51 protein-coding genes and 3 pseudogenes (1 of these 54 running past the window's edge) are annotated in these 56,781 nt (G+C 71.6%); 38 read left to right on the top strand and 16 right to left on the bottom strand.

What is annotated here, in order from left to right; genetic code table 11:
* Nucleotides 1-782: the 3' portion of an RHS repeat-associated core domain-containing protein gene (locus tag AC067N_RS10000; RefSeq protein ID WP_478678398.1), read on the top strand. 6,244 nt of this gene lie to the left of the window's left edge; only the last 782 of its 7,026 coding nucleotides appear in the window; its start codon lies off the left edge, out of view; its stop codon occupies nt 780-782.
* Nucleotides 783-1,574: 792 nt separating this feature from the next.
* Here AC067N_RS10000 and AC067N_RS09995 read toward each other — a convergent pair.
* Entirely contained in the window at nt 1,575-1,994 is a 420-nt protein-coding gene (locus tag AC067N_RS09995) for a hypothetical protein (protein ID WP_478678397.1), read from the bottom strand.
* Nucleotides 1,995-2,260: 266 nt separating this feature from the next.
* Here AC067N_RS09995 and AC067N_RS09990 point away from each other — a divergent pair, with 266 nt between their 5' ends.
* A complete protein-coding gene (locus AC067N_RS09990; protein ID WP_478678396.1) occupies nt 2,261-2,713 on the top strand; it encodes a hypothetical protein in 453 nt (150 codons plus the stop codon).
* 51 nt (nt 2,714-2,764) lie between these two features.
* Here the strand turns inward: AC067N_RS09990 and AC067N_RS09985 are convergent, their stop codons facing one another.
* Nucleotides 2,765-3,061: a hypothetical protein gene (locus AC067N_RS09985; protein WP_478678724.1), complete on the bottom strand. Its 297-nt coding sequence runs from the start codon at nt 3,059-3,061 to the stop codon at nt 2,765-2,767.
* 52 nt (nt 3,062-3,113) lie between these two features.
* Between AC067N_RS09985 and AC067N_RS09980 the strand changes: the two are divergent.
* From AC067N_RS09980 to AC067N_RS09960, 5 genes and pseudogenes are all read left to right on the top strand, one after another.
* A pseudogene (locus AC067N_RS09980) lies at nt 3,114-3,278 on the top strand (DUF2637 domain-containing protein); the annotation flags it as partial.
* Between the two features lie 308 nt (nt 3,279-3,586).
* The gene (locus AC067N_RS09975) at nt 3,587-4,414 is read left to right on the top strand and encodes a glycoside hydrolase domain-containing protein (protein ID WP_478678395.1); all 828 of its coding nucleotides are present in this window, start codon (nt 3,587-3,589) and stop codon (nt 4,412-4,414) included.
* Nucleotides 4,415-5,668: 1,254 nt separating this feature from the next.
* Nucleotides 5,669-6,487: an SDR family NAD(P)-dependent oxidoreductase gene (locus AC067N_RS09970; protein WP_478678394.1), complete on the top strand. Its 819-nt coding sequence runs from the start codon at nt 5,669-5,671 to the stop codon at nt 6,485-6,487.
* 329 nt (nt 6,488-6,816) lie between these two features.
* Nucleotides 6,817-8,250: a Tat pathway signal sequence domain protein gene (locus tag AC067N_RS09965; protein ID WP_478678393.1), complete on the top strand. Its 1,434-nt coding sequence runs from the start codon at nt 6,817-6,819 to the stop codon at nt 8,248-8,250.
* 197 nt (nt 8,251-8,447) lie between these two features.
* Entirely contained in the window at nt 8,448-8,996 is a 549-nt protein-coding gene (locus AC067N_RS09960; protein ID WP_478678392.1) for a GNAT family N-acetyltransferase, read from the top strand.
* 14 nt (nt 8,997-9,010) lie between these two features.
* Here the strand turns inward: AC067N_RS09960 and AC067N_RS09955 are convergent.
* Nucleotides 9,011-9,628: pseudogene (locus AC067N_RS09955) on the bottom strand (DUF6000 family protein); the annotation flags it as partial.
* An 84-nt stretch (nt 9,629-9,712) separates the two neighbouring features.
* On the opposite strand from AC067N_RS09955, the gene AC067N_RS09950 reads away from it, so the two are divergent.
* The 4 genes from AC067N_RS09950 (at nt 9,713) to AC067N_RS09935 (ending at nt 15,304) form a co-directional block, all read left to right on the top strand.
* Nucleotides 9,713-10,138, top strand: a complete 426-nt coding sequence (locus AC067N_RS09950) for a hypothetical protein (RefSeq protein WP_478678723.1) — start codon at nt 9,713-9,715, stop codon at nt 10,136-10,138.
* A gap of 29 nt (nt 10,139-10,167) precedes the next feature.
* Nucleotides 10,168-10,623: a DUF3052 domain-containing protein gene (locus AC067N_RS09945; RefSeq protein WP_478678391.1), complete on the top strand. Its 456-nt coding sequence runs from the start codon at nt 10,168-10,170 to the stop codon at nt 10,621-10,623.
* Nucleotides 10,624-10,774: 151 nt separating this feature from the next.
* Nucleotides 10,775-11,710 carry a glycosyltransferase family 2 protein gene (locus tag AC067N_RS09940; protein WP_478678390.1) on the top strand — a complete coding sequence of 312 codons (936 nt, stop codon included), beginning with the start codon at nt 10,775-10,777 and terminating at the stop codon, nt 11,708-11,710.
* Between the two features lie 390 nt (nt 11,711-12,100).
* Nucleotides 12,101-15,304, top strand: coding sequence for an AfsR/SARP family transcriptional regulator (locus AC067N_RS09935; RefSeq protein WP_478678389.1), 3,204 nt, complete (start codon nt 12,101-12,103; stop codon nt 15,302-15,304).
* 42 nt (nt 15,305-15,346) lie between these two features.
* Here AC067N_RS09935 and AC067N_RS09930 read toward each other — a convergent pair whose 3' ends face one another.
* From AC067N_RS09930 to AC067N_RS09915, 4 genes and pseudogenes are all read right to left on the bottom strand, one after another.
* Nucleotides 15,347-17,053: a bifunctional 3'-5' exonuclease/DNA polymerase gene (locus AC067N_RS09930; protein ID WP_478678388.1), complete on the bottom strand. Its 1,707-nt coding sequence runs from the start codon at nt 17,051-17,053 to the stop codon at nt 15,347-15,349.
* Nucleotides 17,054-17,236: 183 nt separating this feature from the next.
* Nucleotides 17,237-17,962 carry a Clp protease N-terminal domain-containing protein gene (locus AC067N_RS09925; protein WP_478678387.1) on the bottom strand — a complete coding sequence of 242 codons (726 nt, stop codon included), beginning with the start codon at nt 17,960-17,962 and terminating at the stop codon, nt 17,237-17,239.
* Between the two features lie 99 nt (nt 17,963-18,061).
* Nucleotides 18,062-20,161, bottom strand: coding sequence for an ABC transporter permease (locus tag AC067N_RS09920; protein WP_478678386.1), 2,100 nt, complete (start codon nt 20,159-20,161; stop codon nt 18,062-18,064).
* Nucleotides 20,162-20,628: 467 nt separating this feature from the next.
* Nucleotides 20,629-21,387 (bottom strand): annotated as a pseudogene (locus tag AC067N_RS09915) (ABC transporter ATP-binding protein); the annotation flags it as partial.
* Between the two features lie 109 nt (nt 21,388-21,496).
* Between AC067N_RS09915 and AC067N_RS09910 the strand changes: the two are divergent.
* Nucleotides 21,497-22,738, top strand: a complete 1,242-nt coding sequence (locus AC067N_RS09910; RefSeq protein WP_478678385.1) for a DUF2786 domain-containing protein — start codon at nt 21,497-21,499, stop codon at nt 22,736-22,738.
* A gap of 30 nt (nt 22,739-22,768) precedes the next feature.
* Here the strand turns inward: AC067N_RS09910 and AC067N_RS09905 are convergent, their stop codons facing one another.
* The 4 genes from AC067N_RS09905 to rpmB all read right to left on the bottom strand — a co-directional run bounded on the left by AC067N_RS09905 (nt 22,769) and on the right by rpmB (nt 24,752).
* Nucleotides 22,769-23,338: a DUF4232 domain-containing protein gene (locus tag AC067N_RS09905; RefSeq protein WP_478678384.1), complete on the bottom strand. Its 570-nt coding sequence runs from the start codon at nt 23,336-23,338 to the stop codon at nt 22,769-22,771.
* A gap of 176 nt (nt 23,339-23,514) precedes the next feature.
* Nucleotides 23,515-24,045, bottom strand: coding sequence for a hypothetical protein (locus tag AC067N_RS09900; RefSeq protein ID WP_478678383.1), 531 nt, complete (start codon nt 24,043-24,045; stop codon nt 23,515-23,517).
* 165 nt (nt 24,046-24,210) lie between these two features.
* Nucleotides 24,211-24,516, bottom strand: a complete 306-nt coding sequence (gene rpsN / locus AC067N_RS09895; RefSeq protein ID WP_478678382.1) for a 30S ribosomal protein S14 — start codon at nt 24,514-24,516, stop codon at nt 24,211-24,213.
* Complete coding sequence (gene rpmB / locus AC067N_RS09890; protein ID WP_123541876.1) at nt 24,516-24,752, bottom strand: 50S ribosomal protein L28; 237 nt, start codon at nt 24,750-24,752, stop codon at nt 24,516-24,518. Before rpmB ends, rpsN begins: the two co-directional genes overlap by 1 nt.
* 62 nt (nt 24,753-24,814) lie before the next feature.
* Here rpmB and rpmG point away from each other — a divergent pair, with 62 nt between their 5' ends.
* The 5 genes from rpmG (at nt 24,815) to AC067N_RS09865 (ending at nt 27,385) form a co-directional block, all read left to right on the top strand.
* Complete coding sequence (rpmG, locus tag AC067N_RS09885; protein WP_052836384.1) at nt 24,815-24,979, top strand: 50S ribosomal protein L33; 165 nt, start codon at nt 24,815-24,817, stop codon at nt 24,977-24,979.
* A 5-nt stretch (nt 24,980-24,984) separates the two neighbouring features.
* Nucleotides 24,985-25,236, top strand: a complete 252-nt coding sequence (locus tag AC067N_RS09880) for a type B 50S ribosomal protein L31 (protein ID WP_286255838.1) — start codon at nt 24,985-24,987, stop codon at nt 25,234-25,236.
* A 5-nt stretch (nt 25,237-25,241) separates the two neighbouring features.
* A complete protein-coding gene (locus AC067N_RS09875; RefSeq protein WP_478678381.1) occupies nt 25,242-26,471 on the top strand; it encodes a CobW family GTP-binding protein in 1,230 nt (409 codons plus the stop codon).
* Between the two features lie 3 nt (nt 26,472-26,474).
* Nucleotides 26,475-26,708: a 30S ribosomal protein S18 gene (rpsR, locus tag AC067N_RS09870; RefSeq protein ID WP_478678380.1), complete on the top strand. Its 234-nt coding sequence runs from the start codon at nt 26,475-26,477 to the stop codon at nt 26,706-26,708.
* 410 nt (nt 26,709-27,118) lie between these two features.
* Nucleotides 27,119-27,385: a DUF397 domain-containing protein gene (locus AC067N_RS09865; RefSeq protein ID WP_107465361.1), complete on the top strand. Its 267-nt coding sequence runs from the start codon at nt 27,119-27,121 to the stop codon at nt 27,383-27,385.
* A 72-nt stretch (nt 27,386-27,457) separates the two neighbouring features.
* On the opposite strand, the gene AC067N_RS09860 is transcribed toward AC067N_RS09865, so the two are convergent.
* Nucleotides 27,458-27,952 (bottom strand): ATP-binding protein, encoded by a 495-nt coding sequence (locus AC067N_RS09860; RefSeq protein WP_478678379.1) that lies wholly within the window; start codon nt 27,950-27,952, stop codon nt 27,458-27,460.
* Nucleotides 27,953-28,384: 432 nt separating this feature from the next.
* Here AC067N_RS09860 and AC067N_RS09855 point away from each other — a divergent pair, with 432 nt between their 5' ends.
* The 6 genes from AC067N_RS09855 (at nt 28,385) to AC067N_RS09830 (ending at nt 33,998) form a co-directional block, all read left to right on the top strand.
* Nucleotides 28,385-29,221, top strand: a complete 837-nt coding sequence (locus tag AC067N_RS09855; protein ID WP_478678711.1) for a helix-turn-helix domain-containing protein — start codon at nt 28,385-28,387, stop codon at nt 29,219-29,221.
* Between the two features lie 139 nt (nt 29,222-29,360).
* The gene (locus AC067N_RS09850; RefSeq protein ID WP_478678378.1) at nt 29,361-30,821 is read left to right on the top strand and encodes an aldehyde dehydrogenase family protein; all 1,461 of its coding nucleotides are present in this window, start codon (nt 29,361-29,363) and stop codon (nt 30,819-30,821) included.
* A gap of 136 nt (nt 30,822-30,957) precedes the next feature.
* Nucleotides 30,958-31,506, top strand: coding sequence for a DinB family protein (locus AC067N_RS09845; protein WP_478678377.1), 549 nt, complete (start codon nt 30,958-30,960; stop codon nt 31,504-31,506).
* 26 nt (nt 31,507-31,532) lie between these two features.
* Nucleotides 31,533-32,174 carry a PadR family transcriptional regulator gene (locus tag AC067N_RS09840; RefSeq protein ID WP_478678376.1) on the top strand — a complete coding sequence of 214 codons (642 nt, stop codon included), beginning with the start codon at nt 31,533-31,535 and terminating at the stop codon, nt 32,172-32,174.
* A 76-nt stretch (nt 32,175-32,250) separates the two neighbouring features.
* Entirely contained in the window at nt 32,251-33,219 is a 969-nt protein-coding gene (locus AC067N_RS09835; RefSeq protein ID WP_478678375.1) for an ATP-binding cassette domain-containing protein, read from the top strand.
* A gap of 29 nt (nt 33,220-33,248) precedes the next feature.
* The gene (locus AC067N_RS09830) at nt 33,249-33,998 is read left to right on the top strand and encodes an ABC transporter permease (protein ID WP_478678710.1); all 750 of its coding nucleotides are present in this window, start codon (nt 33,249-33,251) and stop codon (nt 33,996-33,998) included.
* Between the two features lie 80 nt (nt 33,999-34,078).
* Here the strand turns inward: AC067N_RS09830 and gad are convergent, their stop codons facing one another.
* Nucleotides 34,079-35,515: a glutamate decarboxylase gene (gene gad / locus AC067N_RS09825; RefSeq protein WP_478678374.1), complete on the bottom strand. Its 1,437-nt coding sequence runs from the start codon at nt 35,513-35,515 to the stop codon at nt 34,079-34,081.
* Nucleotides 35,516-35,607: 92 nt separating this feature from the next.
* On the opposite strand from gad, the gene AC067N_RS09820 reads away from it, so the two are divergent.
* Both AC067N_RS09820 and AC067N_RS09815 read left to right on the top strand, forming a co-directional pair.
* Nucleotides 35,608-36,369: a MerR family transcriptional regulator gene (locus AC067N_RS09820; protein WP_478678373.1), complete on the top strand. Its 762-nt coding sequence runs from the start codon at nt 35,608-35,610 to the stop codon at nt 36,367-36,369.
* Between the two features lie 151 nt (nt 36,370-36,520).
* On the top strand, nt 36,521-37,516 hold the full coding sequence (locus AC067N_RS09815; protein WP_478678372.1) for a DedA family protein: 996 nt from the start codon (nt 36,521-36,523) through the stop codon (nt 37,514-37,516).
* A gap of 74 nt (nt 37,517-37,590) precedes the next feature.
* Here AC067N_RS09815 and AC067N_RS09810 read toward each other — a convergent pair whose 3' ends face one another.
* Both AC067N_RS09810 and AC067N_RS09805 read right to left on the bottom strand, forming a co-directional pair.
* The gene (locus tag AC067N_RS09810; protein WP_478678371.1) at nt 37,591-39,309 is read right to left on the bottom strand and encodes a threonine/serine exporter family protein; all 1,719 of its coding nucleotides are present in this window, start codon (nt 39,307-39,309) and stop codon (nt 37,591-37,593) included.
* Between the two features lie 142 nt (nt 39,310-39,451).
* Nucleotides 39,452-39,943 (bottom strand): inorganic diphosphatase, encoded by a 492-nt coding sequence (locus AC067N_RS09805; protein ID WP_468098156.1) that lies wholly within the window; start codon nt 39,941-39,943, stop codon nt 39,452-39,454.
* A gap of 79 nt (nt 39,944-40,022) precedes the next feature.
* Between AC067N_RS09805 and dacB the strand changes: the two genes are divergently transcribed.
* The 11 genes from dacB (at nt 40,023) to AC067N_RS09750 (ending at nt 51,215) form a co-directional block, all read left to right on the top strand.
* Nucleotides 40,023-41,678, top strand: a complete 1,656-nt coding sequence (dacB, locus tag AC067N_RS09800; protein WP_478678370.1) for a D-alanyl-D-alanine carboxypeptidase/D-alanyl-D-alanine endopeptidase — start codon at nt 40,023-40,025, stop codon at nt 41,676-41,678.
* Nucleotides 41,679-41,859: 181 nt separating this feature from the next.
* Nucleotides 41,860-42,984, top strand: coding sequence for a zinc-dependent metalloprotease (locus tag AC067N_RS09795; RefSeq protein ID WP_478678369.1), 1,125 nt, complete (start codon nt 41,860-41,862; stop codon nt 42,982-42,984).
* Nucleotides 42,985-43,175: 191 nt separating this feature from the next.
* A complete protein-coding gene (gene tilS, locus AC067N_RS09790; protein ID WP_478678368.1) occupies nt 43,176-44,339 on the top strand; it encodes a tRNA lysidine(34) synthetase TilS in 1,164 nt (387 codons plus the stop codon).
* 85 nt (nt 44,340-44,424) lie between these two features.
* Complete coding sequence (gene hpt / locus AC067N_RS09785; RefSeq protein ID WP_055542655.1) at nt 44,425-44,985, top strand: hypoxanthine phosphoribosyltransferase; 561 nt, start codon at nt 44,425-44,427, stop codon at nt 44,983-44,985.
* 199 nt (nt 44,986-45,184) lie between these two features.
* On the top strand, nt 45,185-47,200 hold the full coding sequence (ftsH, locus tag AC067N_RS09780) for an ATP-dependent zinc metalloprotease FtsH (protein ID WP_478678709.1): 2,016 nt from the start codon (nt 45,185-45,187) through the stop codon (nt 47,198-47,200).
* A 178-nt stretch (nt 47,201-47,378) separates the two neighbouring features.
* Nucleotides 47,379-47,984 (top strand): GTP cyclohydrolase I FolE, encoded by a 606-nt coding sequence (folE, locus tag AC067N_RS09775; protein WP_189695682.1) that lies wholly within the window; start codon nt 47,379-47,381, stop codon nt 47,982-47,984.
* A gap of 43 nt (nt 47,985-48,027) precedes the next feature.
* Entirely contained in the window at nt 48,028-48,894 is an 867-nt protein-coding gene (folP, locus tag AC067N_RS09770) for a dihydropteroate synthase (RefSeq protein WP_478678367.1), read from the top strand.
* Complete coding sequence (locus tag AC067N_RS09765; RefSeq protein ID WP_478678366.1) at nt 48,891-49,394, top strand: nuclear transport factor 2 family protein; 504 nt, start codon at nt 48,891-48,893, stop codon at nt 49,392-49,394. Before folP ends, AC067N_RS09765 begins: the two co-directional genes overlap by 4 nt.
* A 246-nt stretch (nt 49,395-49,640) precedes the next feature.
* Nucleotides 49,641-50,000, top strand: a complete 360-nt coding sequence (folB, locus tag AC067N_RS09760) for a dihydroneopterin aldolase (RefSeq protein WP_478678365.1) — start codon at nt 49,641-49,643, stop codon at nt 49,998-50,000.
* Nucleotides 49,997-50,608, top strand: a complete 612-nt coding sequence (gene folK / locus AC067N_RS09755) for a 2-amino-4-hydroxy-6-hydroxymethyldihydropteridine diphosphokinase (RefSeq protein ID WP_478678364.1) — start codon at nt 49,997-49,999, stop codon at nt 50,606-50,608. Before folB ends, folK begins: the two co-directional genes overlap by 4 nt.
* Nucleotides 50,609-50,729: 121 nt before the next feature.
* Nucleotides 50,730-51,215, top strand: coding sequence for a DUF3180 domain-containing protein (locus tag AC067N_RS09750; protein WP_478678363.1), 486 nt, complete (start codon nt 50,730-50,732; stop codon nt 51,213-51,215).
* A gap of 81 nt (nt 51,216-51,296) precedes the next feature.
* On the opposite strand, the gene AC067N_RS09745 is transcribed toward AC067N_RS09750, so the two are convergent.
* Nucleotides 51,297-53,141: a phosphatidylglycerol lysyltransferase domain-containing protein gene (locus tag AC067N_RS09745; protein ID WP_478678362.1), complete on the bottom strand. Its 1,845-nt coding sequence runs from the start codon at nt 53,139-53,141 to the stop codon at nt 51,297-51,299.
* Nucleotides 53,142-53,334: 193 nt separating this feature from the next.
* Here AC067N_RS09745 and AC067N_RS09740 point away from each other — a divergent pair, with 193 nt between their 5' ends.
* Both AC067N_RS09740 and AC067N_RS09735 read left to right on the top strand, forming a co-directional pair.
* Complete coding sequence (locus tag AC067N_RS09740) at nt 53,335-54,459, top strand: alpha/beta hydrolase (RefSeq protein ID WP_478678361.1); 1,125 nt, start codon at nt 53,335-53,337, stop codon at nt 54,457-54,459.
* A gap of 236 nt (nt 54,460-54,695) precedes the next feature.
* The gene (locus tag AC067N_RS09735; protein WP_478678360.1) at nt 54,696-56,543 is read left to right on the top strand and encodes a coiled-coil domain-containing protein; all 1,848 of its coding nucleotides are present in this window, start codon (nt 54,696-54,698) and stop codon (nt 56,541-56,543) included.
* The last annotated feature ends 238 nt before the right edge of the window (nt 56,544-56,781 follow it).

Below are 56,781 nucleotides of genomic sequence, written 5' to 3'. Positions count from 1 at the left end.
ACATCAGACCGGGCGACAAGGTCACCGTCACGGACCCGAAGACCGGCCGCACAGTCCTCCGTGACGTCGCTGACACGATCGTCACGGAGGACGACAAGCACTTCGTCGACCTGACGATCAACTCGAAATCACTGACGGCGACGACCACCCACCCCTTCTGGGTGGTCTCGGAGAACCGCTGGCTCCAGGCCGGCGAACTCACCCCGGGCATGACCCTGCGCACGGCCTCCGGCACCACGGCCACGGTCGAGGACGTCCGCTACTTCGAGCGCCGACAGCGCACACACGATCTGACGGTCACCGAGATCCATACGTACTATGTGCTGGCGGGGGCTGCGCCGGTTCTGGTTCATAACTGTAGTACTTCGTACAGTGAGCTGGACGGAAGTGGCCGCGCTGGCGTGGCCTACACGGAGGTCTCACCCCAGACTCTGGACGATGCTGCCTCTGGAATTATCGGAAGCAAGGCCGGGAGGCGCTACAAGCCAGCGGGGTTTGCCGGTGATGCCGCAGGCCATAGCCGTGGGCATTTGATCGCCAGGCAGTTTGGTGGTTCAGGTAGGGATCTCAGGAACCTTGTAACCCAAGGGCAGACGGCCAATAATGGCGCCATTTCCGATTTTGAAGACATGATCGCAGCTCACGTCCGTGGGAGCGGAAACACAATCCTCATGAGCGTCACTCCGGAGTACGGGAATGGCGGTGTCATCCCGAGTCACGTATTGATTGAGGCTGTGGATGACCACGGATGGTCGGTACGGCAAAGATTCGCCAACATGTAGGGAATGATGGAAGATCTCGAACGCTTGATGGCTATCTGCCCTCCGCCTGCTGAAGAGCAGAGGGTGGGTAGCTTTCAGGAATCACCTATGGGTGCACTCGGTGTTCCTCGTGATTATCGGAAGCTGATCGCCTCTTATGGGGCTGGGTGCTTCGATGATTTCCTGTGGGTATATGGAGAGGGTGAGGGTAATTCGTTTCTCAGGGTTGAAAGCAGGACGGAATCCGCAAGAAGCACCCTCGGTAGATATGTTGATGGCGACTTTGGTGATTTCCTTGCTGCATTGGGGGTCTCGGTTGGTGATCTGATCCAATGGGGGGGAACGGATAACGGTGACATGCTGCTGTGGGTGCCAGTTGGTGAAATCTGGCCAGTCCTTATCGTTTCGCAGCGGCCGCTGGAGTACTTGTTGCTTCCCGTATCTTCTACACGACTCGTTCAGGCCCTACTAGCGAGAGAGGTCGTGACATCCATTTTTCCGCCTGACTTCCCCAGTGAGAGGATCACTTTCAGAGGGGGGTCTCTCGGTTCGTAGAGGTAATCAGGATCGGAAAGGCAACAGGTCCCAAACGGGTAGGAATGCTGGCTTCGCGGTTGCCGGTGCGGTCATGGTGGGGCTGGTGGGGGTTGGCTGCGGAGGAAGTCAAGAGGTGTCGGCTCCGTCATCCGAGTCGACGCGAGCGAAGGCGTGCAGTCCTTGACCTCCGAGACCGCAGAGAAGAGTCGAAATGACCCGAATGATCGCAAACGCCGAGGCGGTTCTGCGTGTGTCGGTCGCTCCGACCGGGAGTGACTAAGGGCTCTGGCCTGTCGAATAAAGCAACGACTCCTTCACCAGCGTCCCGGACCTATTGAGCAGCAGCTCGGGAACGTCATCCTCGAAGAAACGGATCTGGCCGATCAGCCCTTCAGTCGCCGAGTGACGCGCAAGCCTCTCGATGAGCTCTTCGACAGCGGGCAGGGATTCCGCGTGCACTTCTTGGCGAACCGTCAAGGACCAGCCCTTGGGTCCTTGCGTCAGTTCGCCGATCCGGACGCCACCGACACGCCGCGCAGGGCCGCGAGCAGACCAGACCGGGAACTCCTCGGTGTCGCCTTCGTCGCCGCCCTCCGCATCGCCGATGCCAAGGTGCCAGCGCAGCTCGGCAAGCACGGTGTCCGGAGCCGAAGCCAAGAGGTTCAGGGACACGTCGACCACGTACAAGTCACCCATACGCTCAGCCTACTGATCCGCTAGGATGGCACTTCACGACCAGGACGTACCGCTTCTCCGGCTCGGCCGGAGAATGGAACTCCTCACCGGATACATCGTCAGTTCGCGCCTGAGGCTGACCGTCAGTCGCAGGATTCTGCGGTCGCTCTCAGCTCTATGATCGATGTGACACACAACATTCAGTGCTGCGTCGACGGCGGGGACACACCGGGAACGGATCGACGACGCGAAGTCATCAGCGGATCGTCGAACCGAAGGCGCACAGCATGGCGAAGGCGGGCGAACCGGATCTCCAAGGATGGGTCGAGGAGATGCATCGGAACGCCATCAACATCGCAGACATGCTCGGGGTGCCACCCGAGATCTACACCGGTGATCCAATAAGGGTCATTCCGGCCTTGGAAGACTATGTGTCCCGAGCTCCCCTGGATGAGTTCGAGGAGCCCGACTGGATCACACTGCATGTGGACCTCGTGTCCTTCGTTGCCGACTTCCTGATCCAGACATACGGCGCGCGCTGGCTCCTCGTCGACGATTCCGCAAGCACCACCGGATATCGCTATGTCGTCGAGGCTGCCGGATACGACGGACTCACCCGTCGGATCGACCCCATCGACATCGTGGCGAAGGAATTCGTCAATCGCCCGATTGAGATCGTCCGCATGCTGGCCAGTGCAGAACTGACCCTGGGCCTGGCGTCCGAGGCTGCCGAGGACTGATGTGCCCTCCCGCAGGGTAAGGGCACGCGACAATCACATGGTCTCCCTTCTTCAGTAACGAGGCGACAGCCCAGACCAGGGACTTTGCCCCAGGGCAGTCGTCACCCACTTGTTCACATCATCCCGCCCCGCACACCTGCCGGAGATCTGCGCGTGACCAAGCACGTCATCGCTCTCACCCCGAGGATGCCAGACACACCCTCCCTGCTCGCTGGGCTCTTCGCCGGCGGCCCCGACCTGGGCATGCACTTCGCCGGTGACGGTGGTGCTTGCGGAATCGTCGACGAGGAGCCAGCGCGCGCCGTATGTCTGGATCAGGAAGTCGGCAACGAAGGACACGAGGTCCACATGCAGTGTGATCCAGTCGGGCTCCTCGAACTCATCCAGGGGAGCTCGGGACCTGCGCGACGCACCGCTGCGCGCCCGGCTCTACGTCTGGACGCTCTTCGGCACGGCCACCGCCGCCAACATCTGGGCCAACGCGTTGCACGCGGTCAGGCTAAACGAAGAGAACACCTCGGCCACCGGCCTTCGGCTCGGAGACACGATGGTCGTGGTGTTGACCTGGGGTTTTTCGTCGTTGACCTTGGAACCGGGGCCAAACGTACTCACCGCAGACCTGGGGTCCGCTCACGCTCGGTGGCGATACCTTACGGCGTTGGCCTCACGTGCGGACGGCCGCACGGGTTCTTTGAGCTCGATCATGCCGTCCGGGGCGGGTAGGGTGCGTGGCGCTCCCGCGCCGGAGCAATAGCGCACGGCTTCAGCGGTACTGAGTGTTGTATTTACCCAACTGTGCTGTGCATCAGCATGAGTTGACCTTACGTGCACGAAACAGCCGCGGTCGCCGGCCACGATCCGAATGGGGTGGGGATGTCCAGACACCGGTTGTCCAGGAAGGGCCGCTATATCGCGTGGACGACGGCAGGCGCTGCTGTCGTCGCGGGTGCCGGGATCACGGCCCAGACGTCGATGGCGGCTCCGGCCTGGCCGGCGCAGAAGACGTACACGGGCCGGGCCTTCGACGCCTGCACGGCGCCGTCACTCGCGGCGATGAAGGCCTGGGACACCGGCTTCTACGGCGCCGTCGCGGTGTATATGGGGGGCAAGAACCGCGGCTGCGCGCAGCCCAACCTCACTGCATCCTGGGTGAAGTCGGTCAACACCCTCGGCTGGAAGCTCATCCCGCTCTACGTCGGCGCCCAGCCGCCCTGCCAGAAGAGCGCGAATCCGGAGAAGTTCACCGCCTCCACAGCAGCCTCCCTCGGCGTGAGCAACGCCAACGATGCCGTGTCGAAGGCCTCGGCGCTCGGCATGAAGGCCGGCAGTCCGATCTACCTCGACATGGAGCCGTACGACATCGCCGACAAGGCGTGCAACGACGCCGTGCTGACGTATGTCCGCTCCTTCACCAAGACGCTGCGCGCCAAGACCTACCGTGCCGGCTACTACGGCTTCAGCAGCTCCAGCGCCAAGGCGATCGCCACCGCCACGGACAAGACGGACCTGCCGGGCAACCTCTGGTACGCGCTGTGGGACAAGCAGAACACCACCACCAAGGACTGGCCGTGGGACCCCACGCTCTTCACCGACCACAGCCGCGGCCACCAGTACATGGTCAACAGCAAGGAGACGCGCAACGGCCACACCATCACCGTCGACCGCAACGCATGGGACGCCCCAGTAGCCATCGTCGGTTGACAACCGGGTTGTCAGCGTCCAGCGCTCGACTATCCACGGTGGTTCGGCTTTCGTGACGAGACTCGATGCCGCAATGTTCTGACCTGGTCTTTTATCTGCCGGCAGGGGGTTGTCGGCCGATCTTCGAAGCGATCACCACCCGGGGCGCGACGCGGACGACGCGGCGCTGTGTCCGTATCTGATCGTCGGGACGTCAGCGAGCGGACGTCCTGCGGCGCGCCCCGGCGAATCCGTCCCTGGGCAAGGCGTACAGGAGGAACCCGCGGCACCCGGGACCGCGGCGGCCGGCAGCCCGTGGACGGTGGTCACCAGCGTCCGGCTCAAGGGCATGCGGGCCACTTCGGAGGAGTCGCCCGCGTGGGGGCCGGACCCGGTGGCGAGGGTGCCCACCACCACGAGGGCGTTCACGGCGAGCAGCACGACCGAAGCGGTGCGGCAGGACGGCGGCGGTACGACCGGCGGCTCCCCGGTATCCCCGTGCCGCCGGGCCTGGTGTCAGGTGATCACCGCGGCCGTGAGCAGCATCATCGCGGCGAGGAAGTGCGCGGCGACGATGTACGGGCTCAGCCGCTTGCGGACTCAGCCGCGTCCAGACGGTGACGCCTCCGACCACCACGCCGGTGAGCAGTCGGCTGCCGAACTCGATGGCACCGTGCAGTCCCATCTCCGCTGTGGGGGCCAGTGCGCTGTCCGTGCACGTCGACCATTCCGGGCAGCCGAGGCCGGAGCCCGTCACGCGCACGATGCCGCCGGTGCCGGCCGACGGGCCGCGGTCGCACAGGACCGGGGAAGTCGGCTTGCTCCGGGGCGACTCATTCCTGGGACCTCCGCCGCGCAGGCCTGGCTGTGCTGTCCCGGGACGTTGGTGACACGCGTGCTGGGTGCCTGAACGGGCGAGGGCCTTCTGGGTTCGGTGTGGATGACGACATCTACGCCCGACCGCAGGAGGCCCTCGTGTCCCACCGTTATGGCCCCCTGACGCCGACCGGCAGGCTGCGTCTGGCCCGCGTGTCGTGGAGGCCGGCTGGCCGTTGCGGCGCGCCACGGAACTCGGCCGACCACACGCTCGGGACGGGCGGCGGTGGTCGTCGCGTTGCGTTGTGGCCGGGTGCGTGAGGTGCTGCAAGTCGTCGGTGATGGTGTGCCCGGGGCGGCGGAGCGCGGCCTGACTCGGGCTGTGGCGGGGGCGGTCTCTTCAGGCGGCCACGTAAGATCACGTCGCTCGAGGCGACACTGACAGGAGGTCGAACACCCATGTCGGATCAGCGTGTTGTGGTCGTGACCGGGGGCGGAACGGGGATCGGTGCGGCGACCGCGCGGCTGCTTCGGGCCGCCGGGCACGATGTCGTCGTCTCCGGCAGACGAGCGGAGCCTCTGCGTCGTGTCGCAGAGGAAACCGGAGCCTTGGCCTGCCCCGCTGACACCACCGACCCGGACGCCGTTCGCCACCTCGTCGAAACTGCCGTCGGGCGGTTCGGCCGACTCGACGGGCTGGTCCTCAACGCGGGAGTGGCGCGCAGCGGGGGCGTCGGGGAGCTGTCCGACGAGGACTGGGAGACGGTGCTTCGCACCAATCTCACCGGTCCTTTCCTGCTGATGCGGGCGGCATTGCCGCACCTGCTCAAGGCCCGAGGGTCGGTCGTCGCGGTCGCTTCCGTCGCAGCCCTGCGCAACGGGGCGCGCAACGCCGCCTACGCCACGTCCAAGGCGGCACTGCTGCAGCTGTGCCGGTCGCTGTCGGTGGACTACGGGCCCCAGGGCTTGCGGGCCAACACGGTCTGCCCCAGTTGGGTGCGCACGGAGATGGCCGACCGCCGCATGGCCCGGTTCGCCGAGGAGGCCGACTTGGGCGCCGCCGGGGTCGACGGAGCATATGAGGAGGCCACGCGGCTGCTGCCGGCGCGCCGCCCCGGTGAGCCTCGCGAGGTGGCCGAGGCCATCGCCTGGCTGCTGTCGCCGGCCGCGTCCTTCGTCAACGGCGCTGTGCTCACTGTGGACGGTGGTGCGACTGCACTGGACCCCGGCGCCGCCTCCTTCGACTTCCGCATCACCCCGCGCGACAACGAGGGTTGATCCCTACGGCCATGGTGCGAGTCGGGCTCCCGCCGGTTCATCGTTGTCCACGGGGCGGGCCTGAGGTCCATGTCAGGGTCCGTGCCGACGCCGACGCCGACGCCGACGCCAGGGCCTAGGTGCCGAGGGCGTCCCGCGCACGACGGTCGGGGGCGGGGCCCTGGCCCCGACCCCTCGCGCCCCCCACTCCCTCCACCACCCGCAATCGACTTACTTGTCAGGGACGTTGACCAGGGTCGGGAGCACCAGCACAATGAGCGCGCGCCCTTTTGAGAGCGCTCTCAAAGCGTCAGGTGTCGCCTGATGTCCCGCATCCCCGAGGGAGAACCATGACCGGCAGACCAGGTCCGACACCCAGCCGTCGTACGCTGCTCGGCTTCGGCGTGGCGGCGCTCACCGCGACCGGCCTCTCCGGTACGGCCCATGCGGCGTCCGGGACGGCCGCCGGGGCCGCCGGGGTTCCGGTCGGCCATGGGGTCCACGGGGCCGCAGGGGCTTCCGGGGCGCCGGCGCGGCGCCGGGCGCACGCATTCCTCGCCGCCGCCATGGACGCCTACCCGGACCACGGCGAGATCCGGCTGACGCAGAGCTACACCGACCAGGCGAACCTGTTCAGCACGGCGTTCACGTACGACAACGCGCTGGCGATCCTGGCCCACCTGGCGATGCGCACGCGGGACGGCGAGGCGCGGGCCACCGCGCTCGGGGACGCGCTGATCTACGCCCAGGAGCACGATCCGGCGTACGACGACGGCCGGCTGCGCCAGGCGTACAACGTGGGGCCGTACGTCTTCTTCGACGGGGCGCCGCAGCCGGACGGGTTCGTACGGGCGGACGGGACCGCGAACGTCGGCACGCAGTTCGGCTTCACGGGGACGGCCGTCGGGGACATGGCGTGGGCCGGGATCGCGCTGAGCGCGCTGGCCCGGCGGACGCGGGACCGGCGGTTCCTCGCGGCGGCGGTGCGGATCGGTGAGTGGATCGAGCGGACCGGTCGTACGGACGAGCCCCTCGGCGGCTACAAGTTCGGTGTGAACGGGGCGAACGAGAAGCTGCCGTTCACGTCGACCGAGCACAACACGGACCTCGTCTGCCTGTTCGGGCGGCTCGCCCGGCTCACCGGCGACCGGGTGTGGCGGGAGCGCGCGGCGCGGGCGGAGGCGTTCGTGCGGCGGATGTGGGAACCGGCGGGCGGCTACTTCTACACGGGCACCAACGACGGGGTCACCGTCAACAAGTCGCCCATCCCCGAGGACACGCAGACCTGGACCCACCTCGCGCTCGACTCGCGCCGCCACGCCCGGTCCCTGGACTGGGCGGCCGCCGAACTGGCCGTCCTGGACCACTCCGGGCGGCCCAACAGCACGGTGCCCCCTGGGCAGTCGTACGAGGGCGTCTCGTTCAGCTCCGCGAGCCTCGTCGCCGACGAGGACAAGCCGATCGCCGAGTTCCAGCCGAAGCCGGACCGCAACGGCGTGTGGTTCGAGGGAACCGCCCATCTGGCGCTCGCCTTCCGTGACCGGGGGGCGCGCGGGGACGAGTACCGCGCCCGGCGCCTGCTCGGCTCCCTCGAACGCGCTCAGGACCACCTCGGCACGGCCCAGACCATCGGCGGCCGCCCGCTCCCCGAACGCTCGGGGATCGTCTCCGCCAGCAGCCCCCTCGACACGGGATTCGGCTTCGGCTACTACCCCTACCGGCACACCGGGGCGACGGCCTGGTACCTGATGGCAGCGGTCCGGGCGAATCCTCTTCGGGCGTGAACGGACGCCGGGGGAGTGACCTCGGGGAAGCGGCTCGTGCGCGCGGTTGCCGCGCGTAAGGGCCCGCGCGCCCCCGTACCGGCGGCCATGCGAGGACCGAAGGAGGGCGAGGCGCCATGCGACGCCGACGCCCCGGTGGGCGCGGGGGATCGCCAAACGGTTTGCCGCCGACCGGAGCGGTCCGATAGGAAGCCTGCGTGCTGAAGGGGACCAAGGTCGGGCTCAGGGCCCGGTACGACGACGACATCCCGGTCCTGCGGACCGAGCTCTACGACGACGTGGTCAACGCCGCGCGGGCCGAGGGCGGGCCGTGGCGGCCGATCACGCCCGGCTCCAAGGACCCGCGGCTCGTGGGGGACGACACGAACGAAGGACGCGTCCAGTTCTCCGTGGTGGAGCTGGCGGGCGACACCCTGGTCGGCACCGCGACGCTCTGGGGCATCGACAACCACAACCGCTGCGCCCACATAGGGCTGGGGCTGCTGCCGTCCTGCCGAGGCAAGGGCTACGGCACCGACGTCGTCGCGGTGCTGTGCCACTACGGGTTCGTCGTGCGCGGACTGCACCGGCTCCAGATCGAGACGCTGTCGGACAACACCGCGATGCTCCGCTCCGCCGAGCGCAACGGCTTCGTCCGCGAGGGCGTACTGCGCTCCTCGGCCTGGGTGATGGGCGAGTTCCTCGACGAGGTCCTGCTCGGCCTCCTCGTCCAGGACTGGAAGCCGGGCCTGACCACGCACAACTAGGCCACCGCGCGCAGTCAGGGCAGGGCGGTGCCCCCGGCCCGCTTCACCGGCAGTGACCAGCCGTCGGCGAAGTCGCAGACTTCGTTCATGTGGGCGTGCTCCCGGGCGGGGGAGTACGCGTGGCGTGCCGACTCGTGGATCGCGGTCCGAAGCCAGCGCTCGTAGGGGCCGTCGGGCGCGGTGAAGGGCGCCGCGTGCGCCGTGCCGAGGCGGCTGTCGAGGCGCAGGAGCGCCCCCAGGGCGGTGGGCTGCGCATGGTGGAGGTCGGTACGGGGCAGGGTGCGGTTCAGGTAGACGGTGAGGATCTCGGCGTCCTCCTCCGCGCCGAGACGCGCCAGGGCGAAGCAGAGGCCACCTCCCGCGTACGCCTTCTCGTCGTCCAGCAGCAGGTCTTTGACCCGGGAGCGGTACGAGGCGCGCCGGGAGACGCCGATCAACCATGCCGCCACGAGCTGGTGGCGCCAGCCGGACGAGAGCAGGGCGCGCAACTCGGCGTCCGTGATCGAGGCGGCGTCGACGAGCATGCGGCGCAGGAACCGCCTGCGGGTGGCTCCCTCGAACCGGAGGAAACGGCCGCTCCCCAGCTCGGCGTAACGGCCGCTGCTCCGCGGGTGGGAGCGGGGCGTCACATACCGCCGGACGAGCCTGCCCGGGTCGCCGCCGCCCTCCGCCCGACCAGTGACCGCGCCTCCCCGGCCGGCGGCAACGGTGTCCGCGTGGCGCTCGGCTGTGTCTTCTTGGTCGGTGGCGCGGGCTTCGGCGCGGCGCTCGGCCGTGTCGTTCTGACCGGTGGCGCGGGCTTCCGTGGGGCGCTTGGCCGGGCCTTTCCGGACGGTGGCATCCGCTTCCGTGTGACCGTCGCCCGGTCTCGTCTCGCGGCGGCTCGCCCTCACCTCTCCGCGCCGATCGCGCTCGCCGCGCCGATCGTGCTCTCCGCGCCGATCGTGCTCTCCGCGCCGATCGTGCTCGCCGCGCCGATCGTGCTCGCCGCGCCGATCGTGCTCGCCGCGCCGATCGTGCTCTCCGCGCCGATCGTGCTCTCCGCGCCGATCGCGCTCGCCGTCCGTCCGGGGCTCTCGGCACGCCCGTCCGGCCCGCCCCGGTTGTGTCGTTGCCGCGGTTCTGTCATGCCGGAAGGGTAGGTGCGTCCGTCATACCTCGGAGGTCGGGCATGGGTGGAGGTTCGGGCGGGGGCGGGGGCGGGGGCGGGGGCGGGTACTCCGGTACGCCGCTCGCGAGGAAGATCGGGGTCAGGGCGGGGCAGCGGGTGCGGCTGCTGCACGCGCCGGGCGGGTGGGAGATCCCCGGGCTGCCGGAGGGGTGCGAGGTCGGCGAGGGCGGGCCGCGGGGCGCCGATGTCGTCGTGGCGTTCTACCGGGCGTACGGCGAACTCGCCGTCGAAGGACCTGCGTTGGTCGCGGACCTCGCCGATGCGGCCATGCTCTGGATCGCCTGGCCCCGCAGGGCGGCCGGCCACACCAGCGACATCACCGAGAACGGCCTGCGCGACCTCTTCCTCCCGCTGGGCGTCGTCGACGTGAAGGTCGCCGCCCTCGGTGAGGACTGGTCGGGACTGAAGTTCGTGCGGCGGAGGGAGGAGCGGCGGGGCGGCACCGGGAGGAGGTAGCACCCTAGGCCCGAGGGAACCGGCTCCCCCTGCCAGGCATCCGGCCCCGGCAAGCGCGTACTTGGGGCGTCCGTGAGAAGTCGTGGACATGAACGGCTAGCATCCGGCGGTAATCAGTCGGTCGGTTGCGGGGGCTCGTCGGCTGTCTCGGATGGTCGGTCGACGGGATGGGGTTGGTGTCGTGGCGGACGCGGAGGAGGGGCCTCGGGTCGCCGTCGCCGTGGTGACGATGGGGAACAGGCCCGCTGAAGTGGACGCGTTGCTCGCGTCCGTGGCCAAGCAGGACCTGGCACCGGCACGCATCGTCGTCGTGGGCAACGGATGCCCGCTACCGGAGTTCGCCGAGCGGCTCGGCCTCCCCGGCGAGGTCACACCGATCGAGGTGGACGAGAACCTCGGCTGCCCCGGCGGCCGGAACGTGGCCATCCAGCGGCTCCGCGAGTTCGGGGACGTCGACATCGTCGTCGAACTGGACGACGACGGACTGCTCGTCGACGCCGACGTGCTGCGCCGGGTACGGGACCTGTACGTCGCCGAACCCCGTCTCGGCATCGTCGGTTTCCGTATCGCCGACGAGAACGGCGAGACCCAGCGGCGGCATGTCCCGAGGGTCGGGGCCAAGGACCCCCTGCGGGGCGGCCCGGTCACCGGCTTCCTCGGCGGCGGACACGCACTCTCCATGGCCATGCTCCGTGAAACGGGAGACTGGGCCGCCGAGTTCTTCTTCGCGCACGAGGAGACCGACCTGGCGTGGCGGGCGATCGACGCCGGCTGGACCGTGCGCTACGCCCCCGAACTGCTCCTCCAGCACCCGAAGACCTCGCCCGCGCGGCACGCCATCTACTACCGCGTCAACGCCCGCAACCGCGTCTGGCTGGCCCGTCGACGGCTCCCGCTGCTCCTCATTCCCGTCCACCTGGGGGTGTGGGTGCTCATCACCCTGCTGCGGACCCGCTCCGCGGGCGGACTGCGCGCGTGGTTCGGCGGGTTCGTCGAGGGCTGGCGCGAGTCGGGCGGCGAGCGCCGGCCCATGCGCTGGCGCACCGTTTGGCGCCTCACCCGGCTCGGCCGCCCACCCGTCCTGTAGCCCCGGCGGCCGTCCTGCAGCCCCCGGTGGCCGTCCTGTAGCTCAGGCACCCGTCCGGCCGGCGGGCGCACCCGGCACGCGCGGAAACGCGCCCGGCACGCGCACACACACGAGTGCCCCGGTCGTTCACCTCCCCCGACCGGGGCAACCGCGCGTTTCCGGACCCGGCAGCGGCGGCGGCGCTCCCCCGAGCTACGCGTCGTCCGCGTGCGCCGTCGGCGCCGGTTCCGATGAAGTGATCACATCAGGTTCCGCCAACGGATCGCTAACATGTGCCCAACGGTCCCACCGGGACCGTACGGGAGCCGTGGAAGAGTCGGCACAGGCCGACGCGAGTCGCCGGGGGGCGCGGTCCGGTACGACGGCGCGGGAAGGCAGCGGACGGACGCTATGCGGGACGGGCTGCGGTTCGGACTGCTGGGTCCGCCGGTGCTGTACGACGCCTCCGGCACCCTCGGCGACGTCCACCGTGACGCACCGGCCGACCCCGGCCAGGACGGCGATCCCGCGGGCGACCATGACGCCCGCCCCGACGAGCGGTACACCCGTGCCGCACGCCCCGTCGGCAGCGGGAAGGTGCGCGCCCTCTTCGTCGCCCTGCTTCTCGAACCGGGCCGTGTCGTCTCCGTCGACGCGCTGAAGGACGTGCTGTGGGACGGGACGCCGCCGCCGTCCGCCCAGGCATCCCTGCAGAACCATGTGACCCGGCTGCGCAGGCTCCTCGACGACCCCGAGCGGCTGCGCGCCGTGCCGCCGGGCTATCTCCTGCGGGTCGACGAGGGCGAGTTGGACGTCCGTGTCTTCGAAGCGCGCGCCGCCGCCGCGCGCGCCGCGCACGCGGCCCGCGACTGGGCCCGCACCGTCAGCGAGGCCACCGCCGCGCTCTCCCTGTGGCGCGGCACACCCCTCGGCGGCCTGCCCGCCGGGGACTTCGGCGCGCATGCCTTCGTCCAGCGTCTGGAGGAGGCCCGACTGCTCCTCCTCGAACGCCGCTACGACGCCGAACTGCACCTCGCGGGCGGCGGCTCCGACGGCCCCGCGCGCCCCGGGGGAGCGCACGCCCTCACCGCCCTGGCCCCCGAACTCGCCGCCCTGGTCGCCGAGCACCCCCTGCGTGAGTCGTTCCACCGCCTCCTCATGCTCGTGCTGCACCGCACCGGCCGCCAGGCCGAGGCCCTCGCCGTGCACCGTGACCTCCGGGACCGTCTCCGTGACGAACTCGGCGTCGACCCCGGCTCCGCCGTACGCGAGGCCCATCTGGAGGTCCTCCGGGAAGGCGAGGACAAGCCCCCGGGGCCGGCGGCCGGCGTCCCGACCGCGCCCGAGCCCCCGCGCCCCGCTCAACTACCGCCGCCACCCGCCCACTTCACGGGACGTCAGCAGGTCCTGGCCGAGCTGTGCGAGGTACTCGCCGTGGACCCGCCGACGGAGGGACACGGGCCGTGGGAAGCCGCGCCGCCCGCCGCCCACGGTCCGCGTCCGCCGGGCGGCCCCACGCCCTTCCGCGCTCCCCGGCGCCCCGCGTCCGCGGAACCCGTCGTGATCAGCGGTATGGCCGGTGTGGGCAAGAGCGCCCTCGCCCTCCACCTCGCCCACGAACTGGCCGACCGCTTCCCGGACGGCCAGCTGTACATCAACCTGCACGGCGCGACCCCGGGCATGACCCCCCTCACCCCCGCCCAGGCCCTCGCCGCGCTCCTCCGCGACCTCGGCACCGACCCGCGCCGCATCCCCGAACACCCGGACGCGGCGGCCGCGTTGCTCCGCTCGACGCTCGCGCCGACCCGCACGCTGATGGTGCTGGACGATGCCGCGCACGCCGCGCAGGTACGCCCGCTGCTGCCGGCCGGTGCCGGGTGCGCGGTGATCGTCACGAGCCGTTCGCCGCTCACCGCGCTGGACGGCGCCCACCGCTTCCCGCTCGCCCCGCTGTCCGACGACGAGAGCGCCGAGCTGCTGCGGGCCGCGTCCGGACGCGCCGCCGGACTCGACGCCGCGCACCCCCTCGTCGAACTCACCGGACGGCTCCCCCTCGCCCTCCGTGTCGTCGCGGCCCGCCTCGCCGCCCGGCGCGCGCTCACCCCGGACGCCCTCGCGGGCCAACTGGCGGCCACCGAGAGCCGTTTGCACCACCTGGAGTACGACGACCTGAGCGTCCGCCGCTCCCTCGCCGTCGCCCACGAGGCGCTGCGCGCCTCCGACCGCGAGGCCGACCGCGACGCCGCCCTAGCCCTCCGCCTCATCGGCGCCCTCGATCTGCCCGCCTACGGTGTCCCCCTTCTCGCCCGCCTCATCGGCAGCGGCGAACGCCGCGCCGAGGCCGCCCTCGACCGCCTCGTCGACGTCGCCCTCCTGGAGGAGACGACGTACGGCCGCTACGTCCCCCACGACCTCGTCCGCCACTTCGCCCGCGAACTCGCCGACACGGCCCGGAGCAGGGTGACCGGCGCGGCGACCGACCCGACCGCGGGGGGCGAGATCGCCGAAGCCCTCCGCTGGTACGCCGCCCGCGCACGGCAGAGCCTGCTGGTACTGCTCCCGCCGGGCCACGAACGCGACGAACGGCTCCGTACGACCCCGACGGAACCGGCGGCCACCGCCACGGAACCCTTCGCCTCCGCCGAGGAGGCCTTCGCCTGGGGCGACCGTGAACTCCCCAATATCGTCGCCCTCGTGGCGCGCTGTTCCCGGGCGCCCGGCGACGACGGAGGGACGGCGGCGTACGCGCCCGCCCTCGTCCGCCATCTCTTCCCGTACCTGCACCGGGGCGGCCGCCTCGCCGAGCTGGATGTGCTCGGGGGGTACGCCCTCGACGTGGCGCGGTCGCTGGGGGACGACGAGGCGGAGGCGTTCGCGCTGACCGACCGGGCCGGGCTGCACTTCATGTGCGGCCGTGCCTCGGACGCGCTCGACCTCAACGACCAGGGTCTGACGCTGTGGCGGAAGCTCGGGGTCGTGTCGTGCGTGCGGAGGTGCCTCAACAACCGGGGTCTTGTGCTGGAGAGCCTCGGCCGGTACGAGGAGAGCGAGGAGGCCCTCCGGGAGAGCCTGGAGCTGTCCCGGCAGCTCGGCGACCCGTACGGCGAGGCCGTCACCTTCAGCCATCTCGGCAACCTGGTCAAACACACCGACGCGCGGGCCGCCATCGCCCACCACGAGCGGAGCCTGGCGCTCGGCGAGATCGCCGACAGCGTCGTCGTACGGCACACCGCGCACTGCAACATCGGCTACGCCCACCTCCGGCTCGGGGAACCGGCCGCCGCCGTCCGCAGTTTCGAGCAGAGCCTGCGCGTCCTCGGCGACGACGAGGACTGGCAGGGCGAGTCCAAGACACGGCTCGGTCTGGTCCGGGCCCTGCGGGAGCTGGGGCAGGTCGACCGGGCGGACCGCGAGTGCGCGGTCCTGCTCGACTTCGCCGACCGCCGCGCCGACAAGTACACGGTCGGGCTCGCCCGGCACCAGCGGGGGCTGCTGCTGGCGGCCGGCGGGCGCACCGAGGAGGCGCGGGGCGCATGGCGCCGCGCCCTGGCCGTCCTGGACGGCACGGACTCGACGGTGACGGGTGAACTCCGCCGTCTGCTGGCGGGGGACTGAGGGGCCGGGGCCCCGGCCGGCGCGTTCTCCCGCCGCCCGCGGTCATTTGGCGTCGGCATAGCACTCCACCACCGCCGTGGTGAACGGGAACCGCACCGGTGTCTCCCCGAACGTCAGCCGTCCCGACAGCTCCGACGCCTCCCGGATGGCGGCCACCACCGTGTCCGCCTCCTCGGCGGGGCAGTGCACGATCACCTCGTCGTGCTGGAAGAAGACCAGCTCGGCGGCCATACCGGCGAGGCCGCGGCGGAGCGCCGCGAGGAGGAGCAGCGTCCAGTCGGCGGCGCTGCCCTGGACGACGAAGTTACGGGCGAAGCGGCCGCGGGCTCGGGAGTTGGTGGAGGCGTACCCGGGCACCCACTCGGTGGTCTGCTCCTGGTCGCCGCCGTCGGACCCGGCGTCGGCCTGGGGGATGCCCGCCTCCTCGCCCGCCGCGTCGGAGGCCCCGGCCGCCGGCGGGCACGTACGCCCCAGCCAGGTCCGCACCAGCCGGCCCTCCTCACCCGCGCGGGCCGCGTCGTCGACGTACTGGACGGCCCTGGGGAAGCGGCGGCGCAGCGCGGCGAGGTTCTTGAGGCCGTCCCCGGACGTCTGCCCGTACACGGCACCGAGGACGGCGAGCTTGGCCTGGGCGCGGTCGCCGGCGAAGGCCCGGTCGGAGACGGCCTGGTAGAGGTCGGTCTCCCGCCCGGCGACCTCCATGAGCCCCGGGTCGCGGGAGATCGCGGCGAGGACCCGGGGTTCCATCTGGTCGGCGTCGGCGACGACGAGGCGCCAGCCGGGGTCGGCGACACAGGCCCGGCGGATCACCTTCGGGATCTGGAGCGCGCCCCCGCCGTTGGTGACCCACCGGCCGGTGACGGTGCCGTGGGCGAGGAACTCCGGGCGGAAGCGGCCGTCCCGGACCCAGTCCTGGAGCCAGGACCAGCCGTGCGCCACCCAGATGCGGTACAGCCGCTTGTACTCCAGGAGCGGCTTCACGGCGGGGTGGTCGAGGGACTCGATCTCCCAGCGCCGGGTGGAGCGGACCCGGATCCCCGCCTGCCCGAACGCCCTGACGACATCGGCCGGCAGATCGGGCCGCACCCGGCGGCCGAACGCCTGCGACACCTCGTCGGCGAGCTCGGCCAGCCGGCGCGGCTCGCCGCCGCCCGCGTACCGCTCGCCGAGCAGTTCGTGCAGGACCCGGCGGTGGACGTCCGCCCGCCAGGGCAGTCCGGCGCGGTTCATCTCGGCGGCGACGAGCATGCCGGCCGACTCCGCGGCGGTCAGCAGCCGCATCCGCTCCGGGTGGGCGGTGGCGTCGTGCCGTCGCTGCTGGTCGGCGTAGACCTCGATCAGGTCGGTGAGGGGGACGTGGGCCGGGCGGGGCTCGAAGAGGGACGGCTGGGCGCCCGGTTCGGCGGAGCGGAGGGGCGGGTCCGGAGGGACCGGGGTGTGGCGGAGGCGGGCCAGGGCGGCGGCCGCCGAGCGGGGTTCGCCGAGGCGGCCCTCGTGGCCGAGGAGCAGGGTCTCGGCGTCCTCGACGTCGTAGCACCGCTCGACGCGGACGCCGTCGGCGAGCAGCCGCGGGTAGATCTCGGCGGTGGCCCGCCAGACCCACCGCCCGACCTCCGGCTCCCGCCGCCGCACGGCCTGCGCGAGGTCCGGCTCCCGCGTCACGGGCCCCGCGGGCAGCCCGTCCGCTCCGAGGGGGGCGACTTCGGCGCCGCCGTCCTCGGTCGGTGCGAGAGCCCACCGGTCGGTCATGAGGGTGAGTGTCGCAGGGGGGTCTGACAATGACGCGCCGGGAGAACTCGGGGGTGCGGGTGCGGGTGCGGGTGCGGGTGCGGGTGGGGGTTTCTAGCGCAGTTCCCGGCGCCCCTGTAGGAACGGGCAGGCGGCCCGTCCTTCCACCCCACCCACCCGCACCCGAACGCGGACCCCTGCCCCCTACCCCTTCCCCTCGGTCACCGCCCGCAGCGCCCGTGCCACGTCCTCCTCCGTCGCCGCCTTGGTGATGCCCAGCCCGCTCAGGACGCCCTCCCCGTTCTCGAACTCCAGGAGCGCGAGGAGGATGTGCTCGGTGCCGACGTAGTTGTGACCCAGCCGCAGCGCCTCGCGGAACGTGAGTTCGAGGACCTTCTTGGCGTCGGAGCCGTAGGGGATCAGCTCGGGAACCTCGTCCGCGGCCGGCGGCAGCAGGGCCGTCGCCGCCTCCCGCACCGCCTCCGGCGAGACCCCTTGCGCGACGATTGCCTTGGCCGCGAGCCCCTCCGGCTCGGCGAGGAGGCCGAGGACGAGATGGGCCGGCAGGCCCTCGGGGTTCCCTGCGGCCTTGGCCTCGCTGTGCGCCACCATGACCACGTTGCGGGCCCGCGGGGTGTAGCGGGCGAAGCCCGCGTTGGGATCGAGGTCGGCCTCGGCCTTCGGCACGAACCGCTTCTGCGCCGCCTGCCGGGTCACCCCCATGCTCTTGCCGATCTCGGTCCAGGACGCGCCGGAACGCCGTGCCTGGTCCACGAAGTGGCCGATCAGATGGTCGGCCACGTCACCGAGGTGGTCCGCGGCGATCACCGCGTCCTGGAGCTGTTCGAGCGGTTCCGGGTGGACCTTCTTGATGGCGTCGATGAGGTCGTCGAGACGCACGGATGCCGTGACTCGCGGGTTCGTCGTCATGTGTCAACCGTAAGTTGACACGAGGGGGGTGTCAACTCGAAGTTGACACCCCGTGGTCCGTCTCCCGGCCTCCCCGCCCGCCGTCCGAGAGGCGCCCGGTCAGAACCCCAGCGGCGCCCCCAGCACCCCCAACGCCCCCACCAGCCCCGCCAGATTGACCGCCGAGACCGCCGTCCCGAGTACGGCCCCCACCGTCACCGCGACCAGCGCCTCGCCCGCCACCACCACCCGGACCTGCCCCCGCGTGGCCCCCGCCAGCCGCAACGACCGCAGCTCGGCCCCCCGCGCCGACGTGGCCATGAGCAGCGTCCCGGCCAGCGAGATCCCCGCGTACACGAGGGCGATCCCCAGCACCACGAAGAGTCCGAGCCGGGTCTGGGCCCCGCTCCCCGGCCGGTTGGCCTCCAGCCACTCCCCGGCGGACCACACCCGCCCTGCGGTCCCGGACTTCCGCAGGGCGGCCCCGACCGCCTCCCGGTCCGCGCCGCCCCGGACCCGTATCTCGATCCGGTCCACCCCGGCGCCGCCCGCGTTCGCGGTGGTCACGTAGGCCCCGTTGTCGCCGGTCCCGCGCGCGAGCACCGCCACGATGCGCAGTCGTACGGGCCGCCCGTCGCCGAGCCAGACCCGCACCGACCGGCCCACCTCGGGCCGCTCCCACTCCTCGTTCACGACGATGGAGCGGTCATCGAGGTCCCGTACGTCACCGGCGACCACCGGCAGTCGCGACACCGCCGCGAACGCCGCCACATCCGTCACCGCCCGTGCGTCCGACCGTACGAGCGCGGTCTCCTCCTCCTTCACGTACACGGCGGTGGAGGCCGACGGGGACACGGCCGACGCGCCCGGCCCGACCGGCGTCCGCGCCCGGGCCGCGCTCGCCCCGTCCCGCTCGGCTCGTCCGCCCCACCGGCGCAGCTCGTCCGGTGTGCCCGTCACCACGAAGTCGGCCCGCGTCCGGGCCTCCGCCTCCGCCGCCTTCGCCGCGGCCACCGTCGCGGAGGCCCCCAGCAGCGAGCCGGCCAGCGCCACCGTCACCAGCACCGGTGCCGCGACCGCGGCGGTGCGCCGCACGGACGTGGCCGCGTTCTCGCGGACCAGCAGACCGACGGCGCCGGGCAGCGCAGCGCCCACCAGCCGCACGAGGGGGCGGACGAGCAGCGGCGCGAGGGCCGCGACCGCGGTGATCAGCAGCATCGGCTGGGTGGTGTACGTCTTCCGCTTCAGCAGCTCCGCCGGGTCCGTGCCCAGTTTCCAGGCCGTCAGTCCCAGTCCGGCCGCCAGCAGGACGACCCCGATCACCCGGCGCGACCGCGGCAGCACCGCCGTGTCCACGGCCGCCTCCCGCAACGCCTCGACGGGACCGATCCGTCCGGCGCGTCGCGCGGCGACCCATGCCCCGGCGAACGCCACGGACACCCCGGTCCAGAAGGCGACGTGGTACGGCCACACGACCGACTCCGGCAGCGCGAACCAGGTCGGCGCCACCCCGCCCGCCACCAACTCCCGGATCAGCAGCGGCGCGCCCCGGGTGCCCAGCGCGCACCCGGCCGCCGACGCCGCGACCCCGACCGCCAGCGCCTCCCCGAGCAGCAGCCGCCGCACCTGCCCCGGTGTGGCGCCCGCCATCCGCAGCAGTCCGAACTCCCTTCTGCGCAGGGCCACGACGAAGGCGAAGGTGGACGCCGTCACGAACACCGACACGAAGGCGGTGACCCCGGCGGCCGTGCCCAGCAGCGAGTTGACGGCGACCAGCGCTTCCGCGTCCCGCTCGTACGACGGGTCGACCCGTCGGCGGTCGTCCCCGGTCAGCACCCGGGCCCGATCACCGACGACGGCCCGTACGTCCGCGGCGGGTGCGTCCACCGCGACGGCGTCCCGCGCCGCCGTGCCGTCCGTCCGCACCGGCCCCAGTTCCCGAAGGTCCGCGAGCAGCCGGCCGTCCACAGGGTGTGGACGGGCCAGCTTCTTCGACACCCGCGCGGTACCGTCCCCCCGCTCCACCTCGACCGTGAGCGTGTCGATGCCCGCCACCACGACGGGGGAGGAGGCGAACCGCTCGGGCTCGCGCACGGGCGGATCCAAGGTGGCGGCCACCCCCAGCCCCATGACCGCCACCACCCCCACCCCGAGCGCGACGGCCACGAACGACCCCACCAGCGCGGCCCACCGCGCCCGCAGCGACGCCAGACTCAACACGTCCCGCTCCCCGCGCCCTCGCACGACCCGCCAGCCGCGCCATCCGTCCCGGCTGGCCCCGCTGGCCCGGCTGGCCCGGCTGGCCCGGCTGGCCGGGCGGGTCCGGCCTGGCCGACGGTCTCGGTGGGTTCGGCGGCTCGGCCCGGCTCGTGGGTTCCGGTCGTGCCGGCGGGTCTGGCAGATCGGCCCGCCTTGGGCGTTCCGGCGGTTCTGGCGGCTCCGGGTCCGTGTGGTCTGGCGGTCTCGGTGGGTTCGGCGGATCGGCCCGGCTTGTGCGTTCCGGCCGTTCCGGCGGATTCGGCGGATCCGGCCGACTCGTGCGCTTCGGTCGTCCCGGTGGGCCGGACAGCCCCGGCGGCCCCGTCAGGTCCGGCGGCCCCGTCAGGTCCGGCCGACTCGCGTGCCCCGGCGGACTCGCGTGCCCCGGCCGACTCGTGGGGCCCGGTCGCCCTGTCGGCCCCCGACCCCCGCTCCAGCCCCGCCAGGCGCGCCGCCACCGTCTCCGCCGACGGACCGGCCAGCTCTCCGCCCACCCGTCCGTCGACGAGGAACACCACCCGGTCCGCGTACGAGGCGGCCACCGGGTCGTGCGTGACCATGACCGTGGTCTGCCCTTCCCGGTACACCAGCTCGCGCAGCAGCCCGAGCACCTCTCGGGCGGCCGTGGTGTCGAGCGCGCCCGTCGGCTCGTCGCCGAACAGCACCGCGGGCCGGGTGATCAGCGCCCGCGCCAACGCCACCCGCTGCTGCTGCCCGCCGGACAGCTCGGCCGGACGGTGCGCGGCCCGCTCGGCGAGCCCCACCCGGTCGAGCGCCGCACGCACCGCGCCCCGCGGCGGCCGCCGCCCGGCGAGCCGCAGCGGCAGGGCGACGTTCTGGGCGGCGGTCAGCGAGGGCAGCAGATTGAAGGCCTGGAAGACGAACCCGATCCGGTCCCGCCGCAACAGCGTCAGCCGCCGCTCGCTCAGCCCGCCCAGCTCGACCCCGTCGACCCGCACCGTTCCGCCCGACGGCCGGTCCAGTCCCGCCGCGCACTGCAACAACGTCGACTTCCCCGACCCCGACGGCCCCATGACCGCCGTGAAGGTCCCCGCGGCGAAGTCGAGATCCACCCCGTCCAGGGCGACGACGTCCCCGTACGCCCGCCGCAGCCCCCGCACCCGTACGGCCGCCGATGCCCCGGCGGCGGACGCCTCCGGCGTGCCCGTTCTCTCTGTCCTGGTCATGCCCCCAAGGGAACCGTCCGGGGTCCGCCCGCACACGACCACTGGAGGGCGTCCCGGGGTAGGGGCAGCCCCACCCCCGCCCCGCCCGCGCCATGACACGATCGAACACGTGAGTACGACCAGCACGGTGGACCGCGCCTTCGAGGCCGCCCTCTACGCCGACACCGACGCCGCCCTCGACACCGGCGCCTCCCTGCTCGCCGCCGATCCCGCGACCGACGCGGAGGTCGCCCGGCGCGGCCGGGAGTTCGTCGCGGGCGCCTGGCGACGCGGCTGGCAGCCCGCCGACGTCGTACGCCTTGTCCGGCGCGAGCTGGAGGACGCCCACGTACGACTGGCCGCACGCCTCATCGTCGACGAGCACGACGAGGAGCGGGGCGAGGAGCGGGGCGAGGAGCGGGGCGAGCGGCACCGGAACGGGCAGGCGCCCGGCGGTGGACGACGGCAGCACCCGAGCCCCCGCTGGGCGGCCCAGCTCGACGAGGCCAGGGCCCTCGCCGAACCCGCACCCGCGTCCGAGAGCGGTCCCCGCGGCGACCGCTTCTCCCGGGCCACCACCGCCCTGGAGCTGTACCGGCTCCTCCTGCGGCTGCCCACCCTCGAACCCCTGGACCGTCCCCGGGACGGCGGCGCGCCCGCGTCCCACCACCCCGAGTCCCGGATGCTCACCCGTATCCGCGCCCTCCTCGCCAAGGCGGAGGCCACCGGCTTCCCCGAGGAGGCGGAGGCGCTCAGCGCGAAGGCGCAGGAGCTGATGGCTCGGCACAGCATCGACGAGGCGCTGCTGGCGGCCCGTACGCACGCGAAGGACGCGCCCGGTGCCTGCCGGATCGGGGTGGACGCGCCGTACGAGACGGCCAAGGCGGTGCTCCTCGACGCCGTCGCCCGCGCGAACCGATGCGAGGCGGTCTGGAACGAGGCCCTCGGCTTCTCCACGGTCGTCGGGTTCGAGGCCGACCTGGAGTCCGTGGAACTGCTCTACACCTCGCTCCTAGTCCAGGCCACCACCGCCATGACGAAGGCGGAGGCGGCCCAGCGCAAGGGCGGCCGCAAACGGACCAAGACCTTCCGGCAGTCCTTCCTGGCCGCCTACGCCCACCGGATAGGGGACCGGCTGGCAGCCGCCGCCGAGGCCCAGGTCGAGCAGACGGAGGGCGACGGCACCCCGGAACAGGACCTCCTGCCCGTGCTCGCCGCCCGCGGCGTCGCCGTCCGGGAACGGTTCACCCGGCTGTTCCCGGACACCGTCACCACCCGCGTACGGGGCGTCAGCGATGCCGCCGGCTGGCAGCAGGGCGCCGAGGCGGCCGACCGTGCCCAGGTCAGGGCCCGGCCCCGGCTGCCGTCATGAGCGGGGCACGGCCCACGCGCCGATGCCCGCTCAGTCACCCACCGGCGTGAACGGTCCCACCGACGCGTCCAGCGTGCCGCCCGACCGGATCGCGACCTCGGCATCCGGCCAGTCGTAGGTGTTGGCCTTGTTCTCGCCCGGCAGGCTGAAGCTCAGCTTCTCCACGTCGGCGCTCCGCTGCGCGTCACCGGCGACCCCGCGCACATACGCGATGGTGAAGGTGACCGACTGGCCCTCCGCGAGGGTCAGTTCGGCGCCCGCGGCCGCCCCCTCCTGCGGCGCGAGCGGCCAGGACTTCCCGCCGGCGACCAGTTCGACGCGGGCGAGGCCCTTCACGGTGCAGGGGGCACCGCTCTTGTTGGTGACCGTGACCGGCACGGCGCCCTCGTCGCCGGCGGTCGGCGCGGCACTGCTGGGCCCCACCTCGAACGCGGCCTTCGCGGCGACGCACGCGGCTCCCTTCCCGCTGCCGCCGGACGTGGTGGCGGTGGGGGCCGTCCGGTCCCCGTCGCCGGTGTCATCCCCGTCGTCCCCGCCGCAGGCGGTCAGGGTGAGAGCCGCGAGGAGCGCGGCGGCGATGGCGGTCGGAGCGGTACGCATGGGGTTCCCGTGAGGTTCGTGGCTGTCGCAGCCGGTGCTGGTGTGAAGGTACGAACGGGCCGTGGAACCCGGGGGTTCCACGGCCCGCACGCCACATGATCGGACGCCTCGGAGCAGGACGGGTACGATCCCGCCGCCCGCGTCGGGCTGCCGAGCCGGGCCGCCCGCGCGGAAGCCTACGACCCCGACGCCGCCGTCGGCAGATCCGTCGGCAGCCCGGAGGGAAGCGCGCCCTCGGTCTTCTGGAAGGTCTCCTCGCCGACCTTGCCCTCCCAGGTGACCGTGAGGGACTTGGAGTTCACGGAGTCGACCATGCCCGAGGTGCGGTCCTTGCTGCCGTCGGTGCACTTGAGCTCGATCATCTGCATGTTCGCCTCGTCGGAGACCTTGCCGCTGCACACCGTGCCGCCCACGACGAACAGCGCGGCCTCGTCGCCGGTCACGAAGAGGGCGACCGCCTTGCCGCCCGTCGTGGCGAGCCAGCTGCCCTGGAGCTTCGCGTCGCCGCCGGCGGAACCACCGGAGTCGGTGCCGCCGTCTGCCGTGCCCGTCGAGGTCGGGGTGGCCTTCGGCTCCTTCGCCTCGGAGTCACTGTCGTCGCTGCTGCACCCGGTCAGCACGAGCGCCGCCGTCAGCCCGGCGGCCGCGGCCCCGACACGCATGCGCCGGCGGGCCGAGGTGCCCCTCGTCGCGGTCCTTGCCGTCATCGCCGTAGTCACTGAGGTCTCCCCAAGGTATGGCCGGATCCGGTCGCCGCGGCGACAGCGGCAAGCTACCAGGAGCCCCACGCCACCGGTTCGCCGGGAACTCCGAGACCCCCAACCCCCTGACGACGCCCGCCCGGTGTACGACGGCCCCGCGCCCCCGTCAGCTCACCAGGACGACTTGCGCACCCCCGGCAGATACCCGGCGTGGGCCTGCTCCCGCAGGCTCACGCGGGACAGGCCGAACGCCCGGAAGTATCCGCGCGGCCTGCCGTCCACACTGTCCCGGTTGCGGACGCGCGTCGCGCTCGCGTCGCGCGGCTGCCGGGCCAACTCCCGCCGCGCCGCGAGCCGCTCGGCGTCCGTGGAGGACGGCCGCCGGATGATCTCCTTCAGCTCGGCGCGCCGCTCGGCGTACCGGGCGACGATCTCCCGCCGCCTGTCGTTCTTCGCGATCTTGCTCTTCTTCGCCATCAGACCCGCACCCCCCGCGCACGGATACGCGCGACGGCCGCCTCGACGCCGATGACGTCCACGGTCTTGATCCCCTTCGCGCTCAGCCGGAGCCGTACGTACCGGTTCTCGCTCGGCAGCCAGTACCGCTTGGACTGGATGTTCGGGTCGAAGCGGCGGGACGTGCGCCGGTGGGAGTGCGAGATGCGGTTGCCGAACCCGGGCTGGGCGCCGGTCAGCATGCAGTGCGCGGACAAGGGTGATGCACCTCTCTCTGGTCGCTGATGTAAATGGAATTCATTTTCAGTAAGATACCAGCATGGCACGCAACGAACTCCGCCCGGTCATCAAGCTCCGGTCCACGGCCGGCACGGGCTACACGTACGTCACCCGCAAGAACCGCCGGAACGACCCGGACCGGCTGACGCTGCGCAAGTACGACCCGATGGCGGGCCGCCACGTCGACTTCCGAGAGGAGCGCTGACCACGATGAAGAAGGACATCCACCCCTCGTACGGGCCCGTCGTCTTCCGGGACCGCGCCGCGAACCACACCTTCCTCACCCGCTCGACGATGACGAGCGAGAAGACCATCGAGTGGGAGGACGGCAACACGTACCCCGTGGTCGACGTCGAGATCTCGAACGTCAGCCACCCCTTCTACACGGGCACCGCGCGCGTGCTGGACACGGCGGGCCGCGTGGAGAAGTTCGAGAAGCGGTACGGGAAGAAGCGGGGCTGACCGACGTGACCCAGCTGTCTGTCGCGATCGTCGGCGGGCTGCACGCCGACGCCCGGCGGGCCGCCGTCGAGGCGCTGCTCGCCGGGGTCCCGGGCAGCGTCGCGCTGCACCACGACCTGTCCACCGCCGTCGACGGCACGGTCCTGCGGACGATCCGGGACGCCGCGGGACCCGTCTCCACCGGCGAGACCCCGCTCGTCAACGACTGTGCCTGCTGCGCCCTGCGCGAGGACCTCGTCCCCGAACTGGAGCGCCTCGCCGAGGCGGGCCTCACCCGCCTCGCGGTGGTCGAACTCTGGGACTCGGTCGAGCCCAAGGCCATGGCCGAGGTCGTCGCGGCGAGCGGGCTGCCGCTGACCTCGGTGATCACGGCGGTCGACCCCGGCCTCCTGCTGCCCTACCTCGGCAACGGCGACGACCTCGCCGAGGCCGGCCTGGCCGCCGCCCCGACCGACCAGCGCACCGTCGCCGACACCTTCGCCCGCCAGCTGGAGTACGCCCCCGTCCTCGCCGTGCTCGACTCCGGGGAGGCGGACGACGAGGACCGGGCGCTCCTGGCCCAACTCCACCCCACGGCCATGCGGGTGCCCATCGAGAACAGGGGGGTGCCCCCGGTTCCCGAGGGGCGGGGGGAACCGCGCGACCGGCCACGACGCACCCGCACTCCACGACGCGCCGCAACCCCCACGGCGCCCCCCGGTTCCCTGCTCGCGGCAGCGTTCGCCGGCTTCGACGTGGAGGCCGCCGCCGCGGCCCAGCACCCCGCCTGCGCCCTGCTGCCCACCGACGCCGACGAACACGGCGTCACCACCCTCGTCTGGCACCGCCACCGCCCCTTCCACCCGGAGCGGCTGTACGCGGCCCTGGAGGACCTCTGCTGCGCGGCCGCGCGCAGCCGCGGCAGGTTCTGGCTGGCCGAACGCCCGGACACCCTGCTGCACTGGGACGCCGCCGGCGGCGCCCTGTGCGTGGAGTCGGCCGGTCCCTGGCTCGCCTCGCTGCCGGACGCGGCCTGGGACATGGTCCCCCCGGTCCGCCGCGCCGCCGCCGCGCTCGACTGGCACCCGGAGCACGGCGACCGCTGCCAGCACCTGGTCTTCACCTCGCCCGGCCTTGACCGCGAGGGCCTCGAACGACTGCTGGAGTCCTGCCTGCTCACCGACACCGAGTACGCCGCCGGGCGCGAAGCCTGGGAACGGCTGCCGCGCCCCTTCGACACCTTCCTGGAGGTCTGACCCATGGCCCGCAAACCCGAGCGGAAGCCCGCCAAGTCCCGCCCCAACCCCCTGGACCAGGCCGGGATCACCTACATCGACTACAAGGACACCGACCTGCTGCGCCGGTTCATCTCCGACCGCGGCAAGATCCGCAGCCGCCGGGTCACCCGGATCACCGCCCAGCAGCAGCGCCGGCTGGCCCGCGCGATCAAGAACGCCCGGGAGATGGCGCTCCTTCCGTATTCCTCACGGTGAGCGCACCCCGCTGACCACCACCTGACCGCCACCCCCCACCCCGGCCCCCGGCGAGGACCCACCACCTCGCCGGGGGCCGCTCCTTTCCCGCCGATCCCCGCGATCCGGAATCCCGCCGTCGACCGGCCTCCGTGAACCTCCGGGAGCCGCGCCACGTACGGAGAAGTGAAGACGTGACGTGCGAAAGGGAACAGGAACGCCCCAGGACACGTCTCTCAAGTGCCCCCGGTGCCGTAACCGCGGCACCACCCCACGTGCACGTGCATCTGACCGTGCATGCGCAGATGCATCCGCTCATGCAGTGGCACGTGAACGCAGCTATGATCCGGGGCAGTTGACTACTGCAACACCGGCCACACCAGTGCCAATGCGCTTCGAGCGCACCACTGCACCACCCCGGGGAGCGACCTGTGGACCACGACGTGTACGGCGTGGATGACGTGTACAACGGCATGGCCGCGACGGAGCTGACCGAGCTCCACGCGGTGGCCTGGCAGAAGAGCCGGCACAGCAACTCGCAGGGGAACTGCGTGGAGTTCGCGCGGCTGCCCGGCGGTGACGTGGCGGTGCGGAACTCCCGGTTCCCGGACGGGCCGGCGCTCGTCTACACCCGCGCGGAGATCGAGGCGATGCTGCTGGGTGTGAAGGACGGCGAGTTCGACCACCTGATCCGGTAACGCCTGCTCACAGGCGGCCGGTTGACGAGGTGACACGCGTAGAACCGCGGCATGGAAGCATGCCGCGGTTCCTCAGCGGTCCGAGTCGGGGCCGCCCTTCGGCGGTACGCGGAACATCGCCCACACCACCTTGCCGCTGAGCGTGCCGGTCACTGGGTGCCATCCCCAGCCGTCCGCGAAGGAGTCGACCAGGAACAACCCGCGCCCCGACTCCGCCGAGAAGTCGTCCGAGTCGCGTGCGACGGGGCTGTCATCGCTGGGATCGCGCACCGCGCACACCAGCCGCTCCGTCCAGCGCATCAGATGCAGCCGTACGGGAGGGTCCTGGACGGGGGAGTGTCCCCTGGCCGGGGGCAGGCCGTGTCGCAGGGCGTTGGTGACGAGTTCCGAGACCACGAGACAGATGTCGTCATACCGCTCGCCCATGTGCCACTCGTCGAGCGTGCACCGGGTGAACTGCCGGGCCTCGCGCACCGCTTCGTAGCGGGGCGGGAGCGCGCAGGACGCGGCGCCGGACACGGTCGCGGGATCGAGAGGCGGAAGTCCCTGCCGTAAGGGTTCGAGCATGGTCGATCCATTCGTCCCCATGCGAGGCACTCCCGGGTGTTCGCGGTCGTGGCGATGCAGCGGTGGCGCGGGACCATGGTTTCCGATGCGTACAGCAGATGCAAGGGCAGATGCACGTGCACGCGCCTGAAATGGACCCGGCGGTGCCGGTTCCTGGGCATTTCTTCCGTCACCTTGTTCCCGGATGCCGGGCGTCAACGGGCGGTCCGCCCGCGGTTCTCGGCGCTCTCCGCCGACTCTCCACGCCTCCTTCGGCCGTCCGCCGAGTCCCTGATGGCCGGTCCCGGGTCGCCCCACCCGCCCCAGGTGTTGAAGACTTTCCATTTCTGTAACCGGGCGAGTGCGGATCGGAGTGGTTTAGTGGCAGACTGCGGCCCTTGAAGAAGTTGGGGAGGCTGGACGAACGTGGGCGCCGGTGAATCGAGCGGGTCGGTGGTGAGGCGGATGCTGCTGGGCTCGCATCTCAGGCGACTGCGCGAGGCGCAGGGGATCACCCGGGAGAAGGCCGGGTACTCGATCCGGGCCTCCGAGTCGAAGATAAGTCGCATGGAGCTCGGCCGGGTGAGCTTCAAGACCCGTGACGTGGAGGACCTGTTGACGCTCTACGGCGTCACCGACGAGGCCGAGCGCACCTCCCTGCTCTCCCTCGCCAAGGAGGCGAACGTCGCGGGCTGGTGGCACAGCTACTCGGACGTCCTGCCCAGCTGGTTCCCCACCTACGTCGGGCTCGAGGCCGCCGCCCACCTCATCCGCTCCTACGAAGTGCAGTTCGTCCACGGCCTCCTGCAGACCGAGGCCTACGCCCACGCGGTCGTCGCCCGCGGGATGAAGGACGCGAGCGACGCCGAGATCGACAAGCGGGTGGCCGTCCGTATGGAACGCCAGAAGTACCTGGTCTCCGAGCGGGCCCCCGAATTCCACTGCGTCCTCGACGAGGCCGCCCTGCGCCGCCCTTACGGGGACCGCGAGGTGATGCGCGGTCAGCTCCAGCACCTCATCGAGATCTCCGAGCGCCCCAACGTCTGCCTCCAGGTCATGCCGTTCAGCTTCGGCGGCCACTCCGGGGAGAGCGGCGCCTTCACCGTTCTCAGCTTCCCGGAGTCCGACCTCTCGGATGTCGTCTACCTCGAACAGCTCACCAGCGCGCTGTACCTGGACAAGCGGGAGGACGTCGCCCAGTACGAGCGGGCGATGAAGCAGCTCCAGAACGACAGCCCGTCCCCGGCGGAGAGCCGCGATCTGCTGCGGGGACTGCTCCAGCTGTCCTGAGACCGGTGGGACTCCGCCGAGTCCCCCAATTGCCTCTCAACTCCCGCTGTACAGACGTACGATGACGTGTGATCACATCGTCATGCACTGTCGTGTGCGTACGGGTGTCCGCCCCGGCCGCAAGGGATTGAGGGATCACATGTCGTCCTACTTCACCGATCTGGCTCAGCAGTACATCGGCGGTGAGTGGCGCCCGGGCACCGGCTCCTGGGACATCATCGACTTCAACCCGTACGACGGCGAGAAGCTCGCGTCGATCACGATCGCCACGGTCGACGAGGTGGACGAGGCGTACCGGGCCGCTCGGGCCGCCCAGCGGGAGTGGGCCGAGGTCAACGCCCATGCCCGGCGCTCCGTGTTCGAGAAGGCCCTGCGGGTGGTCGAGGAGCGCGAGCAGGAGATCGCCGAGGTGATCACCGCAGAACTCGGCGGGACCCGCCTCAAGGCGGGCTTCGAGCTGCATCTCGCCAAGGAGTTCCTGCGCGAGTCGATTCAGCTGGCGCTGCGCCCGGAGGGGAGGATCATTCCCTCGCCGGTCGACGGCAAGGAGAACCGCCTCTACCGGGTGCCGGTCGGTGTGGTGGGTGTGATCAGCCCCTTCAACTTCCCGTTCCTGCTCTCCCTGAAGTCGGTCGCCCCGGCCCTCGCCCTCGGCAACGGCGTGGTGCTGAAGCCGCACCAGGACACCCCGGTCACCGGTGGCACGCTGGTCGCGAGGATCTTGGAGGAGGCGGGCCTGCCGGCCGGTCTGCTGAACGTCGTCGTCACCGACATAGCGGAGATCGGCGACGCCTTCATCGAGCACCCGATCCCCAAGGTCATCTCCTTCACCGGCTCGGACAAGGTCGGCCGCCATGTCGCCACCGTCGCCGCCTCGCACTTCAAGCGCGTGGTCCTCGAACTCGGCGGCAACAGCGCCCTGGTGGTGCTTGACGACGCGGACGTCGACTACGCGGTCGACGCGGCGGTCTTCTCGCGCTACGTCCACCAGGGCCAGGTCTGCATGGCCGCGAACCGCGTCCTGGTGGACCGTTCGGTCCAGGCCGAGTTCACCGAGAAGTTCGTGGCGAAGGTGAAGGCCCTGAAGACCGGCGACCCCCGCGACCCGGGGACGGTGATCGGCCCGGTCATCAACTCCTCGCAGGCCGACTCCCTGACCTCCGTCGTCGACCAGGCGATCGCCCAGGGCGCCACGGCGCTCGTCCGCGGCACCACCACCGACAACCTGGTCGAGCCGAGCGTCCTCACCGGCCTCCCCGCCGACTCCCCCCTCCTCCGGCAGGAGATCTTCGGCCCCATCGCCTTCCTCATCCCCTTCGACGGGGAGGAGGAGGCCGTCCGCCTCGTCAACGACACCCCGTACGGCCTCAGCGGCGCCGTCCACACCGGGGACGTCGAGCGGGGGGTGCGCTTCGCCCAGCGGATCGACACCGGCATGTTCCACGTCAACGACGGCACCGTGCACGACGAGCCCCTCGTCCCGTTCGGCGGCGAGAAGCACTCCGGCCTCGGCCGTCTGGGCGGCGAGACCACGGTGGACGCCTTCACCACCCAGAAGTGGATCTCTGTCCAGCACGGCCGCAGCCGCTTCCCCTTCTGACGCCGTCCGGCTGATCGTCCGCCGCATCTCGCACCGCCCCTGGCCCTTGCGGACCGTATCTGTCCGCAAGGGTCCGTAGCTTCGGAGGTGTCAGAGGGGCTCAGCGGAGCCCGGACCCGACGAAAGGCGGCCGGTCATGGTCACGCACGTGCAGGCAGAGGCGAAGGGCGACGAGCGAGGGGCGCTGCTGGCCTTCCTGGCGGAGCAGCGCGGCGGCCTGCGGCGCGCGCTGCTCGGGCTGACCGGGGAACAGGCCGTCAGCCGGCCGAGCGCGAGCGAGCTGTCCCTGGCCGGGCTGGTCAAGCATGTCGCCGAGGTCGAGCAGGGCTGGATCGCCCGAGCCAAGGGCGAGCCCGCGGCGGTGCACCGGGACGAGTCGAACTGGCACGAGTGCTTCACCCTCGTCGGCGACGAGACCGTCGAGCAGCAGCTCGCGTACTACGAGAAGGTGGCCGCCGAGACGGAGGCGTTCATCCGCGCGGTGCCCAGTCTCGACGACACCTTCGAACTGCCGGCGGCGCCCTGGCACCCGACGGACGAGACGCTCTCGATGCGCTGGCTGTGTCTGCACCTGATCCGCGAGACGGCCCGGCACGCCGGCCACGCCGACATCATCCGGGAGTCGCTGGACGGCGCGACCGCCTTCGAGCTGGTGGCGAGGGAGCAGGGCGGCAGCCGGGGGTGACCCCGCGGGGTCCTACGCTGGGCCCCATGTCAGCGATCCGACTTCTCGTGCTGGGCGCGGTGCGCCAGCACGGGCGGGCCCACGGCTACCAGGTGCGCAACGACCTGGAGTACTGGGGCGCGCACGAGTGGTCCAACGCCAAGCCCGGCTCGATCTACCACGCCCTGAAGCAGATGGCGAAACAGGGACTGCTGCACGCGCACGAGATCGCCCCCTCCACCGCCGGCGGCCCGCCCCGCACCGAGTACGAGATCACGGAGAAGGGCACCGCGGAGTACCTCGGCCTACTGCGGGAGTCCCTCGTCGCCCACAATCAGAAGCCGGACGTCCTCTCCGCGGCGCTCGGCTTCATGGTCGACCTCGACCGCGAGGAGGTGCTCGGACTCCTCCAGGAGCGGGTGCGGACCATCCAGGAGTGGCGCGACGCCGTCACCGACCACTACACCCCCGAGGACGGCCCCGGGCAGCTCGGCCACATCGGCGAGATCATGAACTTCTGGGTCCACTCCGCCGACGCCGGCGCCGAGTGGACCCGGGGTCTCATCGAGCGCATCCGCAGCGGCGCCTACACCTTCGCGGGGGAGGGCGAACCCTTCGTCGGCGTCCTCACCGAGGGCCAGGAGAACCCGTACGCGACGGGACAGCGGCACCCCGAGGACACCCGCTAATCAAGTTTGACCAATGCTCGGCACTGTCTTACCGTGGCTATGTAGTCAAGCTTGACTAGTGAGGGAGTGGGGATCAGTGGCCGACACGGCGATCACCGTCGAAGGCGCACACAAGGCGTACGGCGGCAAGAAGGCACTGGACGGACTCGACCTCGCGGTCGCGCCCGGCACGGTGCAGGGAGTACTCGGGCCGAACGGCGCGGGCAAGACGACCCTGGTCCGCATCCTGTCCACCCTGCTGCGCCCCGACGCGGGCCGCGTCCGGGTGGCCGGGCACGACGTGGTGGCACACCCGCGCGAGGTGCGCTTCCGCATCGGCCTGCTCGGCCAGCACGCGGCGCTCGACGAGGAACTCGGCGGCCGGCAGAACCTGGAGATGTTCGGCCGCCTCTACCACCTGGGCGCCCGCCGCGCGCGCGAACGCGCCGACGAGCTCCTGGAGCGCTTCGGTCTCACCGACACCGGCCGGAAGCCGGTCAAGCAGTACAGCGGCGGCATGCGGCGCCGCCTCGACCTCGCCGCGTCCCTGATCGCCGCACCGGAGGTGCTCTTCCTCGACGAACCGACCACCGGCCTCGACCCGCGGGGCCGGGCCGAGGTGTGGGACTCCGTCCGTTCCCTCGTCGGCGGCGGGACGACGGTCCTGCTCACCACCCAGTACCTGGAGGAGGCCGACCAGCTCGCCGACCGCATCTCGGTCGTCGACGGCGGCCGTGTCGTCGCCGAGGGCACCGCCGACGAGCTGAAACGCCTGACCGGCGGCGACCGTATCGACGTCGTCCTGCGCGACGCCGGCCAACTCGGCGCCGCCGTGGCCCTGTTGCCGGTCCCGAAGGGCGACGTCTCCGTGGACGCAGACCGCCGCCGCCTCAGCGCCCCGGTCACCGACCGCATGACGGCCCTGGCCGGTGTCGTACGGGCCCTGGAGGACGCCGGGATCGAGGCCGAGGACATCGCCCTGCGCCGCCCGACCCTCGACGAGGTCTTCCTGCACCTCACCGAGGACGGCCGGGCCGGGCACCACCGAGTGAAGGAGGCAGCGTGACCACGTACGCGCTCGTCGATTCCTGGACCATGACCCGCCGCGAACTCGCCCACTGGGCGCGGCAGCCGGTCCAGGCCCTGGTCAACCTGGTCTTCCCGGTGATGATGCTGCTGATGTTCGGCTACCTCTTCGGGGGCGGCCGCGGCATCGAGGGCGACTACATCTCCTACCTGGTCCCCGGCATGCTCGCGCTGACCATGGCGTTCGGGCTCGAAGGGACCATGATCGCCGTCACCCAGGACCTCAACAAGGGCGTCATCGACCGCTTCCGGTCCATGCCGATGGCGAGCGGCGCGGTCCTCGTGGGCCGTGCGACCGCCGACATGCTCCAGTCCGCGCTGAACCTCGCGGTGATGCTCGGCGTCGGGTACGCGCTCGGCTGGCGGGCCCACGGCGGCGCCGGGGCCTTCCTCGCGGCCGTGGGCCTGCTGCTGCTCTTCCGCTTCGCCATGCTGTGGATCGGCATCCACCTCGCGATGGTCGCCGGGAAACCCGAGATGGTGCAGGCCGTGCAGATCCTGGTCTGGCCCGTCGGGTTCCTCTCCAACGCCTTCGCCACCCCCGAGACCATGCCGTCGTGGCTGGGGGCCGCCGTCGAGTGGAACCCGCTCTCGGCCACCGCCACGGCGGTACGGGACCTGTTCGGCAACGGCTCGGGCGTCACCGCCACGTCCTGGGCCGCCGAGCACGCCGGCCTCCTCGCGGTGGCCTGGTCCCTGGCCCTGACCGCCGTCTTCTTCCCGCTGGCGGTACGGCGGTTCGCGCGCCTGAGCGAGTAGCCCCGGGGCGGGGCCCGGAATCAGACGAAGCTCGGCCGGACGAAGCTCGGCCGGACGACGCTCGGCCGGACAAAGCGCGACTAGTGGTGGAAGCCGGTCGCGGCGGCCTTGTCGCGGGTGAACGGGTGCGGCTGTTTGCGCAGTTCGGGCAGCAGCCGCCCCAGGTCCTCCACGAACAGCTCGGCGAGATCGGAGGAGAACCCGTTGCGGCACACCACCCGCAGCACGGACAGGTCCTGCCGGTTCTCCGGGAAGGTGTACGCCGGCACCAGCCAGCCCCGCTCGCTCAGCCGCCGTGCCACGTCGAACACGTCGAACGCGGTGACGTCGTCGGTGGTGGTGAAGGCGAACACCGGCAGCTCGTCGCCCCGGGTGAGCAGCCGGAAGTCACCGAAGGCGGCCACCTGCTCCGCGAGCCCGGTGGCGACGTCCCGGGTGGACTGCTGCACCGCCCGGAACCCCTCGCGGCCCAGCCGCAGGAAGGTGTAGTACTGCGCGACGACCTGGGCGCCCGGCCGGGAGAAGTTCAGCGCGAAGGTCGGCATGTCGCCGCCCAGGTAGTTCACCCGGAACACCAGCTCCTCCGGCAGCTCGGCGGGCGACCGCCACAGCGCCCAGCCCACGCCGGGATACACCAGTCCGTACTTGTGCCCCGAGGTGTTGATCGAGGCCACCCTCGGCAGCCGGAAGTCCCACACCAGGTCCTCGTCGAGGAACGGCGCCACCATGGCCCCGGACGCCCCGTCGACATGCACGGGCACGTCCAGCCCGGTGCGCTCCTGCAGCTCGTCGAGCGCCGCGCACAGCTCCGCGATCGGCTCGTAGGACCCGTCGAAGGTCGAGCCGAGGATGCCCACCACCCCGATGGTGTTCTCGTCGCACAGTGCGGCGGCCGCCGCCGGATCGAGGTGGAACCGGTCGCCCTCCATCGGCACCTGCCGGGCCTCCACCTCCCAGAAGGTGCAGAACTTCTCCCAGCAGACCTGCACATTCACGCCCATCACCAGATTGGGCCGGGCGTCCGCCGAGGGGTACCGGTCGGCGTTGCGCCGCGCCCACCGCCGTTTGAGGGCCATTCCGGCGAGCATGCACGCCTCGCTTGACCCGGTGGTCGAGCAGCCGACGGCCGTGGCCGGGTCCGGCGCGTGCCACAGATCGGCGAGCATCGCCACACAGCGCCGCTCCAGCTCGGCCGTGCGCGGGTACTCGTCCTTGTCGATCATGTTCTTGTCCCGGCACTCACCCATCAGGACGCCGGCCTGCGGCTCCATCCAGGTGGTGACGAAGGTGGCGAGGTTCAGCCGCGCGTTGCCGTCCAGCATGAGTTCGTCGTGGACCAGCTGATACGCCGTGGAGGGCGTCAGCGGCCCGTCCGGCAGCCGGTGCCTGGGCGGCGCCTCGGTCATGCCGGCGACCGGGTCGGCCGCGCCGTAGAACGGGTTCATGGCGATCCGCCGCCGGTCGCCGTCGTCCCGCCCGGCGTCGGGGGCCGTGGTGTCCCATCGGTGCAGTGGCATGTCTTCGACGGTAGGTCCGGTACGGGGGACTTGCACCTCACGCGACGTGAGGACCCAGGCTGGACGGCGTAACCGGAAGGGAGGAGCGGAGCATGAGCCACACCGTGGGACAGGTCTCCGGATTCGCCGGGATCACGGTGCGCACACTGCACCACTACGACGAGATCGGCCTGCTCGTACCGAGCGAACGCACCCACGCGGGGCACCGCCGTTACAGCGACGCCGACCTCGACCGGCTCCAGCAGATCCTGTTCTACCGCGAGCTCGGCTTCCCCCTCGACGAGGTCGCGGCCCTGCTCGACGACCCGGAGGCGGACCCGCGGGCCCACCTGCGCCGCCAGCACGAGCTGCTGACCGCCCGGATCGAGAGGCTGCAGAAGATGGCCGCGGCCGTGGAGCACGCCATGGAGGCACGGAAGATGGGAATCAACCTCACGCCCGAGGAGCGGTTCGAGGTCTTCGGGGACAAGGACCCCGAGCAGTACGCCGACGAGGCCGAACAGCGCTGGGGCGGCACGGAGGCGTACGCCGAGTCGCAGCGCCGCGCCGCCTCGTACACCAAGGACGACTGGAAACGCATGCAGGCCGAGGTGGCCGACTGGGGCGCGCGCTACGACGCCCTGATGGACGCAGGCGAACCGCCGACCGGCGAGGCCGCGATGGACCTGGCCGAGGAGCACCGCCGCCACATCTGCCGCTGGTTCTACGAATGCCCCTACGAGATGCACCGGTCCCTCGGCGAGATGTACGTCGCCGACGAGCGGTTCAAGGCGTTCTACGACTCCATGCGCCCGGGGCTCGCCGAGCACCTCAGGGAGGCGATCGCGGCCAACGCCGCCCGTTCGCGCCCCTGACCGCACGGCTTGGTCACAGGGCGGGCACAGGGCACCCTGGACGAGCGAGTGGAACCTAGGGGGGTGACCATGCGTTGATAGCTTTGGTCACCCCTGTGGGTCCTCACCCACAGGTCCTCACTTGTCTCTCACCCCCCAGGAGCCCGGAACCGTGACGACGATCGCCCTCGGACCGAGCTGGCTGGACCCGGATTACCTGCTCGACTCGTTCGGCATCTGGGGCCTGCTCGTGATCGTGTTCGCCGAGTCCGGCCTCCTCATCGGCTTCTTCCTGCCGGGTGACTCGCTGCTGTTCACCGCCGGCATGCTGATCGCGACCGATGTGCTGGACTTCCCGCTGTGGGCGGCCATCGCGCTGATCTGCGTCTCGGCGATCCTGGGCGACCAGGCGGGCTACATGTTCGGCAAGAAGGTCGGTCCCGCCCTCTTCAAGCGGCCGGACTCCCGCCTCTTCAAGCAGGAGAACGTCACCAAGGCCCACGAGTTCTTCGAGAAGCACGGCCCGAAGTCCCTCGTCCTGGCCCGCTTCGTGCCCATCGTGCGCACCTTCACGCCGATCATCGCCGGCGTCAGCGGCATGAAGTACCGCACGTTCCTGATCTTCAACGTCGTCGGCGGCGTCCTCTGGGGCGCGGGCGTCACGCTCCTCGGCGCATGGCTCGGCCAGATCGACTTCGTCCGCAAGAACATCGAGGCGATGCTGATCCTCATCGTCCTCATCTCGGTGCTCCCGATCATCATCGAGCTGCTGAAGGCCCGTAAGGCGAAGAAGAACCAGCCCGAACAGCCCCCGGCCGCCCCGGTCATGGACGACGCGACGACCCAGCTCCGCCGTATCCCGTCCGCCGACCAGACCCAGCCCTACCCCCACCAGGCCCCGCACCGGCAGCAGTACGACCCGCACCAGGGCCACGACAACCAGGGCCACCAGGGGCAGCAGGGCCACCAGGGCTATCCGGACCAGGGTTACGACAACGGCGGCCACCAGGACTACGGCTACCAGCAGCCCCAACAGCAGCCCTACGCCCCGCAGTACCCCCAGGGCAACCAGTACCCCCAGGGCAGCCAGTACCCGCAGGGCAACCAGTACCCGCATGACCAGAACCAGGGCTACCAGGGCCAGGGCCAGAACTACCCGCAGTACTGACGCACTCCGCTTCGGCGGCGCCCCTGCACCTCAGGGGCGCCGCCGCTTTCGCGCCACCCCGAGCCGTCGGGCGCTCAGAATCCCCTGGTCCTCTTCGCGGCCTTGCGCCCCGCCCGGGCCGCCCCCGGCAGGAACAGCCGGAACAACTCCGACCCCAGATTAACCCCGATGGCGATCGCCATGGCCAGCGCCGCCGCCTTCGTCAGTGACACCAGCCCCGCGTCCACGTCGTTCTGCGCGAACGCCAGCAGCCCGAAGTACGTCGCCGAACCCGGCAGCAGCGGCCCGATCGCCGCCGTCGTGTAGGGCAGCGCCGACGCGAACCGGTACCGGGACAGCAACTGGCCGAACAGCCCCACGACCCCCGCCGCCACCGCCGTGGACGCGACCGGGGAGATCCCGCCCGCGTAGTGCATCGCCCCGTACACCGACCAGGCCACACCCCCGTTGAGGGTCACCGCCAGCACGGTGGATCGTTCCTGCTGGAGCAGGACCGCGAAGGTCAGCGACAGCAGCATCGACGCCGCGAGCTGCAGCACGGGCCGCTCGGCGGTGCTCAGCTCCGCGTCCGGGTTCAGCTGGGCCCCCAGGCTCACCCCGAAGTACAGGACGAGCAGCACCCCCACCACGATGCCCACGAAGAGGTACATGACCTCCAGCAGCCGGGCGGAGGCGGTGATGTAGAAGCCGGTCAGCCCGTCCTGGACGCCCGCGACGAGCGCCCGCCCGGGCAGCAGGGCGAAGAGCCCACCGGTGATGACGGCGGCGGCCTCCACGTCCACGTCGGCCACGGTCAGCGCCACCCCGAGCGCCGCCGGGGGCATCGCCGCCACCAGGAACTGGTAGAACTCCGGCAGCCCCCGCCCCGAGCACACCCACGCCAGCCGGTCGCCCAGCATGGCCCCCAGCGCCGCCGCGACGAACACGACCACGCCGCCGCCGACCAGCGTGGACGCGGCGCCCGCCAGCAGCCCGCTGGAGGCCGTCAGCACCCAGCCGGGATACGGGTGCCGGTTGCGCCGAATCTCCGCGAGCCGCCGGTACGCCTCCTCCAGCGAGATCACGTTCTCCGGGTCGCTGAGATCGTCCACCAGCCGGAAGACGGACGCGAGCCGGGTGTAGTCGGTGGCCCGGCGCCGGACGATGCGCGACGCCGAGACCGGGTCGTCCACGAGCGACGGCTGATACGTCACCGACAACTGGGTGAAGGTCACCGTCGGCTCGCAGCGGTCCAGACCGTAGGACCGGCACACGGCGAACATCGCCGCCTCCACGTCCTCCGCGCCCTCACCGCCGGCGAGCAGCAGCTCCCCGATACGCAGCGTCAGGTCGAGCACACGCGGCACGGCGGGCCCCGACTCGCCCTCCGCCCGCACCGGCTCCGGCGCGGGCCGCTCGGCCACCGGCATCCGCAGCATCGTCCGCATCCGGTCCTGCCAGGGCACGTCCTTGGTCAGGCTGACGGCCGGCATCCCGCCCGGCGGTGTGAACGCGGGCGGCGCGTGCTTCGCGTGATACGTCCGCGGCGTACTGAACGCCGACCCCTCCTGCTCCCAGGCCACCGGCTCGGGCGGCGTGAGCCCCCGCGGCAGGGCGAACTCCGAGGTCGTCTGCGACTCCGGCTCCACGGCGGCCGGCGGCACGTCCAGCCCGGCGGGGATCGCGAACTCGGACGTCACCGACGACTCGCCGTCGATCCCCGGAACCGGCCCCGACCGGCCCGCCGCCCTCACGGCGGCGAAGGCGCTGCCCGCCTCGTCCGACACCGGCTTGCGGTCCTCGCGTCCCGTCACTCCCACTCCGCGGTGCTCCCTGTACGACAGCTCCAGTACCCCTCAGTATGCGCGGCATGACACACCGGTACGCGAACGGGCCACGCGTCCCGCAAGGGGACACGCGGCCCGTTCGGTACGGCGGCCGGCAAGGGCCGGGAGGTCAGTGACCGCCCTGCTCCTTGAAGCGCTTGTACGACTTCTCGACCTCGGCCTCGGCGTCGGCGCGGCCGACCCAGTCGGCGCCCTCGACGGACTTGCCGGGCTCCAGGTCCTTGTAGACCTCGAAGAAGTGCTGGATCTCCAGGCGGTCGAACTCCGACACGTGGTGGATGTCACGCAGGTGCTCCACACGCGGGTCGGACGCCGGGACGCACAGCAGCTTGTCGTCGCCGCCGGCCTCGTCGGTCATCCGGAACATGCCGATCGCGCGGCACTTGATGAGGCAGCCGGGGAAGGTCGGCTCCTCCAGGATGACCAGCGCGTCCAGCGGGTCGCCGTCCTCGCCGAGCGTGTTCTCGACGAAGCCGTAGTCGGCCGGGTAGCTGGTCGAGGTGAAGAGCCGACGGTCCAGGCGGATCCGACCGGTCTCGTGGTCCACCTCGTACTTGTTCCGCGAACCCTTCGGAATCTCGATCGTGACGTCGAACTCCACCGGTGGCTCCTCCATGATCAACACATAGTTCTGGTGGTTAAGTGTCCCTCACGCAGGTGTGTGATCGCGAAAGGGGCTGGTGGTCGTGCCCGAGCCGAAGGTCTGGCGGGCCGCGAGACCGCATGTGGTGCGGGTCGCGCGCGCCGTGAAACCGGGTGTCGTGCGGCTGACGCACGCCGTGAAACCCGGTGCCGCGCGCGTCGCACAGGTGGTGAAACCCGGTGTCGTACGCGTCACGAGCGCCGTCGGCGCGCGCTCTTCGCAACTCATGGGGAGCACGAAGAACCTCACGAACCTCCAGCTCACCGCGGGTGCGGCCACCCTGGGGCTGGTGCTCTCGGCCGGCGCCGTCTTCGCCGCCGGGCCCTGGGACTCCACCGGCCAGCGTACGGCCGAGCGCGACTGGGCCGCATCGCACGGTCACGAGGGTGGCGCAGATCACGGTCGTGATGCCGGTGGGTCGTCCGGGTCGGCCCAGGGGGCGCCCAAGCCCGCACCGAGCGCCCCTTCCGTGCTGACCGGCCTCGGCGGCGCCTCCGGCGCGGACTCCGCGCCCGGCGGCGACGCCCTCGCCGCCGTCCTCGACCCGCTCCTGGACGCCCCGGCGCTCGGCCCCCGCCGGGCGGGCGCCGTCGTCGACGTGAGGACCGGCGAGCTGCTGTACGGCAAGGGCGCCGACGAGGCGCTGACGCCCGCCTCCACCACCAAGATCGCCACGGGCGCGGCGGTCCTCTCGGCGGCCGGTCCGGACCACCGCATCAAGACCCGGGTCGTCCTGGAGCCGGACTCGGACGAGGTCGTCCTCGTCGGCGGCGGCGACCCCACCCTGACGGCCCACAAGGACGCCGGGGGCTACGCGAGCCTGCGCACCCTCGCCGACCGGACCGCCGCCGCCCTCGCGAAGCGCCATCTGAAGAAGATCACGCTCACCTACGACACCTCCCTCTACGACGGACCCGAGCTCCACGCCATCGGCCGCGACGTCAACATCGCCCCCGTCACCGCCCTCATGGTCGACGAGGCCCGCCTGGACGACTCCACCAGTGGCACGGCCGACCGCAGCCTCGACCCGCCTGCGGACGCCGCCCGCGCGTTCGCCGACCTCCTGGAGGAGCGAGGCGTCAAGACGACGAAGAGCTCCGCCGCGGGCCCCGTCACGGCCTCCGGGAAGGCCGAGGAGATCGCCTCCGTGTCCTCGGCACCCCTGTCCACCCTCGTCGAGCGCATGCTCACGCACAGCGACAACGACATCGCCGAGGCCCTGGCCCGCCAGGTCGCCCTGGCCTCCGGCGAACCGGCCAGCTTCGAGGGCGGCGGCGCGGCGATCAGGAAGGAACTCAAGAAACTCGAAGTCCCCCTCGGCGACATCGCCTTCGCCGACGGCAGCGGTCTGAGCCGAGGCGACCGGCTGACCCCCGCCCTCCTCACCTCGCTCCTCGCCGCCGCCGCGTCCCCCTCCCACCCCGAACTCCGCCCGGTCCTCACCGGCCTCCCCGTCGCCGGCTTCACGGGCACCCTGCGCACCCGGTACCCCGCCGACTCCACCGGCACCGGGCTCGTCCGCGCCAAGACCGGCACCCTGACCGGCGTCAACACCCTGGCCGGCACCGTCGTCGACGCCGACGGCCGCCTCCTCGCCTTCGCCTTCATGGCCACGGAGACGACCAACCGCGACGCCGCCCAGGCCGCCCTGGACACGGCGGCCTCGGCCCTGGCCGACTGCGGCTGCCGCTGACCCCGAGAAGGGCCACACCCCACCCAGGACCGCGAATCCCCGAACGGGCCGCGGTCCTGGAACGGGCGCGGGGAACTACGCGAACAGCCCCCACCCTCCTGCGCCTGCCCACCCACGCAGGGCGCCCCCCACCTGTCGCGCGGCCTGCCCCAACCCGCAGCGCTCCCGTACGGTTGACAACATGACGCGCATCGGTGGTGCCGAGATGGTCGACTGGAATCTCGCGGTGACGACCGCTACCCGGCTCGTACGGCCGGGCCCCGAGGTGAGCCGCGACGAGGCCAGGGCCATCGTCGCCGAGCTGCGCCGGCACGCGAAGGCCTCGGAGGAGCACGTCCGGGCGTTCACGCGGATGCTCCCCGACCAGGCCGACGACACACCCGTCCTCGTCGTCGACCGCCCGGGCTGGGTCCGGGCGAACGTCGCCGGGTTCCGGGAGCTGCTCAAACCGCTGCTGGAGAAGATGCAGGAACGTCGCAGCGGAACCACCGGCGGGGCCGTGCTGGGCGCCGTCGGCGGCAAGGTCACCGGCGTCGAACTCGGCATGCTGCTGTCGTTCCTGGCCTCCCGGGTCCTCGGCCAGTACGAGACGTTCGCCCCGGCTACCCGCGAACTGCCCGCGGGCGAGAACGGCGGCGGCAGGCTCCTGCTGGTCGCCCCGAACATCGTCCACGTCGAGCGCGAACTCGACGTCCAGCCCCATGACTTCCGCCTCTGGGTCTGCCTCCACGAGGAGACCCACCGGACCCAGTTCACGGCCGTCCCCTGGCTGCGCGACCACCTCGAGGGTGAAATCCAGTCTTTCTTGCAGGAGACCGAGGTCGACCCCATGACGGTCCTGGAACGCATCCGGGAGGCCGCGCAGTCACTCGCCGGGGGCCGTCCCGAGGGAGAGGTCGGCGACGACGGTCACTCGATCGTGGAGTTGGTGCAGACCCCCGCCCAGCGCGAGATCCTCGGCCGCCTCACCGCCGTCATGTCCCTTCTGGAGGGGCACGCCGACTTCGTCATGGACGGCGTGGGCCCCGCGGTGGTCCCCTCCGTCTCCGAGATCCGCGAGAAGTTCCAGCAGCGGCGCGCGAAGGGCGCCTCACGACTGGACGTCGCGCTGCGCAAGCTGCTCGGCCTGGACGCCAAACTGCGGCAGTACCGGGACGGCGAACGGTTCGTACGAGCGGTCGTCGAGCAGGTCGGCATGGACGGTTTCAACCGGGTGTGGACCTCTCCGAACACCCTGCCGACGAAGGCGGAGATCGCCAAACCGGCGGACTGGGTCGCGCGGGTGCACCGAAAGGCGGAGTCGTGAGCCGCGCGCGAGCGTGGTGAACGAATCCGGCCGACGGCAGGCGAACGCCTCTCCAATCACCCGTCCGAGGGACCGTGAGCGAGGGGTAGGCGTGCGATGCTCGGGGAACGGCCCGGGTCTGTCACCATCTACACACTCTGAGTGACCGACCTCGGCCTCACCCCCCGACAATTTCGTGAAGGGAACCGGACATGGGTCCCCACCCCGCGGTCGCGGCGATACGCCTGGCGGTGCGCCGCGTACTCCATGACATCCTCACCGAACACAACACGAACACCACCCGTCGCACGCCCGCTCTCGCGACCCCGGGCGCGCTGTCTCTGACCGGCGCACAACCGGCGTCCACGCCCCGCTCGGCCGTACCTTCCGAGGTCGTGCCCGCCCCGGCGGCGTCCGAGGAGCCCCCGTCCCCCGGCGGGCCCCCCTCGCACGAGCCCGCGCTCCCGCCGCTCGTGCTCGTCGCCTGCTCCGGCGGCGCCGACTCCATGGCCCTCGCCTCCGCCCTCGCCTTCGAGGCTCCCAAGCTCGGCATCCGCGCCGGCGGCATCACCGTCGACCACGGACTGCAGCCGGGTTCCGACCTGCGCGCCGAGGAAGTCGTCCTGCGCCTGCGCGGACTCGGCCTCGACCCGGCCGAGTCCGTCGCCGTCACCGTCGGCCGCGACGGCGGCCCCGAGGCCGCCGCCCGCGACGCCCGCTACGCCGCTCTGGACGCCGCCCTCGAACGCCACGGCGCCGCCGCCGTCCTCCTCGGCCACACCCGCGACGACCAGGCCGAAACCGTGCTGCTCGGCCTCGCCCGGGGATCCGGCATCCGCTCCCTGTCCGGTATGGCCGCGGTCTCGGGGGCCGACGGCCGCTACCGCCGCCCCTTCCTCGCACTCGACCGCCAGACCGCACGCAAGGCCTGCATGGTCCAGTCCCTCCCCGTCTGGGACGACCCCCACAACACCGACCCCGCCTACACCCGCTCCCGCCTCCGCCACGAGGGCCTGCCCGCCCTGGAGAAGGCCCTCGGCAAGGGCGTCGTCGAAGCCCTCGCCCGTACGGCCCAGCTCTCCCGCGACGACGCCGACGCCCTCGACACCTGGGCCCGCCAGGCCGAAGCCTCCGTCCGCGACGCCGCGGGCCTCCTGGAGTGCGCCAAGCTCTACGCGCTGCCCCCCGCCGTACGCCGTCGCATCCTGCGCCGCGCCGCCATCGAGGCCGGTGCTCCGGCCGGTTCCCTCTTCGCCCGCCACATCGAGGAGATCGACCGGCTCATCACCGGATGGCGGGGCCAGGGAGCCATCAATCTCCCCGGCCGGGTCGTCGCCCAGCGCCAGGGTGGCAGACTGGTGATTCGGCAAGGCTGAAACCGGACGCCGAAGGGGCCCCGACCGGGCCCCGGGCCCACAGAGGAAGAAGCGTTCGGCAGCGGCCCTGGGACGACCGAAAGTGATGCGGGTGGACGCGAAAGACATGGGTGCCGACCTCAAGCAGGTACTCATCACCAAGGAAGAGATCGACGCGAAGCTGGCCGAGCTGGCCGCGAAGATCGACGCGGAGTACGCGGGCAAGGACCTGCTCATCGTCGGAGTCCTCAAGGGCGCGGTGATGGTCATGGCGGACCTCGCCCGGGCGCTGTCCACCCCGGTCACCATGGACTGGATGGCCGTGTCCTCCTACGGGGCGGGCACCCAGTCCTCCGGTGTGGTGCGGATCCTCAAGGACCTCGACACCGACATCAAGGGCAGGCACGTCCTGATCGTCGAGGACATCATCGACTCCGGCCTGACCCTGTCGTGGCTGATCTCCAACCTCGGCTCCCGCGAGCCCGCCTCGCTCAAGGTGTGCACCCTGCTCCGCAAGCCGGAGGCCGCCAAGGTCGCCATCGACGTCGAGTGGGTCGGCTTCGACATCCCCAACGAGTTCGTCGTCGGCTACGGCCTCGACTACGCCGAGAAGTACCGCAACCTCCCGTTCGTCGGTACGCTCGCGCCCCATGTCTACGGCGGCTGAAACGCCCTCGTGACGAGCGCGGGGCAGTCTTACTGAGACGCTCGGGAACCCCAGCGGGTTTCAAGCCGTTGGAGCAGGCGAGGACGGGGTGCCATCGGTCCTACGCGGCTTCGGGTGACAATGCTGGGGTACCGTCCGAAGAACAGTCTTTATCAAACTCACTATGGCAGGAGGGACGGGGCGGCACCGCTCCGTATGGATGGACGTGAAGCGATACTTCCGTGGGCCAGTCATGTGGATCGTGCTGGCCGTCCTTGCCGTGGTCGTGTTGATGCAGGTCGTCGGCTCGTCCGGCGGCTACAAGACGGTGGACACCGGCCAGGTCGTCCAGGCGATCAATGACAACAAGGTCCGAGAGGCCAAGCTGACCACCGGCGAAGAGCAGACCATCAAGGTCCAGCTCAAGGACGGCGAGAAGATCGAGGACAGCTCGAAGATCCAGGCGAGCTACATCGGCGACCAGGGTGTGACCCTCGCCAACACCCTGCAGGACAAGTTCCAGAACAAGCAGATCCCCGACGGCTACACCGTCTCCCCGACCAAGCAGAACGCTTTCGTCGGCATCCTGCTGTCCCTGCTCCCCTTCGTCCTCATCGTCGTCGTCTTCCTGTTCCTGATGAACCAGATGCAGGGCGGCGGCTCCCGAGTGATGAACTTCGGGAAGTCCAAGGCCAAGCTCATCACCAAGGACACCCCGAAGACCACGTTCGCCGACGTCGCCGGTGCGGACGAGGCCGTCGAGGAACTCCACGAGATCAAGGAGTTCCTCCAGGAGCCCGCCAAGTTCCAGGCCGTCGGCGCCAAGATCCCCAAGGGTGTGCTGCTGTACGGCCCGCCCGGCACCGGCAAGACGCTCCTCGCGCGCGCCGTCGCCGGCGAGGCGGGCGTCCCCTTCTACTCGATCTCCGGTTCCGACTTCGTCGAGATGTTCGTCGGTGTCGGCGCCTCCCGGGTCCGCGACCTGTTCGAGCAGGCCAAGGCGAACGCCCCCGCGATCGTCTTCGTCGACGAGATCGACGCGGTCGGCCGCCACCGCGGCGCCGGCCTCGGCGGCGGACACGACGAGCGCGAGCAGACCCTGAACCAGCTGCTCGTCGAGATGGACGGCTTCGACGTCAAGGGCGGCGTGATCCTCATCGCCGCGACGAACCGCCCCGACATCCTCGACCCGGCACTGCTGCGCCCCGGCCGTTTCGACCGGCAGATCGCCGTCGACCGCCCGGACATGCAGGGCCGCCTGGAGATCCTCAAGGTCCACCAGAAGGGCAAGCCGGTCGCGCCCGACGTCGACCTGTCCGCCGTCGCCCGCCGCACCCCCGGCATGACGGGTGCCGATCTCTCCAACGTCCTGAACGAGGCCGCCCTGCTGACGGCCCGCAGCGACAAGAAGCTGATCGACAACCAGATGCTGGACGAGGCGATCGACCGCGTGGTCGCGGGCCCGCAGAAGCGGACCCGGATCATGTCGGACAAGGAGAAGAAGATCACCGCGTACCACGAGGGCGGCCACGCCCTGGTGGCGGCGGCCTCCCCGAACTCCGACCCGGTCCACAAGATCACCATCCTGTCCCGGGGCCGCGCCCTCGGCTACACGATGGTCCTGCCGGACGAGGACAAGTACTCGACCACCCGCAACGAGATGCTCGACCAGCTCGGCTACATGCTGGGCGGCCGCGCCGCCGAGGAACTGGTGTTCCACGACCCGACCACCGGCGCCGCGAACGACATCGAGAAGGCCACCAACCTGGCCCGTGCGATGGTCACCCAGTACGGCATGACCGAGCGTCTCGGCGCCATCAAGTTCGGCGGCGACAACACCGAGCCGTTCCTCGGCCGTGAGATGGCTCACCAGCGCGACTACTCGGAAGAGGTCGCCGCGCTGGTGGACGAAGAGGTCAAGAAGCTCATCGAGAACGCGCACAACGAGGCCTGGGAGATCCTGGTCGAGAACCGCGACGTCCTCGACAACCTGGTGCTCCAGCTGCTGGAGAAGGAGACGCTGGGCAAGGAGCAGATCGCCGAGATCTTCGCCCCCGTCGTCAAGCGCCCGCCCCGGCCCGCCTGGACCGGTTCCTCCCGCCGCACCCCCTCGACCCGTCCGCCGGTGCTCTCCCCCAAGGAACTCGCACTGACGAACGGCGCCAACGGCGCGACGCCGGCGATCACCGCCAAGTCCACCGTCGAGGCGACCACCGAGGAGCGTCCCGAGAGCTGACGCCCACCCGGTGAGATCCGGCCACCGGGAGCCAGTGCTCCCGGAGCCTCCCACCTCACCAGGCCCGGAATGGATGCCGCGCCCCCCTGGTTCTAGCCTGGGGGGCGCGGCACTGTCATATGGCCGTAAACAGACGCGTCAGCCGCACGCGTCACAGGCTGCAGGAGCGAGGCACCACATGACCGACCCCGTGACGCTGGACGGCGAGGGCACCATCGGCGAGTTCGACGAGAAGCGCGCCGAGAACGCCGTACGGGAGCTGCTGATCGCGGTCGGGGAGGACCCGGACCGGGAGGGGCTCAGGGAGACGCCCGCGCGGGTGGCGCGGGCGTACAAGGAGATCTTCGCGGGGCTGTGGCAGAAGCCCGAGGACGTGCTGACCACGACGTTCGACATCGGGCACGACGAGATGGTGCTCGTGAAGGACATCGAGGTGTACTCGACATGCGAGCACCATCTCGTCCCGTTCCGGGGCGTCGCCCACGTCGGCTACATCCCGGCGACCAGCGGGAAGATCACCGGGCTGTCCAAGCTGGCCCGTCTCGTGGATGTCTACGCCCGTCGGCCGCAGGTGCAGGAACGACTCACCACGCAGATCGCCGACTCGCTGATGGAGATCCTGGAGCCGCGTGGAGTGATCGTGGTCGTGGAGTGCGAGCACATGTGCATGTCGATGCGGGGCATCCGCAAGCCCGGCGCCAAGACCATAACGTCGGCGGTGCGCGGGCAGCTGCGGGACGCCGCCACGCGGAACGAGGCGATGAGCCTCATCATGGCCCGCTGACCGGTCCCGGCGGGAGTTTGACGACAGCCCCTAGGCTTGTCGCATGAGCAAGCTGAACCGGCGCGGCCTGGTGGCGGGTATGCCCCTGTGGGACCGCTGCGCGGTCATGGGCGTCGTGAACGTCACCCCGGACTCCTTCTCCGACGGCGGCCGCTGGTTCGACACCACGTCGGCGGTCAAGCACGGCCTGGAACTGGTCGCGGAGGGCGCCGACCTGGTCGACGTGGGCGGGGAGTCGACCCGACCCGGCGCCACCCGCGTCGACGAGACGGAGGAACTCCGGCGGGTCGTCCCCGTCGTACGGGGCCTGGCCTCCGAAGGCGTCACCGTCTCCGTGGACACCGTGCGCGCCTCCGTGGCCGAGCAGGCGCTCGCGGCCGGAGCGGCCCTCGTCAACGACGTCAGCGGCGGACTCGCCGACCCGGCGATGATCCCGGTCGTCGCCGACGCCGGCGCCCCCTTCGTGGTCATGCACTGGCGCGGCTTCCTGGAGGGCGGCAACGTCAGGGGCGTGTACGAGGACGTCGTCTCCGAGGTGGTGGACGAACTGCACGTGCGCGTGGAGGCCGTTCTGGAGGGCGGTGTCGCCCCCGACCGCGTCATCGTCGACCCCGGTCTCGGCTTCTCCAAGGACGCCGAGCACGATCTCGCCCTCCTCGCCCACCTCGACCGGCTGCACGGGCTCGGCCACCCCCTGCTCGTCGCGGCCTCCCGCAAACGGTTCCTCGGACGGGTGCTGGCCGGCCCCGAGGGCTCGCCGCCGCCCGCGCGGGAACGCGACGCCGCCACCGCCGCCGTCTCGGCCATCGCCGCGCAGCAGGGCGCCTGGGCCGTCCGCGTGCACGAGGTGCGCGCCACCGCCGACGCCGTCCGCGTCGCCCGCGCGATCGAAGGAGCCACGGAGCGGTGAGTTCGGCCCACACCGATGTCGAGCAGGTGGAACTCGCCAACAGGTCCTTCTACGAGGCGATGGAGCAGGGCGACTTCGAGACGCTCTCCTCGCTCTGGCTGGACCCCGCCGACCTGGGCGTGGACGAGGAGTACCACGACCCCGCCGAGACAGGCGTGATCTCCTGCGTGCACCCAGGCTGGCCGGTGCTCACCGGCCGCGGCGAGGTGCTGCGGTCGTACGCGCTGATCATGGCGAACACCGAGTACATCCAGTTCTTCCTGACCGACGTGCATGTCTCGGTCACCGGGGACACCGCGCTGGTGACCTGCACGGAGAACATCCTCAGCGGCGCGCCGGCGCCGGACGGCAGTGACGAACCGGGGCCGCTCGTCGGACAGCTGGTCGTCGCCACGAACGTGTTCCGCCGCACGGCCGACGGCTGGCGGCTGTGGTCGCACCACGCCTCTCCCGTCCTCACCGAATCCGCCGACGACGACGGCGAGGAGTCGCCCTCCTGAGCGGAGGGGCCCGGTCCGGGGTCCTGACGTGACGGGGAACACGGGCGGGCGGGTATGGGCGGCGCCCGGACCGTGAGCCATCGTGTTCCCCGCGGGACATCGCCCGGTGAACCCTTCGCCTCCCGGAGTGGGCGCGGGCTCCCCGGGCAGGCGCTGTCAGTGCCCGCAGGTAGATTCGAGGTGGCCGGTGTGCCGACCGCGCCCGGAAGACATCGGCCGATACCGACGACTGCAGGAGTGATTCGCGTGGATCGTGTCGCGCTGCGCGGCCTGAGGGCCCGCGGGTACCACGGGGTGTTCCCGCACGAACGCGAGGAGGGCCAGACCTTCGTCGTGGACCTCACGCTGGGCCTGGACACCCGGCCGGCCGCGGCCGACGACGACCTGGCGAAGACCGTGCACTACGGGATCGTGGCGGAGGAGGTCGTGGGCATCGTCGAGGGCGAGCCGGTGAATCTCATCGAGACCCTCGCCGAGCGCATCGCCCGGGCGTGCCTGGGGCACGAGGGGGTCCAGGAGGTCGAGGTGAGCGTCCACAAGCCGAACGCCCCGATCACCGTCCCCTTCGACGACGTGACCGTCACCATCACCCGGAGCCGAGTATGACCGCGTTCTTCACCCGGGGTCAGAGCGACCCGACCGTACAGCCGGTGCCCGCCTCCGTGGTGCGCCGGGTGGACGAGGCCGACACCACCCTCCAGAACCCGCGGCGCGCCGTGCTCTCCCTCGGCTCCAACCTGGGCAACCGCCTGGAGAACCTCCAGGGGGCCATCGACGCGCTGGAGGACACGCCCGGTGTCCGTATCAAGGCCGTGTCGCCGGTGTACGAGACGGAGCCGTGGGGCGTGGCGCCCGGCAGCCAGCCCTCGTACTTCAACGCGGTCGTCGTGCTGAAGACCACCCTGCCCCCGTCGTCCCTCCTGGAGCGCGCCCAGGCCGTCGAGGAGGCCTTCCACCGGGTCCGCGACGAGCGGTGGGGGCCCCGCACCCTGGACGTGGACATCGTGGCCTACGCCGACGTGGTCTCCGACGACCCGGTGCTCACCCTGCCGCACCCGCGTGCTCATGAGCGGGCCTTCGTCCTCGCGCCCTGGCACGACGTGGAGCCGGAGGCGCAGCTCGCGGGCCGCGGCCCGGTGGCCCGGCTCCTCGACGGCCTCACCCGCGAAGGCGTGTCGCCCCGCGCCGACCTGGAACTCCACCTGCCCGAGTAGTCGTTAAGGTCTACCAGGTCGGGATCGTCACCCGACGCCACCGGGTCCGGCGCTCGGGCCGACCGTCCGACGCCCGCGGATCCCGGTGTCCGCGGACCACCAGGCTCGTCGAAAGGGCATCGTGAAAGAGCTGCGCATCAGGACGCTGGCCACGGTGTTCGTCGTGGCGGGGGTGCTGTCCTGGGCCGGGGCCCGGCTGTGGAACTCGGTGGGCACCCTGCCCAGCGTGCCGCTGGCCGCGCCCATCGTCCTGGCCCTGATCGCCGCCGTCCTCACCGCCACGGCGCTCTCCATCCGCAGCCGACTCAAGGCCCAGCGGGAGCGGCAGCCGGACGCCAAGGGGGTCGACCCCCTGATGGCCGCCCGCGCCGTCGTCTTCGGCCAGGCCAGCGCCCTAGTCGCCGCCCTGGTCTGCGGTATCTACGGGGGTGTGGGTGTCTTCCTGCTGGAGTCCCTGGAGGTCCCGGCCCGCCGCGACCAGGCCATCTACGCCGGCTTCTCCGTCCTCGCGGGCATCGGCGTCATAGCGGCCGCCTTCTTCCTGGAGCGTGTGTGCAAGCTCCCGGAGGACGACGACACCGACGGGGGCGCGGCACGGGCCGCCTGACCCCGGTCGATCCGTTCATGACCCGAGCGAGAGCCCCTCGGCACGGGTGGTGGGGCTCTCGCTCAGGCTGTTCGGGGTGGGTCAGGCCGCCTGGGCGGTTCTTTCGTTCAGGTCGTGGTTGCGTCCGGCGTGGGCGCAGGGGGCCGGGGGCCTGGGGCGGCGGCGGAGGACGCGGGGGAGGGCCAGGTTGACGAACCCTTCGGCCTGCATGGCGGCGAGACCGATGCGGGGGAGGTCGCGGGAGGCGGCGTAGACGACGAAGCGGGGTTCCCAGCGGGGGCGGAACTTGGCGTTGAACTTGTAGAGCGACTCGATCTGGAACCAGCGGGACAGGAAGACGAGCAACCCGCGCCAGGCGCGCAGGACGGGGCCCGCGCCGATCCTCTCGCCGCGGGCCAGGGCCGAGCGGAACATCGCGAAGTTCAGGGAGACGCGCTGCACGCCCAGGCGGGGAGCCGCCTGGAGGGCCGCCACGATGAGGAGTTCGTTCATGCCGGGGTCGGCGGAGCGGTCGCGGCGCATCAGGTCCAGGGAGGCGCCGTCGGGTCCCCAGGGCACGAAGTGGAGTACGGCCTTCAGGTCGCCGTAGGGCCCGGGGGCCTCGTCCGCCTTGTGCGCCGTGGCGATGAGGCAGTCGCCGTCGTCCGGGTCGCCGATGCGGCCGAGGGCCATGGAGAAGCCGCGTTCGGTGTCGGTGCCGCGCCAGTCCTCGGCGGCGCGGCGGACGCGGTCCAGCTCGGCCTCGCCGAGGTCACGGACGCGCCGTACCCGGGTTTCGTAACCGAGGCGCTCGATGCGCTTCACCATTTGACGCACGTTGCGCATCGCGCGCCCGGCGAGGGAGAAATCCGAGACGTCCACCACCGCCTCGTCGCCCAGTTCGAGGGCGTCGAGACCGGTCTCGCGGGTCCACACCTCGGCGCCGGTCTCGGAGCAGCCCATGACGGCGGGGGTCCAGGAGTGGGCCTTGGCCTCGTCCATGAAGCGTTCGATGGCGCCGGGCCAGGCCTCGACGTCGCCGATCGGGTCGCCGCTGGCGAGCATCACACCGGAGACCACGCGGTAGGTCACCGCCGCCTTGCCGCTCGGCGAGAACACCACCGCCTTGTCGCGGCGGAGCGCGAAGTGGCCGAGGGAGTCACGGCCGCCGTGCTTGGCCAGCAGGGTACGCAGCCGGGCCTCGTCGTCGGAGGTGAGGCGGGCCGCCGGGTGCTCGGGGCGGAAGGCGAGGTAGATGGTGGTGATGGCGGTCAGCAGACCGAGGGCGCCGAGCGAGAAGGCGACCGTCCAGGACGTGTTGCCGGCGTAGTCGACCGGGCCCTCGAAGCCGAACAGGCCGTAGATGACGTGTTCGAGCCGGTCGGCGAGGCTCGGGTCGCCCACCATGCGCCCGGGGTGGGCGCTGACGACGATCAGGCCGAGGAGGATCGAACCGGTGCCCATCAGCATGAAGTTGGCGAGCGCCCGCCAGCGGCTGGTGGGGTCGGGAAGGGCGCGGAACTCGTCGCGGTGGCGCAGCAGCGGGACGAGCAGCGCCAGCGAGACGAGGACGCCGACGAGCGAGTGGCGGTAGGTGAACTGGGCGATCGCGCCGGCCGGGAGGAGCACGACGGCGGCGCGCCAGGCCCGCCGTTTCCGGCGTCGCAGCCCGTGGGCGAGCAGCAGGAGCAGGACTCCCGCGCTCAGCGACAGGGCCGCGGCGAACGGGCCGAGGGCGCCCGGCAGCACCTCGGCCAGCGCGTGCATACGGCTGTGCCGGAAGCGGGGGAACACGCCGGCGGCGATGTCCACGAGTCCGACGAGCGTGCAGGCCCGGGCGACCAGAGCGGGCACCGCCTCGGGACGCGGCCCGCGCAGCAGACCGCGTGCGCGCTGGGCGGCGCTCATCGGGAGTCGGTCCGACCGGACCGGAACCCCACCCGACATTTCCCCATCTGTCCTGACAGACATCGCATCCCGTAGTTCCGCAAGAGAGCTTGGATCCGGTGCCATTTCCGGCACCCGGCGACATTGCGCCCTCTAGGACGGTGGCTTGGCCACGGAGGTTCACTCTCCATCGGAAAGCTGAACCAAAGGGCAGGGAAAGACAGGGAAAGAAAGGGCGGCGGGGGACAACCCGATGGGTCTAACGAGCAACAAGGTGCTGGTGCTGGCGGTGTTGTCCGCCGTGCTGCTGTTCGTCGGCACGGTGTGGCTGTGGCCGAGGCTGGCACGGCGGGGCTGGCGGGCCGTGTGCGGACGGATCGGGGTGCTGCTGGCCACGCAGGTCGCCGTCTTCGCGGCGATCGGCCTCGCCGCGAACCAGGCCTTCGGGTTCTACGCCAGCTGGGCCGATCTCTTCGGCCGGGAGACCGGTCAGGGCGTGGTGGTCGACCACGACGACGCCGAGACCGGGGGGCCGTTGCGGGTCCTCGGCACCCGGCAGGTGAACGTGAAGGGCGGCGGGCGGCCGGACGTCGGCGGCCAGATCCAGAAGGTCGAGATCGTGGGCCGTGTCTCACGGATCGCGAGTCCGGCGTACGTCTATCTGCCGCCGGAGTACTTCCAGTCCCGGTACCGCACCCGCAGCTTCCCGGCGGCCGTCGTCCTCACCGGGTACCCGGGTACCGCCGAGGCGCTCATCAAGGGCCTGCACTTCCCGCAGACGGCCCACGCGCTGGCCCGCGACGGCAAGGCGCAGCCGATGATCCTGGTCATGCTGCGGCCGACCGTGGCCCCGCCGCGCGACACCGAGTGCGTGGACGTCCCGGGCGGGCCGCAGACCGAGACGTTCTTCGCCGAGGACCTGCCGGACGCCGTGGGCCACCACTACCGCGTCGGCGCGAAGCCCGGCAGCTGGGGTGTCATCGGCGACTCCACCGGCGGGTACTGCGCGCTGAAGCTCGCCGTCCACCACCCCGGCACGTATGCCGCCGGGGCCGGTCTCTCGCCGTACTACAAGGCGCCGCTCGACCCGACGACCGGTGACCTCTTTCAGGGGAACAGGACGCTTCAGAACGAGGCCGATCTGTTCTGGTACCTGAAGCACCGGCCGGCGCCCGACACCTCTCTCCTCGTCACCAGCAGCAAGCAGGGAGAGGTCAACTACAAGGCCACGCTGGACTTCATCGAGTTGGCGAAGGAGAAGCGGCCGACGCGGATCTCGTCGATCATCCTCGACAGCGGCGGACACAACTTCAACACGTGGCGCCGGGAGATTCCGGCGACGCTGCAATGGATCAGCGGACGGCTCGGCGACCGGTGAGGGGCGGGTTCCGGGCCGGTCGGCAATTCCGTGGAATTGCGCGGGGGCGAAAGAGCGCGATGTGGCCAAGGCGTATCTGGAATGACGGGAGTTGATCGAGTAGAGGAGCCGCCGGTGAGCGCAATGGTGCCCCGGTGGTGAGGGAGCTTGTGAGGGCTTGTGAGAGGTGAGAGGGGCGGCTGAGTTTTTACGGCCCGGGGCACCATGATTCGCCTACGCGCGGTAAGTTTCTGGCCATGCCACGTGGACGTCACCGCCATTCACCGCCTCTGCACAGGCTGCTGCCCCCCACGGCGATCGCAGGCGTCTCGCTCGTCTGCGCCCTCGGGCCCTGGGTCTTCTCCGAGCCAGCGGTGCTCCGGGTCGCCGCCGCCGTCGCGGCGGCCACCGCGGCCGTGGGCGCCGCGGTGATGCGCCGCTGGGACGTCGAGGCGGGCAAACGCGTCGCCGACCTCACGCGCGCGCGGGCGAGCGACGAGTGGCGCCACGAGGAGCGGGTCGCGGAACTGGAGACGGACCTCGAGGAGTCCCGCGAGCTGCGCACCAAGCTGGAGCACAAGCTCCGCGCCAAGCGGACCGAGTTGGCGAACCTGCGCAACGAACACGCCGCGCTGCTGCGCCGGTACGCCACCGCCGAGACCGAGCGGGCCAGCGCCCTGGAGGGCCGCCGCCTGCTGGAGATCGAGGCGACGGCCCCGGAAGGGGCACGGGAGTTGACGGCCGGTGGCGAGGACACGGCGGGGGCGCCCGGCACGACCTCCGGGGCCGGTACGGCGGACGCGGCTAGGGGCCGTACCGCCGCCCGGTCGACGGTGCCCCCGCAGGGGGCTCCCGCGGCGGGGGCGCCCTGGGCGGCCCGTGGGGGCGCGGTCGGCGCGGATGCGGTCGCCGACGACGCCGACGACGAGGCCGAGGACGTCGACGATGTGCCGGGCGAGGGCGGGAAGCCCGCGTTCGGAGTGTTCTCCCCGGCCGGTTCCTCGCTGTGGCTGCGGGCGAACTCGGCGCTGGAGCGGATCATCACCCAGCGGGCCTCGGTGAAGGACACGGGACGGGTCTCGGCCGACGGGGAGAGCGGAGCGGGGGCGGATTCCGGGCCCGTGGCCGTGGCGGACACCGGGGCGGACGCCGCGGTGGAGGCCGTCGCCGAAACGGAGGCCGTCGCCGGGGCGGAGGCCGATGTCGAGGCCGAGGCTGCGGCGGAAGCGGACAGCGGGGCCGACACGGAGAGCGACGCGGACACCGGGACAGAGGCCGAGGCAGGGGCCGGCGGCGAGGCCGCGACGGAGGCCGAGGCGGACGGGACCGTGACGGAGACCGAGACGGACGGGGCCGACGATGCGGACGGGACCGAGGCCCCGGGCCGGCGCGAGGGTGAGGACCGGGACGGCGCGGGGGCTGCCGTGGAGGCCGGCGGGCCTGGCGGGCCGGGCGATGCGTCTGAGTCCGCCGACGCGTCCGATGAGCAGCCCGCCAAAGGGCTGTCGGTGAAGGACGGTTCCGGCAAGGGCGGTTCGCCGGAGGACGACCCGGACGGGCCGAACGGCGGTGGCACCGGGCAGGGACGTTCCGCCGAGGCGGAGGCGGAGGCGGAGCGGGCTACGGTCGTGACCGCCGAGGAGGACGACCCGGCGGGGAAGCCCGGGGCGGTCGACGTGGACGAGCACGCGACCGCCCGGCCCGCACCGGAGGCCCCCTCTCCGGCCGCGCCTGTTCCCGCGCGGTCGGAGACGTCGCCGGAGCCCGTGGAGCCCGCGCTGCCGGCGGTCCGGCCGCCCGGTCACTTCACCGTGCCCACCGCCGTTGCCGTCGTCCCGGCGGCGCCGCGGCGGCGGACGGCCGTCGAGGGCGGGTTCGACTTCTTCGGTACGCAGAAGGAGGCGGACGTCATCGAGGCCGTGCAGAACGAGGACCTCGCCGACGTGGTCGGGCAGGAGGCGCTGGCGCTGCACAAGGCCGAGTCCGAGGCGCGGTTCAAGCGCATGGACGAGGCGGCACGTGGGGTCGGCCAGGTCATCGACCTCACGGCCCACGACGAGACGGAACAGATCGACCTCCACGGGCTGCGCACGGCGGCGTCCTGAGCCAGCCCGGCCTCAGCTTTCCGGCAGCCTGAGGCCGCGCGATCGCACCCGCCTGGCCTCCGAGGCTTGCTCCGGCCTCCGTAGACCCGCCCGGTTTCCGATGCCTGCGTGGCCTGCGGGGTTCGCCCGGCCCGATGGGTTCGCCCGGCCTCAGCTTTCCGGCAGCCTGAGGCCGCGCGATCGCACCCGCCTGGCCTCCGAGGCTTGCTCCGGCCTCCGTAGACCCGCCCGGTTTCCG

It is taken from the genome of Streptomyces sp. NPDC042364, from assembly GCF_056437585.1.
The sequence above is the reverse complement of the archived record's forward strand: the minus strand, read 5'-3'. Positions and strand labels throughout refer to the sequence as shown.

What these genes read in the sequence shown, in the direction of transcription:
- AC067N_RS09745 (WP_478678362.1), bottom strand. Translation starts at nt 53,141, where the DNA reads ATGTCGGGTGGGGTTCCGGTCCGGTCGGACCGACTCCCGATGAGCGCC.
- AC067N_RS09905 (WP_478678384.1), bottom strand. Translation starts at nt 23,338, where the DNA reads ATGCGTACCGCTCCGACCGCCATCGCCGCCGCGCTCCTCGCGGCTCTC.
- folE (WP_189695682.1), top strand. Translation starts at nt 47,379, where the DNA reads ATGACCGACCCCGTGACGCTGGACGGCGAGGGCACCATCGGCGAGTTC.
- folK (WP_478678364.1), top strand. Translation starts at nt 49,997, where the DNA reads ATGACCGCGTTCTTCACCCGGGGTCAGAGCGACCCGACCGTACAGCCG.
- folP (WP_478678367.1), top strand. Translation starts at nt 48,028, where the DNA reads ATGAGCAAGCTGAACCGGCGCGGCCTGGTGGCGGGTATGCCCCTGTGG.
- AC067N_RS09925 (WP_478678387.1), bottom strand. Translation starts at nt 17,962, where the DNA reads ATGACGACGAACCCGCGAGTCACGGCATCCGTGCGTCTCGACGACCTC.
- ftsH (WP_478678709.1), top strand. Translation starts at nt 45,185, where the DNA reads ATGGACGTGAAGCGATACTTCCGTGGGCCAGTCATGTGGATCGTGCTG.
- AC067N_RS09845 (WP_478678377.1), top strand. Translation starts at nt 30,958, where the DNA reads ATGGTCACGCACGTGCAGGCAGAGGCGAAGGGCGACGAGCGAGGGGCG.
- AC067N_RS09940 (WP_478678390.1), top strand. Translation starts at nt 10,775, where the DNA reads ATGGTCGGTCGACGGGATGGGGTTGGTGTCGTGGCGGACGCGGAGGAG.
- AC067N_RS09850 (WP_478678378.1), top strand. Translation starts at nt 29,361, where the DNA reads ATGTCGTCCTACTTCACCGATCTGGCTCAGCAGTACATCGGCGGTGAG.
- AC067N_RS09880 (WP_286255838.1), top strand. Translation starts at nt 24,985, where the DNA reads ATGAAGAAGGACATCCACCCCTCGTACGGGCCCGTCGTCTTCCGGGAC.
- hpt (WP_055542655.1), top strand. Translation starts at nt 44,425, where the DNA reads ATGCGGGTGGACGCGAAAGACATGGGTGCCGACCTCAAGCAGGTACTC.
- AC067N_RS09735 (WP_478678360.1), top strand. Translation starts at nt 54,696, where the DNA reads ATGCCACGTGGACGTCACCGCCATTCACCGCCTCTGCACAGGCTGCTG.
- AC067N_RS09840 (WP_478678376.1), top strand. Translation starts at nt 31,533, where the DNA reads ATGTCAGCGATCCGACTTCTCGTGCTGGGCGCGGTGCGCCAGCACGGG.
- AC067N_RS09945 (WP_478678391.1), top strand. Translation starts at nt 10,168, where the DNA reads ATGGGTGGAGGTTCGGGCGGGGGCGGGGGCGGGGGCGGGGGCGGGTAC.
- AC067N_RS09995 (WP_478678397.1), bottom strand. Translation starts at nt 1,994, where the DNA reads ATGGGTGACTTGTACGTGGTCGACGTGTCCCTGAACCTCTTGGCTTCG.
- rpmG (WP_052836384.1), top strand. Translation starts at nt 24,815, where the DNA reads ATGGCACGCAACGAACTCCGCCCGGTCATCAAGCTCCGGTCCACGGCC.
- AC067N_RS09740 (WP_478678361.1), top strand. Translation starts at nt 53,335, where the DNA reads ATGGGTCTAACGAGCAACAAGGTGCTGGTGCTGGCGGTGTTGTCCGCC.
- AC067N_RS09795 (WP_478678369.1), top strand. Translation starts at nt 41,860, where the DNA reads ATGACGCGCATCGGTGGTGCCGAGATGGTCGACTGGAATCTCGCGGTG.
- AC067N_RS09860 (WP_478678379.1), bottom strand. Translation starts at nt 27,952, where the DNA reads ATGCTCGAACCCTTACGGCAGGGACTTCCGCCTCTCGATCCCGCGACC.
- AC067N_RS09930 (WP_478678388.1), bottom strand. Translation starts at nt 17,053, where the DNA reads ATGACCGACCGGTGGGCTCTCGCACCGACCGAGGACGGCGGCGCCGAA.
- AC067N_RS09975 (WP_478678395.1), top strand. Translation starts at nt 3,587, where the DNA reads ATGTCCAGACACCGGTTGTCCAGGAAGGGCCGCTATATCGCGTGGACG.
- AC067N_RS09990 (WP_478678396.1), top strand. Translation starts at nt 2,261, where the DNA reads ATGGCGAAGGCGGGCGAACCGGATCTCCAAGGATGGGTCGAGGAGATG.
- AC067N_RS09830 (WP_478678710.1), top strand. Translation starts at nt 33,249, where the DNA reads ATGACCCGCCGCGAACTCGCCCACTGGGCGCGGCAGCCGGTCCAGGCC.
- gad (WP_478678374.1), bottom strand. Translation starts at nt 35,515, where the DNA reads ATGCCACTGCACCGATGGGACACCACGGCCCCCGACGCCGGGCGGGAC.
- AC067N_RS09820 (WP_478678373.1), top strand. Translation starts at nt 35,608, where the DNA reads ATGAGCCACACCGTGGGACAGGTCTCCGGATTCGCCGGGATCACGGTG.
- AC067N_RS09935 (WP_478678389.1), top strand. Translation starts at nt 12,101, where the DNA reads ATGCGGGACGGGCTGCGGTTCGGACTGCTGGGTCCGCCGGTGCTGTAC.
- AC067N_RS09965 (WP_478678393.1), top strand. Translation starts at nt 6,817, where the DNA reads ATGACCGGCAGACCAGGTCCGACACCCAGCCGTCGTACGCTGCTCGGC.
- AC067N_RS09900 (WP_478678383.1), bottom strand. Translation starts at nt 24,045, where the DNA reads ATGACGGCAAGGACCGCGACGAGGGGCACCTCGGCCCGCCGGCGCATG.
- rpsR (WP_478678380.1), top strand. Translation starts at nt 26,475, where the DNA reads ATGGCCCGCAAACCCGAGCGGAAGCCCGCCAAGTCCCGCCCCAACCCC.
- tilS (WP_478678368.1), top strand. Translation starts at nt 43,176, where the DNA reads ATGGGTCCCCACCCCGCGGTCGCGGCGATACGCCTGGCGGTGCGCCGC.
- AC067N_RS09970 (WP_478678394.1), top strand. Translation starts at nt 5,669, where the DNA reads ATGTCGGATCAGCGTGTTGTGGTCGTGACCGGGGGCGGAACGGGGATC.
- rpsN (WP_478678382.1), bottom strand. Translation starts at nt 24,516, where the DNA reads ATGGCGAAGAAGAGCAAGATCGCGAAGAACGACAGGCGGCGGGAGATC.